Source organism: Streptomyces sp. DI166 (genome assembly GCF_900091315.1).
GTDB lineage: Bacteria > Actinomycetota > Actinomycetes > Streptomycetales > Streptomycetaceae > Streptomyces > Streptomyces fuscus.
Window position 1 is genome coordinate 1 of record NZ_FLSP01000044.1, and the last position, 54,980, is coordinate 54,980.

60 protein-coding genes, 1 tRNA gene and 2 pseudogenes are annotated in these 54,980 nt (G+C 69.2%); 38 read left to right on the top strand and 25 right to left on the bottom strand.

Annotation, left to right across the window (positions count from 1 at the left end; translation table 11 throughout):
- A pseudogene (locus GA0115233_RS21520) lies at positions 1-707 on the top strand (serine/threonine protein kinase); the annotation flags it as partial.
- Between the two features lie 8 nt (positions 708-715).
- On the opposite strand, the gene GA0115233_RS21525 reads toward GA0115233_RS21520, so the two are convergent.
- Entirely contained in the window at positions 716-1,426 is a 711-nt protein-coding gene (locus GA0115233_RS21525) for an SLATT domain-containing protein (protein ID WP_093721909.1), read from the bottom strand.
- 253 nt (positions 1,427-1,679) lie between these two features.
- On the opposite strand from GA0115233_RS21525, the gene GA0115233_RS21530 reads away from it, so the two are divergent.
- From GA0115233_RS21530 to GA0115233_RS21555, 6 genes are all read left to right on the top strand, one after another.
- On the top strand, positions 1,680-2,021 hold the full coding sequence (locus tag GA0115233_RS21530) for a YbaB/EbfC family nucleoid-associated protein (protein ID WP_093721910.1): 342 nt from the start codon (positions 1,680-1,682) through the stop codon (positions 2,019-2,021).
- Positions 2,022-2,089: 68 nt separating this feature from the next.
- Positions 2,090-2,689 (top strand): recombination mediator RecR, encoded by a 600-nt coding sequence (gene recR, locus GA0115233_RS21535; protein WP_093721911.1) that lies wholly within the window; start codon positions 2,090-2,092, stop codon positions 2,687-2,689.
- On the top strand, positions 2,682-3,344 hold the full coding sequence (locus tag GA0115233_RS21540) for a DUF5063 domain-containing protein (protein WP_093721912.1): 663 nt from the start codon (positions 2,682-2,684) through the stop codon (positions 3,342-3,344). The genes recR and GA0115233_RS21540 overlap by 8 nt, the downstream gene beginning before the upstream one ends.
- 90 nt (positions 3,345-3,434) lie before the next feature.
- Positions 3,435-4,277 carry a helix-turn-helix domain-containing protein gene (locus GA0115233_RS21545; RefSeq protein WP_093721913.1) on the top strand — a complete coding sequence of 281 codons (843 nt, stop codon included), beginning with the start codon at positions 3,435-3,437 and terminating at the stop codon, positions 4,275-4,277.
- Positions 4,231-4,521: a DUF397 domain-containing protein gene (locus GA0115233_RS21550; protein ID WP_093721914.1), complete on the top strand. Its 291-nt coding sequence runs from the start codon at positions 4,231-4,233 to the stop codon at positions 4,519-4,521. Before GA0115233_RS21545 ends, GA0115233_RS21550 begins: the two co-directional genes overlap by 47 nt.
- A 285-nt stretch (positions 4,522-4,806) precedes the next feature.
- Positions 4,807-5,805: a hypothetical protein gene (locus tag GA0115233_RS21555; RefSeq protein ID WP_093721915.1), complete on the top strand. Its 999-nt coding sequence runs from the start codon at positions 4,807-4,809 to the stop codon at positions 5,803-5,805.
- A gap of 81 nt (positions 5,806-5,886) precedes the next feature.
- Here the strand turns inward: GA0115233_RS21555 and GA0115233_RS41830 are convergent.
- Positions 5,887-5,973, bottom strand: a pseudogene (locus GA0115233_RS41830) (Uma2 family endonuclease); the annotation flags it as partial.
- 273 nt (positions 5,974-6,246) lie between these two features.
- On the opposite strand from GA0115233_RS41830, the gene GA0115233_RS21565 reads away from it, so the two are divergent.
- From GA0115233_RS21565 to GA0115233_RS21580, 4 genes are all read left to right on the top strand, one after another.
- On the top strand, positions 6,247-7,524 hold the full coding sequence (locus tag GA0115233_RS21565) for an aspartate kinase (protein WP_093721916.1): 1,278 nt from the start codon (positions 6,247-6,249) through the stop codon (positions 7,522-7,524).
- Complete coding sequence (locus GA0115233_RS21570) at positions 7,524-8,582, top strand: aspartate-semialdehyde dehydrogenase (RefSeq protein ID WP_093721917.1); 1,059 nt, start codon at positions 7,524-7,526, stop codon at positions 8,580-8,582. The genes GA0115233_RS21565 and GA0115233_RS21570 overlap by 1 nt, the downstream gene beginning before the upstream one ends.
- 511 nt (positions 8,583-9,093) lie before the next feature.
- Complete coding sequence (locus tag GA0115233_RS21575; RefSeq protein ID WP_093721918.1) at positions 9,094-9,705, top strand: SigE family RNA polymerase sigma factor; 612 nt, start codon at positions 9,094-9,096, stop codon at positions 9,703-9,705.
- On the top strand, positions 9,702-10,991 hold the full coding sequence (locus GA0115233_RS21580; RefSeq protein WP_093721919.1) for a hypothetical protein: 1,290 nt from the start codon (positions 9,702-9,704) through the stop codon (positions 10,989-10,991). The genes GA0115233_RS21575 and GA0115233_RS21580 overlap by 4 nt, the downstream gene beginning before the upstream one ends.
- A gap of 352 nt (positions 10,992-11,343) precedes the next feature.
- On the opposite strand, the gene GA0115233_RS21585 is transcribed toward GA0115233_RS21580, so the two are convergent.
- Together GA0115233_RS21585 and GA0115233_RS21590 are read right to left on the bottom strand one after the other, a co-directional pair.
- Positions 11,344-12,147, bottom strand: a complete 804-nt coding sequence (locus GA0115233_RS21585) for an SURF1 family protein (protein ID WP_176711890.1) — start codon at positions 12,145-12,147, stop codon at positions 11,344-11,346.
- A gap of 44 nt (positions 12,148-12,191) precedes the next feature.
- Positions 12,192-12,566, bottom strand: coding sequence for a nuclear transport factor 2 family protein (locus tag GA0115233_RS21590; RefSeq protein ID WP_093721964.1), 375 nt, complete (start codon positions 12,564-12,566; stop codon positions 12,192-12,194).
- Between the two features lie 130 nt (positions 12,567-12,696).
- Here GA0115233_RS21590 and GA0115233_RS21595 point away from each other — a divergent pair, with 130 nt between their 5' ends.
- From GA0115233_RS21595 to GA0115233_RS21605, 3 genes are all read left to right on the top strand, one after another.
- Positions 12,697-14,523, top strand: coding sequence for a S9 family peptidase (locus tag GA0115233_RS21595; protein ID WP_093721921.1), 1,827 nt, complete (start codon positions 12,697-12,699; stop codon positions 14,521-14,523).
- 136 nt (positions 14,524-14,659) lie between these two features.
- The gene (locus GA0115233_RS21600) at positions 14,660-15,670 is read left to right on the top strand and encodes a permease (RefSeq protein ID WP_176711891.1); all 1,011 of its coding nucleotides are present in this window, start codon (positions 14,660-14,662) and stop codon (positions 15,668-15,670) included.
- A complete protein-coding gene (locus GA0115233_RS21605) occupies positions 15,667-16,431 on the top strand; it encodes a TIGR03943 family putative permease subunit (protein ID WP_093721922.1) in 765 nt (254 codons plus the stop codon). Before GA0115233_RS21600 ends, GA0115233_RS21605 begins: the two co-directional genes overlap by 4 nt.
- Here the strand turns inward: GA0115233_RS21605 and GA0115233_RS21610 are convergent.
- The 3 genes from GA0115233_RS21610 to GA0115233_RS21620 form a co-directional block, all read right to left on the bottom strand.
- Entirely contained in the window at positions 16,410-16,616 is a 207-nt protein-coding gene (locus tag GA0115233_RS21610) for a DUF4287 domain-containing protein (protein ID WP_093721923.1), read from the bottom strand. The two genes, GA0115233_RS21605 and GA0115233_RS21610, sit on opposite strands and share 22 nt — an antisense overlap.
- A 90-nt stretch (positions 16,617-16,706) precedes the next feature.
- The gene (locus tag GA0115233_RS21615) at positions 16,707-17,432 is read right to left on the bottom strand and encodes a PaeR7I family type II restriction endonuclease (protein ID WP_093721924.1); all 726 of its coding nucleotides are present in this window, start codon (positions 17,430-17,432) and stop codon (positions 16,707-16,709) included.
- 12 nt (positions 17,433-17,444) lie between these two features.
- Positions 17,445-19,121: an Eco57I restriction-modification methylase domain-containing protein gene (locus GA0115233_RS21620; RefSeq protein ID WP_093721925.1), complete on the bottom strand. Its 1,677-nt coding sequence runs from the start codon at positions 19,119-19,121 to the stop codon at positions 17,445-17,447.
- Between the two features lie 202 nt (positions 19,122-19,323).
- On the opposite strand from GA0115233_RS21620, the gene GA0115233_RS21625 reads away from it, so the two are divergent.
- From GA0115233_RS21625 to GA0115233_RS40670, 5 genes are all read left to right on the top strand, one after another.
- The gene (locus GA0115233_RS21625; RefSeq protein WP_093721926.1) at positions 19,324-20,598 is read left to right on the top strand and encodes a M23 family metallopeptidase; all 1,275 of its coding nucleotides are present in this window, start codon (positions 19,324-19,326) and stop codon (positions 20,596-20,598) included.
- Positions 20,599-21,168: 570 nt separating this feature from the next.
- A complete protein-coding gene (locus GA0115233_RS21630) occupies positions 21,169-21,558 on the top strand; it encodes a hypothetical protein (RefSeq protein WP_141689547.1) in 390 nt (129 codons plus the stop codon).
- 42 nt (positions 21,559-21,600) lie between these two features.
- Positions 21,601-21,759, top strand: coding sequence for a hypothetical protein (locus GA0115233_RS41125; RefSeq protein ID WP_176711892.1), 159 nt, complete (start codon positions 21,601-21,603; stop codon positions 21,757-21,759).
- Positions 21,760-21,966: 207 nt separating this feature from the next.
- Positions 21,967-22,782 carry a TIGR04255 family protein gene (locus GA0115233_RS21635; RefSeq protein ID WP_093721928.1) on the top strand — a complete coding sequence of 272 codons (816 nt, stop codon included), beginning with the start codon at positions 21,967-21,969 and terminating at the stop codon, positions 22,780-22,782.
- 167 nt (positions 22,783-22,949) lie between these two features.
- Positions 22,950-23,402, top strand: a complete 453-nt coding sequence (locus tag GA0115233_RS40670) for a hypothetical protein (RefSeq protein WP_141689548.1) — start codon at positions 22,950-22,952, stop codon at positions 23,400-23,402.
- Positions 23,403-24,800: 1,398 nt separating this feature from the next.
- On the opposite strand, the gene GA0115233_RS21640 is transcribed toward GA0115233_RS40670, so the two are convergent.
- From GA0115233_RS21640 to GA0115233_RS21655, 4 genes are all read right to left on the bottom strand, one after another.
- Positions 24,801-25,052 carry a hypothetical protein gene (locus GA0115233_RS21640; protein WP_255310300.1) on the bottom strand — a complete coding sequence of 84 codons (252 nt, stop codon included), beginning with the start codon at positions 25,050-25,052 and terminating at the stop codon, positions 24,801-24,803.
- A 63-nt stretch (positions 25,053-25,115) separates the two neighbouring features.
- Positions 25,116-25,490 (bottom strand): hypothetical protein, encoded by a 375-nt coding sequence (locus GA0115233_RS21645; RefSeq protein ID WP_176711895.1) that lies wholly within the window; start codon positions 25,488-25,490, stop codon positions 25,116-25,118.
- Positions 25,490-25,918, bottom strand: a complete 429-nt coding sequence (locus GA0115233_RS21650) for an ATP-binding protein (protein ID WP_093721931.1) — start codon at positions 25,916-25,918, stop codon at positions 25,490-25,492. Before GA0115233_RS21650 ends, GA0115233_RS21645 begins: the two co-directional genes overlap by 1 nt.
- A 46-nt stretch (positions 25,919-25,964) precedes the next feature.
- Positions 25,965-26,372, bottom strand: coding sequence for an NUDIX hydrolase (locus tag GA0115233_RS21655; protein ID WP_093721932.1), 408 nt, complete (start codon positions 26,370-26,372; stop codon positions 25,965-25,967).
- A 109-nt stretch (positions 26,373-26,481) separates the two neighbouring features.
- Here GA0115233_RS21655 and GA0115233_RS21660 point away from each other — a divergent pair, with 109 nt between their 5' ends.
- Positions 26,482-27,273, top strand: coding sequence for a GntR family transcriptional regulator (locus GA0115233_RS21660; protein ID WP_062244632.1), 792 nt, complete (start codon positions 26,482-26,484; stop codon positions 27,271-27,273).
- Between the two features lie 22 nt (positions 27,274-27,295).
- On the opposite strand, the gene GA0115233_RS21665 is transcribed toward GA0115233_RS21660, so the two are convergent.
- A complete protein-coding gene (locus GA0115233_RS21665) occupies positions 27,296-27,592 on the bottom strand; it encodes a hypothetical protein (RefSeq protein WP_093721933.1) in 297 nt (98 codons plus the stop codon).
- A gap of 250 nt (positions 27,593-27,842) precedes the next feature.
- Here GA0115233_RS21665 and GA0115233_RS21670 point away from each other — a divergent pair, with 250 nt between their 5' ends.
- From GA0115233_RS21670 to xerC, 9 genes are all read left to right on the top strand, one after another.
- A complete protein-coding gene (locus GA0115233_RS21670; RefSeq protein ID WP_062244627.1) occupies positions 27,843-28,199 on the top strand; it encodes an SCO3933 family regulatory protein in 357 nt (118 codons plus the stop codon).
- Positions 28,199-29,575: an FtsK/SpoIIIE domain-containing protein gene (locus GA0115233_RS21675; protein ID WP_093721934.1), complete on the top strand. Its 1,377-nt coding sequence runs from the start codon at positions 28,199-28,201 to the stop codon at positions 29,573-29,575. Before GA0115233_RS21670 ends, GA0115233_RS21675 begins: the two co-directional genes overlap by 1 nt.
- An 85-nt stretch (positions 29,576-29,660) precedes the next feature.
- Complete coding sequence (locus GA0115233_RS21680; protein WP_093721935.1) at positions 29,661-30,293, top strand: DUF2637 domain-containing protein; 633 nt, start codon at positions 29,661-29,663, stop codon at positions 30,291-30,293.
- A 12-nt stretch (positions 30,294-30,305) separates the two neighbouring features.
- Positions 30,306-30,497 carry a mobile element transfer protein gene (locus GA0115233_RS21685; RefSeq protein ID WP_062244619.1) on the top strand — a complete coding sequence of 64 codons (192 nt, stop codon included), beginning with the start codon at positions 30,306-30,308 and terminating at the stop codon, positions 30,495-30,497.
- A 16-nt stretch (positions 30,498-30,513) separates the two neighbouring features.
- Positions 30,514-30,699, top strand: a complete 186-nt coding sequence (locus GA0115233_RS21690) for a hypothetical protein (protein WP_093721936.1) — start codon at positions 30,514-30,516, stop codon at positions 30,697-30,699.
- 31 nt (positions 30,700-30,730) lie between these two features.
- Positions 30,731-30,979: a SpdD protein gene (locus GA0115233_RS21695; protein ID WP_093721937.1), complete on the top strand. Its 249-nt coding sequence runs from the start codon at positions 30,731-30,733 to the stop codon at positions 30,977-30,979.
- A 121-nt stretch (positions 30,980-31,100) separates the two neighbouring features.
- Positions 31,101-32,417 carry a replication initiator gene (locus tag GA0115233_RS21700; RefSeq protein ID WP_093721938.1) on the top strand — a complete coding sequence of 439 codons (1,317 nt, stop codon included), beginning with the start codon at positions 31,101-31,103 and terminating at the stop codon, positions 32,415-32,417.
- Entirely contained in the window at positions 32,414-32,602 is a 189-nt protein-coding gene (locus tag GA0115233_RS21705; protein WP_093721939.1) for a helix-turn-helix domain-containing protein, read from the top strand. The genes GA0115233_RS21700 and GA0115233_RS21705 overlap by 4 nt, the downstream gene beginning before the upstream one ends.
- Positions 32,602-33,768, top strand: coding sequence for a site-specific integrase (xerC, locus tag GA0115233_RS21710; protein WP_093721940.1), 1,167 nt, complete (start codon positions 32,602-32,604; stop codon positions 33,766-33,768). Before GA0115233_RS21705 ends, xerC begins: the two co-directional genes overlap by 1 nt.
- 78 nt (positions 33,769-33,846) lie before the next feature.
- On the opposite strand, the gene GA0115233_RS21715 is transcribed toward xerC, so the two are convergent.
- The 3 genes from GA0115233_RS21715 to GA0115233_RS21725 all read right to left on the bottom strand — a co-directional run bounded on the left by GA0115233_RS21715 (position 33,847) and on the right by GA0115233_RS21725 (position 35,786).
- Positions 33,847-33,920: transfer RNA gene (locus tag GA0115233_RS21715), tRNA-Pro, on the bottom strand.
- 34 nt (positions 33,921-33,954) lie between these two features.
- Entirely contained in the window at positions 33,955-34,713 is a 759-nt protein-coding gene (locus GA0115233_RS21720) for a Pr6Pr family membrane protein (protein ID WP_093721941.1), read from the bottom strand.
- Between the two features lie 146 nt (positions 34,714-34,859).
- Entirely contained in the window at positions 34,860-35,786 is a 927-nt protein-coding gene (locus GA0115233_RS21725) for a metallophosphoesterase (RefSeq protein ID WP_093721942.1), read from the bottom strand.
- A gap of 108 nt (positions 35,787-35,894) precedes the next feature.
- Between GA0115233_RS21725 and GA0115233_RS21730 the strand changes: the two genes are divergently transcribed.
- Positions 35,895-36,359: a GatB/YqeY domain-containing protein gene (locus GA0115233_RS21730; RefSeq protein ID WP_093721943.1), complete on the top strand. Its 465-nt coding sequence runs from the start codon at positions 35,895-35,897 to the stop codon at positions 36,357-36,359.
- A 91-nt stretch (positions 36,360-36,450) separates the two neighbouring features.
- Here GA0115233_RS21730 and GA0115233_RS21735 read toward each other — a convergent pair whose 3' ends face one another.
- Positions 36,451-38,772, bottom strand: a complete 2,322-nt coding sequence (locus GA0115233_RS21735) for a transglycosylase domain-containing protein (protein WP_093721944.1) — start codon at positions 38,770-38,772, stop codon at positions 36,451-36,453.
- A 407-nt stretch (positions 38,773-39,179) separates the two neighbouring features.
- Here GA0115233_RS21735 and wblA point away from each other — a divergent pair, with 407 nt between their 5' ends.
- Positions 39,180-39,518 (top strand): transcriptional regulator WblA, encoded by a 339-nt coding sequence (gene wblA, locus GA0115233_RS21745; protein WP_063608098.1) that lies wholly within the window; start codon positions 39,180-39,182, stop codon positions 39,516-39,518.
- A 39-nt stretch (positions 39,519-39,557) separates the two neighbouring features.
- On the opposite strand, the gene GA0115233_RS21750 is transcribed toward wblA, so the two are convergent.
- Together GA0115233_RS21750 and GA0115233_RS21755 are read right to left on the bottom strand one after the other, a co-directional pair.
- Positions 39,558-40,964 carry an ArsA family ATPase gene (locus tag GA0115233_RS21750; RefSeq protein WP_093721945.1) on the bottom strand — a complete coding sequence of 469 codons (1,407 nt, stop codon included), beginning with the start codon at positions 40,962-40,964 and terminating at the stop codon, positions 39,558-39,560.
- Complete coding sequence (locus GA0115233_RS21755) at positions 40,961-41,938, bottom strand: ArsA family ATPase (protein ID WP_093721946.1); 978 nt, start codon at positions 41,936-41,938, stop codon at positions 40,961-40,963. The genes GA0115233_RS21750 and GA0115233_RS21755 overlap by 4 nt, the downstream gene beginning before the upstream one ends.
- A 95-nt stretch (positions 41,939-42,033) precedes the next feature.
- On the opposite strand from GA0115233_RS21755, the gene GA0115233_RS21760 reads away from it, so the two are divergent.
- The 4 genes from GA0115233_RS21760 (at position 42,034) to GA0115233_RS21775 (ending at position 44,545) form a co-directional block, all read left to right on the top strand.
- Positions 42,034-42,195, top strand: a complete 162-nt coding sequence (locus GA0115233_RS21760) for a DUF4177 domain-containing protein (protein WP_003975360.1) — start codon at positions 42,034-42,036, stop codon at positions 42,193-42,195.
- The gene (locus GA0115233_RS21765; RefSeq protein ID WP_093721947.1) at positions 42,192-42,659 is read left to right on the top strand and encodes a RidA family protein; all 468 of its coding nucleotides are present in this window, start codon (positions 42,192-42,194) and stop codon (positions 42,657-42,659) included. Before GA0115233_RS21760 ends, GA0115233_RS21765 begins: the two co-directional genes overlap by 4 nt.
- Positions 42,660-42,839: 180 nt before the next feature.
- On the top strand, positions 42,840-43,718 hold the full coding sequence (locus tag GA0115233_RS21770; protein ID WP_093721948.1) for an NUDIX hydrolase: 879 nt from the start codon (positions 42,840-42,842) through the stop codon (positions 43,716-43,718).
- The gene (locus tag GA0115233_RS21775; RefSeq protein WP_093721949.1) at positions 43,715-44,545 is read left to right on the top strand and encodes an MBL fold metallo-hydrolase; all 831 of its coding nucleotides are present in this window, start codon (positions 43,715-43,717) and stop codon (positions 44,543-44,545) included. Before GA0115233_RS21770 ends, GA0115233_RS21775 begins: the two co-directional genes overlap by 4 nt.
- A 30-nt stretch (positions 44,546-44,575) precedes the next feature.
- Here the strand turns inward: GA0115233_RS21775 and GA0115233_RS21780 are convergent, their stop codons facing one another.
- Together GA0115233_RS21780 and GA0115233_RS21785 are read right to left on the bottom strand one after the other, a co-directional pair.
- Positions 44,576-45,394 (bottom strand): nucleotidyltransferase domain-containing protein, encoded by an 819-nt coding sequence (locus GA0115233_RS21780; RefSeq protein WP_093721950.1) that lies wholly within the window; start codon positions 45,392-45,394, stop codon positions 44,576-44,578.
- A 101-nt stretch (positions 45,395-45,495) separates the two neighbouring features.
- Positions 45,496-46,170, bottom strand: coding sequence for a Crp/Fnr family transcriptional regulator (locus tag GA0115233_RS21785; RefSeq protein WP_015658871.1), 675 nt, complete (start codon positions 46,168-46,170; stop codon positions 45,496-45,498).
- Between the two features lie 333 nt (positions 46,171-46,503).
- On the opposite strand from GA0115233_RS21785, the gene nth reads away from it, so the two are divergent.
- From nth to GA0115233_RS21800, 3 genes are all read left to right on the top strand, one after another.
- Positions 46,504-47,442 carry an endonuclease III gene (gene nth / locus GA0115233_RS21790; protein WP_255310302.1) on the top strand — a complete coding sequence of 313 codons (939 nt, stop codon included), beginning with the start codon at positions 46,504-46,506 and terminating at the stop codon, positions 47,440-47,442.
- A 121-nt stretch (positions 47,443-47,563) separates the two neighbouring features.
- Positions 47,564-48,259, top strand: coding sequence for an NUDIX hydrolase (locus GA0115233_RS21795; protein ID WP_093721967.1), 696 nt, complete (start codon positions 47,564-47,566; stop codon positions 48,257-48,259).
- A gap of 65 nt (positions 48,260-48,324) precedes the next feature.
- On the top strand, positions 48,325-49,524 hold the full coding sequence (locus GA0115233_RS21800) for a MarP family serine protease (protein WP_093721952.1): 1,200 nt from the start codon (positions 48,325-48,327) through the stop codon (positions 49,522-49,524).
- A 10-nt stretch (positions 49,525-49,534) separates the two neighbouring features.
- Here GA0115233_RS21800 and GA0115233_RS21805 read toward each other — a convergent pair whose 3' ends face one another.
- The 5 genes from GA0115233_RS21805 to acs all read right to left on the bottom strand — a co-directional run bounded on the left by GA0115233_RS21805 (position 49,535) and on the right by acs (position 54,897).
- Entirely contained in the window at positions 49,535-49,717 is a 183-nt protein-coding gene (locus tag GA0115233_RS21805; RefSeq protein WP_093721953.1) for a hypothetical protein, read from the bottom strand.
- A 127-nt stretch (positions 49,718-49,844) separates the two neighbouring features.
- Positions 49,845-50,783 (bottom strand): alpha/beta fold hydrolase, encoded by a 939-nt coding sequence (locus GA0115233_RS21810; protein WP_093721954.1) that lies wholly within the window; start codon positions 50,781-50,783, stop codon positions 49,845-49,847.
- Complete coding sequence (locus tag GA0115233_RS21815) at positions 50,780-51,271, bottom strand: phage holin family protein (protein WP_093721955.1); 492 nt, start codon at positions 51,269-51,271, stop codon at positions 50,780-50,782. The genes GA0115233_RS21810 and GA0115233_RS21815 overlap by 4 nt, the downstream gene beginning before the upstream one ends.
- Positions 51,272-51,331: 60 nt before the next feature.
- A complete protein-coding gene (gene nhaA, locus GA0115233_RS21820; protein ID WP_093721956.1) occupies positions 51,332-52,762 on the bottom strand; it encodes a Na+/H+ antiporter NhaA in 1,431 nt (476 codons plus the stop codon).
- A 179-nt stretch (positions 52,763-52,941) separates the two neighbouring features.
- Complete coding sequence (acs, locus tag GA0115233_RS21825) at positions 52,942-54,897, bottom strand: acetate--CoA ligase (RefSeq protein WP_093721957.1); 1,956 nt, start codon at positions 54,895-54,897, stop codon at positions 52,942-52,944.
- Positions 54,898-54,980: the final 83 nt, after the last annotated feature.

Consider the following 54,980-nt stretch of genomic DNA (forward strand, 5'->3'; position numbering starts at 1 on the left):
GGGCGCCGCACCCCGCCGCCGCGCCCGCGCCGTACGGCTATCCGCACCCCTCCTACCAGCCCCCGCCGCCGTCCTACTCCACCCCGCCCTACGGCTCCACCCCGCCGTACGGGCCGGGCATGCCGCCGCCCGAGGGGCCGCGCCGCGGGCGTTCCACGGCGCTGCTGCTCGCCGTGGCGCTGATCGTGGCGGTGGCCGCAGGGGGCTCGGTGTACGCCCTGATGAACAGCTCCGACGACGACGGCACCGAGGGCCGGGGCAGCGGGGGCTCGCCGAGTCCGACCGTGCAGTCGAGCGCGCCGGTCACACCGGGGCCGACGAGCGGCGGGCCGAGCCCGTCGACCTCGCCCTCCCCGTCCGGGGACGGGACCATCCCGGCCGGGTACCTCGGCACCTGGTCCACGACGATCGACAACGCCTCCGGGCTCCACACCCGAAGGCTGACCATCCAGCAGGGCGAAGTGGGCGACACCGTGCTCTCACTGGTCGCGGACGGCGCGGACTACCACTGCGTCTTCCAGGCGTCGCTGGCCGAGGAGCCCGCAGGGGGCGGTTCGCTGGCGATCGGGCCGTCCATCGTCACCGTCGGCGAACCGGCCTCGTCCTGCACCCCCGGCGCCGCCACCACGCTCACGCTCCTCGGCGACGGCAGCCTGGAGCGGGTGAACACGCAGACGGGGGAGAAGCTGACGTACACCCGCGAGTAGAGGACCGGCTACCGGGGCTCCGGCGGCCGCTGCCGGGGCATGTTCGGGCGGGCCGTGCCGCCGGGCGGCAGGGGGAAGCGGCCGTGCACGACCGTGCCGTCCTGGCGGGAGCCGCCCGCCACCGCGCCCTGGATGCCCATCGGAGCCTGACCGGTGCGGAACTCGACCATCCACTCCGCGGTCTCGGTGCGCACCAGCTCGGTCACGTCGTCGGAGAACCGCCGCAGCACCCCGAGGCACCGCTCGGCCGCCTCGCTCGCCGTGCCCTCCGCGGGGCCCAGCACCTCGCGGACGCTCTCCGAGGCCCAGTCGAACTGGAGTACCTGCAGCCGCCGCTGCACCGCCTGCGCCGTGGCCACGTCCCTTATCCACCCGGAGGTGACGCCGAAGAAGCGGTCCACCCCCACGCAGGAGACGGCCAGCAGCAGCGCCAGATACCCCCAGGGCGCGACCCCGCCCATCGCCCCGGTCAGGTCCAGCAGCGGCAGCGCCGCCCCGGCGACCGCGCCCAGCGCCGCGCCACCGCGCAGTACGCGGGCCCCGCGCCGCTTCCACACCCGGTCCGCGAGATACCAGGCCGCCGTGTCGAGAGCCCCCCGCTCCACCCACTGGTACAGCTCGTCCAGCCGTACCGCGGGCTCGCCCCAGTCGCCCGGCGGGAACGCCCGCCCCGTCAGATCGCCCGGTGGATACTCGGGCTGCATCTCCGGCTGACCCACCCGGTACTCCCTACCTGATCCGAACCTGCTCCGACCGATCACCTTCCGTCACACTCCGTGACGGCCGACTTCTGCGCCGAACCTTCCTACCGCCCAACGGGTGGCGAAGAGGCGGCTTTGGCGGCTTTTACGCTCGGAAGGGGCGCTTGATCAGGTATAGGGCTCCCCATCGCCTCACTCGAAAGAGTGCCGGGGCGACGGGTGGGCGGACCACGTAGGCTCGTTCCAGAAGCCAGACGACAAGGAGCTGATCGTGATCCCCGGTGGTGGCCAGCCCAACATGCAGCAGCTGCTCCAGCAGGCCCAGAAGATGCAGCAGGACCTGGCGAACGCCCAGGAGGAACTGGCGAGGACCGAGGTCGACGGGCAGGCGGGCGGCGGCCTGGTCAAGGCGACCGTCACCGGCGCCGGTGAGCTGCGCTCTCTCAAGATCGACCCGAAGGCGGTCGACCCGGAGGACACCGAGACCCTCGCCGACCTGATCGTGGCGGCCGTCCAGGCGGCCAACCAGAACGCCCAGACCCTCCAGCAGCAGAAGCTCGGCCCGCTCGCCCAGGGCCTCGGCGGTGGCGGCATCCCCGGCCTCCCCTTCTGACCTTTCGGAGACGGGCCGCGGCCCTCTACGGTACGTAGTGAAGGAACCCCAGGAAGGACGGCAGTCCGTTGTACGAAGGCGTGGTCCAGGACCTGATCGACGAGCTGGGTCGGCTGCCCGGCGTCGGTCCCAAGAGCGCGCAGCGGATCGCCTTCCACATCCTCCAGGCGGAACCGACCGACGTACGGCGTCTCGCGCAGGCCCTGATGGAGGTCAAGGCGAAGGTCCGCTTCTGCGCGACCTGCGGCAATGTCGCGCAGGAGGAGCTGTGCGGCATCTGCCGGGACGCGCGCCGCGACGCCTCGGTGATCTGCGTGGTGGAGGAGCCCAAGGACGTGGTCGCCATCGAGCGCACCCGTGAGTTCCGGGGCCGCTACCACGTCCTGGGCGGCGCGATCAGCCCCATCGAGGGCGTGGGCCCCGACGACCTGCGGATAAGGGAACTCCTCGCGCGACTGGCCGACGGGACGGTCACCGAGCTGATCCTGGCCACGGACCCGAACCTGGAAGGCGAGGCCACGGCCACGTACCTCGCCCGCATGATCAAGCCCATGGGCCTCAAGGTCACCCGCCTGGCCAGCGGCCTCCCGGTGGGTGGCGACCTGGAATACGCGGACGAGGTCACTCTCGGCCGCGCCTTCGAGGGGAGACGACTCCTAGATGTCTGACGCCACGCTGCACGCGACGAACCAGGACCCGGACGACTTCGCGGTCCAGATCGCGGACCAGGTAGAGAGCTTCCTCGTCGCCGTCATGGAGGTGGCGAAGGGCGACGAACCGGAGTCGGCGATCCCCTTCCTGCTGCTGGAGGTCTCCCAACTGCTGCTGGCCGGCGGCCGGCTGGGCGCGCACGAGGACATCGTCCCCGAGGAGCGCTACGAGCCGGACCTCGGCCCGGAGCCGGACGTGGACGAACTGCGCGAGAGGCTGGCCCGGCTGCTGGAGCCGGTGGACGTCTACTCGGAGGTCTTCGACCCGTACGAGCCCCGCAAGGCGCCCGTACCGGCCCGGATCTCCGACGACCTCGCCGACGTCATCACCGACCTGCGCCACGGCATGGCCCACTACCGCGCGGGCCGCACCACGGAGGCGCTGTGGTGGTGGCAGTTCTCCTACTTCTCCAACTGGGGCTCCACCGCCTCGGCCACCTTGCGCGCCCTCCAGTCCGTCCTGGCCCACGTCCGCCTGAACCAGCCCCTGGAGGAGCTGGACGGCCTGGACACCGACCAGTCCATGGGCGACGACACCCTGGAGTTCGAGGCGGGCCGCGTGATGGCGGAGGAGATCGCGGGGCCGCTGGGCCTGGGCCGCCCGGCGAAGTAGGACCCGACCGGATCACCGCGAACCGGCCCCCTGACAGGGAGAGCGGAACTACGCTGGGTAGTCGACGGCGTATCACCCCTGGGGGCCGCGATGTCGGGTCGGAACAGCTCCAAGTCCAACACCAAGTCCAACTCCAACTCCCAGCCGCCGGTCGCCTGGCGTTACAGCGGCGACCAGATGAAACGCTGGCGCATCAAGGCGGACATCACCCGCGAACAGCTCGCCTCCGCTGCGAACTACTCCCCGGAAACCATCATGTCGATGGAACGCGGGGTACGCCGGCCGACGCCGCGCGTCCTCGACATCGCCGATGAACTGTGCGGCGCGGAAGGCATGTTGAGCGCGGGCAAGCAGTTCCTGGACCGCGAACGGTTTCCGGCGCGGGCGCAGGACTTCATGGAGCGGGAGAGGGAGGCGACCAACGTCTGGTGGTACGACGTCTCGCTCGTACCCGGGCTGTTGCAGACGGAGGAGTACGCGCGTGCCCTCATCGACAGCCGCATCCCGCCTCTGGACGAGGAGACGGTGCAAGAGCGCGTCGCGGGTCGCATGGAACGGCAGTTGATCCTCACCGAACGGAAACCGCCGGTGGGTTTGAGCTTCGTCCTGTACGAGGCTGTACTCCGCGCACCGCAGGTGAACGCCGCACAGCTGCGCCACCTGTTGGAGGTGGGGCAGCTGCGGAACGTCGTGTTGCAGGTGCTTCCCTTCGAACGAGCCATCAGCGATGCGCTCTTGGGTTCCATGGTGCTGCTGGAGACCCGTGACCACGAGCGATGCGCTTTCTCCGAAGGGCCATTCGCCAGCGAGCTTTCGGCTGATCCGGGGGTTGTCAGCCGGGTCACCGAGCGGCTTAGCATGATCCGCACGCAGGCTCTCGGGCCCGATGAGTCGGCCCAATTCATCGAGCGGATGGTGGACAGCCGTGATTGACCAGCGGAAGTGGTTCAAGTCCAGCTACAGCGACAACGAGGGCGGTGCCTGCGTCGAGGTCGCGCTCGACTGGTTCAAGTCCGGCTACAGCGACAGTGAGGGCGGTAACAGCGTCGAAGTAGCGTTCGCCACCCGCATCCACGTCCGTGACTCCAAGACGCCGACGGGCCCTGAACTCCACCTCGCCGCCCCTGCCTGGGCGGCTTTCCTCTCCGGAGTTTCCGCAGGTCGGCCCGGAGCTTGAGCCTCGGGCCCCGAGCCCTTCCATGGGTTTTCGGGATGTGGGTTTTTGGTTGAAAACCAACCAACCAGCCAAGTCTGAAGGTGAGTTGAGGCGTCGTACCTCAAATGAGTGACGTTCTGTGAACAACTTGCTTCGCAGCGTGATGCCGCCCTAGGTTCGCGGCACATAGATCGGCCCCGGTCGGTGCGCCAACACCGGCTCCGGGGCCTAACCGACGAGCGAATCGGACCTTCGATCGTGGCTTACGACAACCCTAGCGCCGCACTGCCGTCCCCGTCCCACCCGATGGCCAAAACGGGTTACGGCAAACGCTCCGCAGGTGACGAAGACCCGCACGCCGACCCGGACTTCGCACATCTGAGCCTCCGGGACCGCGAGATCGCCGTCTTCGTCGACCACCTCGAAGAGGGCCACGCGATGGGCTACAAGGCCATCGCGGCCGGCCACCCCCGCTACGGCCAGCAGGCCGTGCGCACGTCACTGGGCCGCATCACGGCCGCCGGCCACCTGCGCTGGATCAAGGAGCACATCACCATCGAGGACAACTCGATGCGCTGGGTGACGCGTACGTACTGGCAGCGCACGCCCCGGTCGCCGGAGTGGTGGGCGAAGTTCGCGGAGGAGCGGCACGGCAAGGACGTGACCGAGGAGTACATGTCGGGTCTGGTCCGCGGCGAGCCGAACGAAGAGCCGGAGCCGGAGCCGGACGTGGTGCCGGAGCCGGATGCGGTGCCGGAGCCAGATGAGGAACCGGCCGAGCAGCCGAGCACTGCCTACCAGGCCCTCGCGGACGTGCGCGCCGCCGACGACCGTATGCCGCTGTCCGAGCGCGACTGCCGCTCCCTCGAACCGCTCGCCGCCGAATGGCTGTCCCGTGGCGCGTCGCCGCGCGACCTCGTCAAGGCCCTGACGGAAGGGCTGCCGCCCGCCGTCACCAACCCGGGCGGACTCGCCCGCACCCGACTGGAGAACAAGATGCCCCCGAAGAAGGCGAAGATCCGGCAGAGGACGGCCCGCCGTGGCCGGGTGACCCGCGTGCTCATGTTCTGTCCGCTGTGCGACCGGGACGAGCGGACGACCGAGATCGTGAACGGCCTGTGCCGCGACTGCCTGGCGGAGATCGAGGCGGAAGGCCCCGAGCCCGGGTACGTCCCACCGACGTTCCTCCCCGGCCCGCGCGCCGGCGACAGTCTGCCCGGCGTCGACGAGCCCATCGACGTCACCGAGCCCATCGACGTCACCGAGCGCGTCGAGGCACTGCGCCGCGCGGCGGGGCTGCGGTGAGGGTGCGGCAGGTTTCGGTCGGGGCACCATGGAGCCAAGGAGGCGACGCCATGACCCCCAGGACCGAAGACCGGCCGCTGCCTTGACCTGGACCTTTCCCTTGATGAACTCCAGCCGCACGGTCTCCGGCGCATGGCGTTCCAGTTCCTCGAACTCCTCGACGGACATCAAGGACCGCCGCTACCGGCACACGGAGAAGCTGCCCTTCGGTGCCGCCGTCCAGCTCCCGGACCCGGTGAACATCACGCTCGACACGGAGCCCCTCAAGGAATTCGCGGACTGAGAATCCCTGCGCCCTGTGACGCGTCGCACTTTTCCCGACCGGCATTGCCGGGCATGCGCTGACCTGGGCGCCGGAATCTCACGATGCGATACCAAGAAGGTGAAATTCCCGCGCTCGTTAAACTGAGCCGACACACACGGACTGAGCGAGGAGCGCACGTGGGCCTTGTCGTGCAGAAGTACGGAGGCTCCTCCGTAGCCGATGCCGAGGGCATCAAGCGCGTCGCCAAGCGGATCGTGGAAGCGAAGAAGAACGGCCACCAAGTGGTCGTCGTCGTTTCCGCGATGGGCGACACGACGGACGAGCTGATCGATCTCGCCGAGCAGGTATCCCCGATGCCTGCGGGGCGTGAGTTCGACATGCTGCTGACCGCCGGGGAGCGGATCTCCATGGCACTGCTGGCCATGGCGATCAAAAACCTGGGCCACGAGGCCCAGTCCTTCACCGGCAGCCAGGCCGGTGTCATCACCGACTCGGTCCACAACAAAGCCCGGATCATCGATGTCACGCCGGGCCGGATCCGGCAGTCCCTGGACGCGGGCAACATCGCCATCGTCGCCGGGTTCCAGGGCGTCAGCCAGGACAAGAAGGACATCACCACGCTCGGCCGCGGCGGTTCCGACACCACCGCCGTCGCCCTGGCCGCCGCCCTCGACGCCGAGGTCTGCGAGATCTACACCGACGTGGACGGCGTGTTCACCGCCGACCCGCGCGTGGTGAAGAAGGCGAAGAAGATCGACTGGATCTCCTTCGAGGACATGCTGGAGCTGGCCAGCTCCGGGTCGAAGGTGCTGCTCCACCGCTGTGTGGAGTACGCCCGTCGCTACAACATCCCGATCCATGTGCGCTCCAGCTTCAGCGGGCTCAAGGGCACCTGGGTCAGCAGCGAGCCGATTCAGCAAGGGGACAAGAAGGTGGAGCAGGCCATCATCTCCGGTGTCGCGCACGACACCTCCGAGGCCAAGATCACGGTCGTCGGCGTGCCGGACAAGCCGGGCGAGGCCGCCGCGATCTTCCGGACGATCTCGGACGCCGAGATCAACATCGACATGATCGTGCAGAACGTGTCCGCCGCCTCCACCGGGCTGACGGACATCTCCTTCACCCTCCCCAAGGCCGAGGGCCGCAAGGCCATCGACGCCCTGGAGAAGAACAAGCACGGCATCGGCTTCGACTCGCTGCGCTACGACGACCAGATCGGCAAGATCTCCCTGGTCGGCGCCGGTATGAAGACCAACCCGGGCGTCACCGCGGACTTCTTCACCGCGCTGTCCGACGCGGGCGTGAACATCGAGCTGATCTCCACCTCGGAGATCCGTATCTCGGTGGTCACCCGCGCCGACGACGTCAACGAGGCCGTACGCGCCGTGCACACCGCCTTCGGGCTCGACTCCGACAGCGACGAGGCCGTCGTCTACGGAGGCACGGGCCGCTGATGTCCGGCACCCGACGGCCGACACTCGCGGTCGTGGGAGCGACCGGAGCGGTCGGCACGGTGATGCTCCAGATCCTGTCCCAGCACGCGGACATCTGGGGCGAGATCCGCCTGGTCGCCTCACCGCGCTCGGCCGGCCGCAAGCTGGCCGTGCGCGGCGAGGAGGTCGAGGTCGTGGCTCTGGCCGAGGAGGTCTTCGACGGGGTCGACGTCGCCATGTTCGACGTACCCGACGAGGTCGCCGCCCACTGGGCCCCGATCGCCGCCGCGCGCGGCGCGGTGGTCGTGGACAACTCCGGTGCCTTCCGCATGGACCCGGAGGTGCCGCTGGTCGTCCCCGAGGTCAACGCGCACGCGGCCCGGACCCGGCCGCGCGGCATCATCGCCAACCCCAACTGCACGACCCTCTCCATGATCGTGGCGCTCGGCGCCCTGCACGCCGAGTTCGGCCTGCGCGAGCTGGTGGTCTCCTCCTACCAGGCGGTCAGCGGCGCGGGCCGGGCCGGCGTGGAGACCCTGCGCCGGCAGTTGTCGCTGGTCGCCGGAACCGAGCTGGGCACCAGCCCCGGCGACGTCCGGCGGGCCGTGGGCGACGACACCGGGCCGTTCCCGGAGCCGGTCGCGCTGAACGTCGTGCCCTGGGCCGGGACCTGCCGCGAGGACGGCTGGTCGTCGGAGGAGATGAAGGTACGGGACGAGTCCCGCAAGATCCTCGGCCTGCCGAAGCTGCCCGTGGCCGTCACCTGCGTCCGCGTCCCGGTGATCACCACGCACTCCCTCACCGTGCACGCCCGCTTCGAGGACGAGGTCACCGTCGCGCGGGCCCGCGAGATCCTCGCCACAGCCCCCGGAGTCGTCCTGTTCGACAACCCGGAGGCGGGGGAGTTCCCCACACCCGCCGACGCGGTGGGCACCGACCCCACCTGGGTGGGCCGGGTGCGCCGGGCCCTGGACGACCCGACCGCGCTCGAACTCTTCGTCTGCGGCGACAACTTGCGCAAGGGAGCGGCGCTGAACACCGCGCAGATCGCCGAACTGGTGGCGACGGAGTTTTCGTGAGCGTGACCCTTGGCCGGAAAACTCCGGGGGCCTGCCGCGAAACGTTTGTAGGATCTGCGTGAAAGATGTGCGTCGGATAATGGTCCGTGCCACTTGAACAGGACCTCTTCGGCGTTCGAAGATTTCCTCCCCGTCCCCCGCAACCGCGCGGAGGGCGGGGAGCGTCTTTGCGGTCGCCTGTCGGTGGGCGCGCGGGCGCGTTTTCGGGCGTGGGGACGCCCGGGGCAGGGCGTACGGATGCCACGGGTAGGGCGTGCGGACGCCACGGGTAGGCGTGGGGACGCCGTGGGCAGGGCGTGGGGACGTCCGTTCATATGGGACATAGGGGAAGAGCGGGACGCATGAGTGCATGTGAGGCGCCATCAGCCGAGCTGCCTGACGCAAAAGTGACGTCCGGCACGTACAACCCTCTCGGGGGTAGACGTGTCCAACTGGCGTGGCAGAGGTACTCGACTTCCCTGCGGCGCGCGGCACGGCTCTCCGTCCGCCGCGCCCCTACCGCCGACCCCGCATGTCCGGTACGCCCGGCGGCATGCCGGTGATCGCACCCATGCCCGCAGCGCGGCCCACCCGCATCCCCAGTCAGCGCGACGGCTCCGAGACGTCCTACGCCGAGGAGACGGCGGCCGCCGGTACGACGGTCGACCACCTCACCGAGACCTACCGCGCCCACTACCGGTCGCTGCTGGGGCTCGCGGCGCTCCTGCTCGACGACACCGCCTCCTGCGAGGACGTCGTCCAGGAGGCCTTCATCCGCGTCCACTCCGCCCGCAAGCGGGTCCGGGACCCGGAGAAGACCCTGGCCTACCTGCGCCAGACGGTCGTCAACCTCTCCCGCTCGGCCCTGCGCCGCCGCATCCTCGGCCTGAAACTGCTCTCCAAGCCGATGCCGGACATGGCGAGCGCGGAGGAGGGCGCCTACGACCAGCTGGAGCGCGACTCCCTGATCAAGGCCATGAAGGGTCTGCAACGGCGCCAGCGCGAGGTCCTCGTGCTGCGCTACTTCGCCGACATGACCGAGGCCCAGGTCGCCGAGACCCTCGGCCTGTCGCTGGGCTCGGTGAAGGCATATGGCTCGCGCGGCATCGCGGCGCTGCGGGTCGCGATGGAGGCGCCGGCATGAGCGCCGACCACGACGAACGGCGGCGCCACGTCCCCGGGGACGACCGGACGCCTGAGCAATCGCACGGTGGGAACGAGACGGTGAACGACGGCCCGGACGGCCTGAGCGAGAACGAGGCGCGGGTGCCGTCGAAGCCGACGGGCCGGGATGCCGCCGCCAAGGATCTTGGCGGTTCCGGCGGTTCCGGCGGTTCCGGCGGCTTCGACGGTCTCGACCGGCTGAGGGCCGCGGTCCGGGGGACGGACGAGCCGGGCGGCACCGGCTCGGACGACGCCCCGAACCTGGACGAGTCGGACCTGCGGCAGCTGCTGCAGGACGCGGTGCAGGACATCGAACCGCGTGAGGGCACGCTGGAGCATCTTCGGCGCGCGGTGCCGGCCCGGCGGGCACGCAAGCGCCAGGCGCTGGTCGGCATGGCGGCGGCGGCGCTGTTCGTCGGTACGGCGGTCCCGGCGCTGGTGCACGTGTCGCAGTCGACCGGGTCCGGGGCCAACCCGTCGGTCGCGGGACACGGCACCCACGCGCAGGGCGGCGCCACGCAGGGCCTGGACCCCGACGCGGGGGACGGCTCGTCGGCGGGTGCCGCGGACAAGTCGGAGCAGACGGACCCGGGCGGCGGGAAGAAGGAGACCGGCGGCGAGCAGACCGGCGGCGACCCGTCGGGCGGCTCGGCGGACCCGCAGGCGACGACCGACGCGGGCGGGGCGGTCTGTACGGCCGAGCAGTTGACGGTCGCCGGGGCGAGCGCGGGCACGCAGGACCAGGGCGGCGCCGTCTACGGCACGTTCCGCTTCTCGAACGCCTCGACGTCGGCGTGTACGGTCACCAGCCCTGGCACGCTGAGCGTGGTCCCCGGAGGGGCGGCGGACCCGACGAAGCTGTCGCAGGCCCGGCACACCTCGGGCGACCCGGCGACGTCCCTGCCGGACCCGTCCGAGGAACTGACGTCCTTGATCCTCCAGCCGGGCACGGCGTACGAGGTGAAGTTCGCGTGGGTCCCGTCGGAGACGTGCCCCACGACGGGCGGCAACACCGGCGGCACGGTCGGAGGCGGCGGCGACCCGAGCCCCGACCCCACCCCGTCCTCCGGCACGGGCACCACGGACGGCACCTCCACCGGCGGCGACACCGGCACCTCCACCCAGCTCCTCACAGCAGACGGCCCGGCGGACGGCACGGTAACCATCACCAACACCCCGGACCCGGGCTCCCCCCCGGCCCAGACAACCATCCCCAACGCCTGCGCGGGCACGGTGTACTGGACGGGAGTACTGGCGGGCGCGTAACGACCCAGGGCGCCCGCGCCGACGGGCAGCGGCACGACGTCGCCCCGGACAGCGGCACGCCCCACCCCACCTAGCTGCAGCCAGCCGTACGGGCGGCGCCGGCCCAACCTACGTAGCTGCAGCCAGCCGCAGGACCGGGGGCCCAACCCACATAGCTGCGGGCAACCGACGTAGCTGCGGGCAGTCGTGCCGCTGGGGCGGCACGGGTGGGCGCAGCGGCACCCCGCCAGCGCGGGCGAGCGAACCCACCCCCACGGCGCCACCAACCGACGGCACCGGTCAAACAACGGCACCGTTAATCACCGGCACCGTCAATCAACGGCACCGTTAATCACCGGCACCCAGACCCAGGTCAGACCCCAACCCCCGGCTCAGACCCCACCCGCTCAGAACCCCCCGCCTCCACCAACCCCAACTCCGCATCCCGCGCAAACTCAACCTCACGCCGAAATAGCCGGAACCACATAAAAACCACAAACCCGGCGAAGACAAACCACTCCCCGGTATACCCAAGGTTCTGGAACGCCTTCAGATCCAGCCCCGAATCCCGAGCCACACTCACCGGCACGGCCGCCATCCCCCCGTCCCCGGAATTCAAGGTCACCCACGCGTCATAAACGTCGTACGACACAAGGTTCACCAAAGACGCCGCAGAGATCGCCCCCACCTGCCCCCGAGGCAACCCCCCATACCCCGGCACCCCGTTCTCCCCCGGCTGCTCAGAGGCCTGCAGCGCCCCCGTAACCGTCACCACCCCCGAAGGCGCATCGGGCACCGCAGCGGCATCCGCCTCCCCAGGCACCCACCCCCGCACCACCGGAAGCGCGTCACCCCCCTCGACCCGCAGCAGCGACAGCACATAGAACCCCCGCCGCCCATCGAGCTCCCGATCGGGCACCAGCAGCTGATCCGCGTACCGCCCGGTGGCCGTGACCTGTTTCCCCACGGTCGCCTTGTCCACAGGCAGCAGCTCGGACAGCGGCCGAGCCGCCTCCCGCTCGGCAGAGGCGACCCGCTCCTCGGCATTCCGGTGATCGGCCACCCGGTCCTCGAACCGACCCAGCTGCCACGACCCCATGAAGACACAGAAGGGGATGGCGAGCAGTACGAAGAGGTTGATCCCCCACCAGCGGGGCGTCAGCAGAAACCGGTACACGCCACCACGGTACGGGCACCCCCCACCCACCCGGCCCGCGGGGTTCAGTACCGCTCGGTCAGGTGCTCCCGCCCGGCCGGCGGCTCATACGGCTCCGGCCAGAAATCCGTGACCGCGACAATCCGCCCCTCCCCGTCCCCCCGGAAGAACGAAATCCCCACATGCACATCGTCCCCGTCGGTCACCCGCACCCAGGACACCGCTTCCCCCGCCTCCGCAACAACCCGCTCCACCCGCACATGCCAGTCCCCGGGAAACTCCCGGTTGAACCGCACATATGCCTCCCGCCCCCGGACCCGCTCCCGGCTCATGGGCGCCTCGTACGCCACATCGTCGGCCAGCGTCCCCGCGAACGCCTCCCAGTCCCGGGCCTCGGCGGCGGCCCAGAACTTCTCCACGTTCCTCCGCAGTCGCGTCATGCCGACCACTGTGCACCTTGCCACTGACAGCCGCCCCGTCAGCCGCCCCCGCAGCGGGCTCCGCGAAAGTTATCCACAGCCTGAGGACCAGGCCAGACACAATGTCGGCGATCCCGTGCACTATGGGGCCATGACTGAGAGCAACGGGTCCGCCGCGCCGGATCAGCAACAGCAGAACCGGGACCTGCCGGACTGGGAGAAGCGCTTCCGGGCACCCCGGGTGTCCCTGCCGGACTGGGCGGAGGACGCCCCGGACCGCTCCCTGTTCGTGTCGAACGCGACGGGGACGTACGAGCTGTACGCCTGGGACCGCGCCACCGGCGAGCAGCGCCAGGTCACCGACCGCCCCAACGGCACGACGGACGGCGTGCTGTCCCCGGACGGCGCCTGGATCTGGTGGTTCGACGACAAGGACGGCGACGAGTTCGGCGTCTGGCGCCGCCAGCCGTTCACCGGCGGCGAGGACGAACTGGCCACGCCGGGCCTGGACCCCTCCTACCCGGCGGGCCTGGCCCTCGGCCGCGACGGCCGTACGGCGATCGTGGGCCGCTCCACGGACGACGAGGGCACCACGATCCACCTCGCCCGCACCGGCGAGCCCCCGGCCGTCCTCTACCGGCACCGCGAGTCGGCGGGCGTCGGCGACCTCTCCCACGATGGTTCGCTGATCGCCATCGAGCACACCGAGCACGGCGACGCGATGCACTCCGCCCTGCGCGTCCTGCGCCCGGACGGCACCACGGTCGCCGAGCTGGACGACACCAAGGGCGGCACCGAGGAGCTGGGCCTGGAGGTCCTCGGCTTCGCCCCGGTCGACGGCGACACCCGCCTGCTCGTGGGCCACCAGCGCCGCGGCCGCTGGGAGCCCCTGGTCTGGGACGTGTCCACGGGCCAGGAGACCGACCTGACCATGGACCTGCCCGGCGACGTGAGCGCCGAGTGGTACCCCGACGGCTCGGCCCTGCTGGTCGGCCACAGCTTCGAGGCCCGTAGCGAACTCTTCCGCTACGACCTCACCACCCACACCCTGACCAGGATCCCCACCCCCCGGGGCACGGTCTCGGGCGCCACGCCCCGCCCCGACGGCACCGTCGAGTTCCTGTGGTCCTCGGCCGCCGAGCCGTCGACGGTCCGCTCGACGACCGGCAAGGTCGTCCTGGACCCGCCCGGCATGAAGTCCCCGGGCTCGGTCCCGGTCGAGGACGTGTGGGTGGACGGCCCCGGCGGCCGTATCCACGCCCTGGTCCAGAAGCCCGCGGGCGCGACCGGCCCGCTCCCCACGGTCTTCTCCATCCACGGCGGCCCGACCTGGCACGACAGCGACGCCTTCGCGGCGGGCCCCGCGGCCTGGGTGGACCACGGCTACGCGGTGGTCAGGGTCAACTACCGCGGCTCCACCGGCTACGGCCGCGCCTGGACGGACGCACTCAAGCACCGCGTCGGCCTGATCGAGCTGGAGGACATCGCCGCGGTCCGCGAATGGGCCGTCACCTCCGGTCTGGCCGACCCCGCGCGCCTGATCCTCACCGGCGGCTCCTGGGGCGGCTACCTCACCCTCCTCGGCCTCGGCACCCAGCCCGACGCCTGGACCCTGGGCATCGCGGCGGTCCCGGTCGCGGACTACGTCACGGCGTACCACGACGAGATGGAGGCCCTGAAGGCGATGGACCGCACTCTCCTCGGAGGCACCCCCGAGGAGGTCCCGGACCGTTTCGAGGCCTCGTCCCCGATCACCTACGTCGACGAGGTGAAGGCCCCCGTCTACATCTCGGCGGGCGTCAACGACCCGCGCTGCCCGATCCGCCAGATCGACAACTACGTCAAGCGCCTGGAATCCCGCAACGCCCCCCACGAGGTGTACCGCTACGACGCGGGCCACGGCTCCCTGGTCGTGGACGAACGCATCAAGCAGGTCCGCCTGGAACTGGACTTCGCGTCCCGCCACCTGCCCCACTGACGCCGACAGGCAAGGGCGCCTTCCCCACCGGAGGGAGGGCGCCCTTGAACGCCCCTTCCCGCCAACCCGTAAGAAAGGGAAGCAGAAGGCGCCCTTCAGCGCGCACCCCACCCCATCCCACGGGAGACGCGACCCATTGGCGACCCCAACCCGCCCCCGCCCCTCCCAGAAAGAACCGAAACCCACCGCCGCCACTGGCCCCACCGACCGCACCCCCCTGACCCTGATCACCGTCCTCATCCTGGCGGTCCTGCTTCAAAACCCCCTGCGAGGAGCCCTCTCCTCCCCGGTGATGCAGACCTGGACGACGGTGTTCGTGGCGGTCGTAGTCCAGGCCATGCCCTTCCTGGTCCTGGGCGTGCTGCTCTCGGCGGCGATCGCGGTGTTCGTACCCTCCTCGTTCTTCACCCGCGCCCTCCCCACGCGCCCGTCCCTGGCGGTCCCGGTGGCAGGAGCGGCAGGGGCGGTACTGCCGGGCTGCGAATGCGCCTCGGTCCCGGTGACCGGCGCCCTGATCCGCAGAGGAGTCCCGCCGGCCGCGGCGCTGGCCTTCCTCCTCTCGGCCCCCGCCATCAACCCCGTAGTCCTGACAGCGACGGCAGTCGCCTTCCCGGACACCCCGGAAATGGTCCTGGCCCGCCTGGTGGCCAGCCTCCTGGTCTCCTGCGCGATGGGTTGGCTCTGGCTGCGCCTGGGCCGCACGGACTGGCTGCGCCCCCCGACCCACCCGTCCCACGAGGGCAAGCCCCGGGCAGCGGCCTTCTGGGATTCGGTCCGCCACGACGTACTGCACGCGGGCGGCTTCCTGATCCTGGGCGCGATGGCGGCGGCAACCCTGAAAGCGGCAGTGCCGGAGTCCTGGCTGAGCGACCTGGCAGCGAACCCCTGGGCAGCCGTGGTCGCCCTGGGAATCCTGGCGGTCGTGCTCTCCCTCTGCTCGGAGGCGGACGCGTTCGTAGCGGCGTCCCTGACCCACTTCTCCCTGACGGCCAGGCTCGCCTTCCTGGTGGTGGGCCCCATGGTCGACCTCAAGCTGATCGCGATGCAGGCAGGAACCTTCGGCCGCTCCTTCGCCCTGCGCTTCGCCCCGACGACCTTCCTCCTGGCCCTGGCCATCTCCACAGCGACCGGAACGGCACTCCTATGACCCGCCAGGCCCAGTCGGCGCTCCTGTTCCTGCTGGGAGCATCCCTGCTCCACGCGGGCACCACAGACCTGTACCTCCGCTATGTGAAGGAGGGCCTGCGCCCCCTGCTCCTGCTCTCGGCGGCGGTCCTGATCACCACGGCCCTGGCAACACTCTGGTACGACCGAAAGCAAGACCGACAGCCCGACGGAAGGCACGACGGAAAGCACGACGGAATTTCAGGGCCCACCAAGACCACCACCAGGCCCACCCCCCACAAGCCCCCGCGCACCACCTGGCTCCTGACCCTCCCCATCCTGGCCCTGATCCTGGTGGCCCCACCGGCCCTGGGCTCCTACACGGCGACCCGCGCAGGAACAGCCCTGCAAGAGCCGTACGCCTACGACCCCCTCCCCCCGGACAACCCCCTGACCCTCCCCCTGACGGACTACGCGGCCCGCGCGGCCTACGACAAGGGCCGCACCCTGAAGAACCGTCACCTGCGCATCGAGGGCTTCGTGGCCACACCCCCGTCGGGCCCCCCATACCTGGTCCGCATGACCCTGAACTGCTGCGCGGCGGACGCCCAACCGGTAAAGATCGCCCTGACCGGCGAGGTCCCCCCGGTCCTGCGCCCGGACACCTGGCTACGAGTGGAGGGCACGTACACCCCGGAAACAACGAAGGACCCGGTGAACGGCGCCCTCATCCCCTACCTGAAGGTGACAAGGGCAACCCCGATGAAACCGCCCAAGGACCCCTACGAGGCGCTGGCTCGGTAGTAGGCAACCAGCGCATTGGCATGCCCGTGCCCCACCCCGAACTCCCCCTTGAGCCACCCCACAAGCTCCATGTGCTTCTCCAGCGGCGACCCCTTGATGATCCCCATCCACTCCTCGATCGACCGCCCGTACTTCTTCTCGATGGACGGAAAGTAGCTGGCGGGCCCCTTGGCGGCAGCGGTCATGACGAAGATCTCCTGTCGAGCGAACGATCGTGACGCGTATAGGACCCCACCCGCCACCAGAACTCATCGGTGCGGCAACCACAGGCCCAACTACCCGGGAAACCCAAGGCTCTTCAGATAGGTCAGACGGGCATTGATGGCCGCGGAGAAGTGACGCCAGTCGAGCCTGTCGACCGGCTCGTGCGGTTTGGGGTCGGCGGCCGAAGAGGTGATGTAGCAGGCGGCGTCGTAGAGCCGCTCGGACAACAGCCGCTGACAGAAGACACCGAAGCGCTCCTGATAGGACATGCCTTCCCAGACCGGCTCCACCGGCAGGGCGCCTGTGGCCGGCCGGACGGGCCTACGCGATCCTGCCTCGTCCTGCATGATGAAGAAGTACCCGAGCCAGGGCTCCTCGCCCGGATACAGCTCGGCCAGGGCCGCATGACGCAGGTCGACGGCGCTGCCGAGCGCTTCCTCGACCCGGTTGTTGTAGTTGTTGCCGAACGACGGACCGCCGAGAGCCTTCAGCTCGAAGGCAGCCACCAGGGTGTGCCGGTGCACGACGACCAGGTCCCACTGCTTCTGCGGCCGGAAGTAGCCGGGCAGTTCGAGCCCCTGGGACTTGTTGACCCGAATGCTCTCGGGCGGATACCCCGCGTCGAGGAAGAACTTGGACAACAGGACTGCGATGGCGTCGAAGTGCTTGCCACCCCGCACGGAACCCGCTGTGCCCGCCCCCACGGCGGCCTTGATCGCGGACTGTTCCCTCTGCAGTTCCTTGGCGCCCCAGTACGCCGCGACGGCGTCCTCGAAGTCCTGGCGGGTAACCGTCAAGATCCATGCCTCCTACTCAGGCAGCTCGGCGAGCCCGTAGACACGCAGAGCGACCTCGGTGGCGGCCTCCACATCCCGCCTGCGGAAAGCTTCCATGAGGGCCTCTCGGTCGCTCTCACCGATCTCCGCCGGGTCCGGTACACGGATCTTCCGGAGGTACTGCGCCTGGAACCGGAGGGTGCCCCCGCGCATCTTGACCGCGTACGCCTCCACGAATGCCTCCGCGACCTTGGACAGCAACAGGCCACCGAGTACGCGCATGTCCCAGACGTCCGAGACGATGAAGTACAGGTTGTGGTGAGGGTACAAGCCCCCTTCGTCGAGGACCGGATGGATCCTCAACTTCATGTCCGGGAACAGCAGTTTCCGGCGACGGGTGAGCCGGTGATCGACCTTGTCGATGGTCTTGTACCAGCGATGGGGCTGCTTGACGGCGACGTAGCGCTTGCGCAGGACCTCACTGTTCCGCTCGAAGTACGCTGCGAGACGCGGATAGGCGTCGAGGTCGACCAGATCACCGTCGGCAGCCCAGGGGTTGACCAGGTACGTACCGTCCCAGTCGACAGTGCCGCTGGTCGTGTCACGCACCATGGCCATGGGCAACAGCCGGTCCGTCTCTACGAGACCGGCGTCCTTGGTGAGGAAGACCTTGTCCGCGCCGGTGGCGATACCGATGCCCACCTTGGTGCCGGTCTCGGCGTCCTCCAACAGCCGGAAGCGTTCGGTGAGTTTCTCAAGAACAGCGAGCCTCGCCGGCGAGGCGGCAGGCCAGGAATCCTCCTCCGGAAACCAGTGAGGCATACGGGCAGCCTCGTACGCCCCCGTGGAGACCGTGGACGATGCCCCCTCCCGATACCACTCGACAAAGCCCCGAGCCTGTTGCGCGCCAAAGGACCGGTTCGTATCCGCGGCAACGGCCGCACCCTGGGCCCGGTTCGAGATGAGCGTGATCGCCGGATACGCCGAAACCTGCTCCTCAAAGGCATCGACATCGTGCATGACAAGCGCGAGGTCCATGCTGAAGTGCCGGGTCACCAGCTGCCGCAGCCGCCGCCCGTACTGATTCCGCATCCAACGGTCGGCACAGATGAACCCCAGCCGCCCCCCTGGATTGAGGCTGCGCAGGGCCACCTCGTAGAAACCGACATAGATGTCGGCGCGGCCCCCCATGGTGGAGCAGGACCGCCGATAGACAGCCATCCGGTCATCGGGAACGTCTTCGAGGCGAATGTACGGAGGGTTCCCGACGACGTAGTCGGCACGGTGCCCGGCGTCCGCCTGAAGCAGATAGTCCCCCCGCCCGACCCACGCCTCGGCGACCTTCGTCGCATCCTCCGCCCCCCATCCCTCCCCCCGCAGGGTTGCCGCGACCAACGCCCGACTCTGCTCGACATTCCGCTCCAACAGGTCGAAGGCGCGGACGGCGGTGACCGCATCGGTGATGGGCCGGCGGCGCGCCCGGCAGGAGGCACTGACCCTGGAGGCGACGACAGCCAAAAACGCCCCGCCCCCACAAGCGGGCTCCACGAGCCTGAGCTCACAGAGGTCCTTCTCCGCCGTATAACCCAGAAGATCCAGAATGAGCTCGACCACCCAAGCCCGCGTGAATACCTCTCCGTGCTCCACGGCCTCCTGCAGAGACTCGGGCAGGGAGAGGTCGTCGGTGCTGAACAGCGCGCTTGTTGCCACGCAAGGGACAGTACCGCCCGCGACCTGCGGCTGTCGGGGTGGCGGGCTCGCCGGTCGACGGGGCTGGACGGGTGTAGTTCGGACGTGGCCCCGGTGACCTCGGCTCGGAGCGGCACGTCACCGAGTTACACAGGGCCATGCGCCTCGGTGCGGGGCGTGCCGGTGCCCTTCTCGGCCCGGACCCGACGACTGGAAGAGCACCATGGCAAAGCGCGACCCTCGCAACCGCACCGGCGGGAGCCCGCTACGTCGCGGGCTCGTCACCGCCGTGCTCGCAGCGGGCCTGCTGACGGCCTCAACGGCAACGGGATACGGGACCGACGTGGCCGGTCCGGCACCCGGCCCGCAGTTCACGCCGCTGACGGCGGCGGTGATGACCGAACCGACGCCGTTCCGCGCCACGGACGGCAGGACGCACCTCTCGTACGAACTGCTCACCACGAACGCCCTGCCCACCAGCGCTCAGGTGCGTCTCGACCGGGTCGAAGTCCGGGACGCCCGCTCACACCGGGTGGTGGGCTCGCTCAGCGGCCAGGCGCTGGCCGACGCCGCCAACCCCGTGGGTGACCCCCTGCCGGGTGCGGACGGGTCCACCCCGGCACCCCCGGGGCCGACACCGACCGTCATCCCGGGCTCCCAGCGGTGGGTCATCTGGCTCGACCTGGCCCTCGACCGCGGTCGGCATGTGCCCAAGGTCCTCGAACACCATCTCTCGGGTGCCGTCGTCACCCCCTCCGGCTCCTCCCCGTTCGAGGAGACGGTCCAGGTCACCCCGACCGGCCGCACGGCGCCGCTGAACCTGAACGCGCCGGTGCGCCCCGGCACGTGGTACTCCAGCGAGTCGTGCTGCGGGAACACCCACCACCGGCGCGGTCTCGCCCCGATCAACGGCCGCTTCTACGTTCCGCAGCGCTTCGCGATCGACTGGTACCGGGTCGGAGAGCAAGGACAGACCTGGGAAGGCGACCCCACGCGGCTCACCAGCCACCTGAGCTACCGGCAGCCGGTCGTCGCCGCGGCCGGCGGAAGAGTGGTGGAGGTCCAGGACGGGATCCCGGACAACACGCCACCCGTCACGCCGCCGATCCCGCCCATCGAGGACACCGTCGGCAACCACGTCACCGTGCAGGTCGCACCCGGCCGCTACCTGCTCTACGCCCACCTCAAGCCCGGCTCGCTCAAGGTCCGGGAAGGCGACCGCGTCGAACCCGGCCGGGTCCTCGGCCTGATCGGCAACAGCGGCAACTCGACCACCCCGCACCTGCACTTCCAGGTGATGACCACCGCCGAGTTCTTCCCGACCGACAGCCCGCCGTTCACCTTCCGCGAGTTCCGCGTCGTCGGCCAGGTCGACCCCCGCCTCTGGGACGACAACCTGGGCCTACAGCCAACCGGCGTCCTCCCGATCACACCCTCCCCGTACGAGGGCCCACACCGCGCGCGCTATCCACTCGACCGCGAGGTACTGACGTTCTGACCCCACTCCGAACACGCAAACAGCAGATCGCCCAGCCTACTCACGTGAGTAGCCTGGGCGATCTGCTGCTTCCCTGTCGGGGTGGCGGGATTTGAACCCACGACCTCTTCGTCCCGAACGAATCTTGTTGGGTGTTTGACCTCGTGCTGGTGTGCCTCTCACCTGCTGCGACGGTCCGCAGACGTCCGCGGTTGTTCGTTGCTGTGCGTCGGCGTTGTCACGCAGTTAGACACGCAGACGGCGCACCCGGCACAAACTTCAGCCACCGGCATCGTTGCAAGGTCATCCAGCGCGGCGAGCCGGCATTCATCACCGCGTCCGTCTCAAGCCGTGGGCTGGCGGCGGGTCACGTCCGTTCAGCAGCGTGGCCGCGCGCCGTCGACGGCAGTCAGCGCCCCCGGCTCCAAGGAACTGGAGCGAGCCGAGCAGGGCAGAACAGCATCGGACGCTCAACACGGCTCGAACAGGATGTCAGCACCCAAAGTCAAGAGACGACGGTGCGCCATCACGATTATTCTGGCTGGTTCTCACCGCTGTCTGACCTGCGCATATGCCACTACGCTCGCAACTATGGGGAAAGCCATGCGCTTGTACTGGGGATACATCGCGGTCGGGGCCCTTATCGTGGCGTGGAGCCAGCAATGGGCCCTCTCGGTCGTCGCCGCCCTGTCTGTAGCGGTGTTCGCCTACGCCTCGTTCCAAGTACCGGTTTGGTGCGGCGCTGTGAACCGAGACGGACGCACCTACTGCCGGAACAACGCCTATGGCGTGTTGATGGGGTGTCGGAATCGCCAACATCGGTGGCAAAAGATCAAGATGATTGTGCTGCGGACGAAGGTCGGGAATGTCGGTCGCGCCGTGTTCCCGACCGCGAAAGAGAAGTTCAACGGTTTCTTGGCCGTGTCAGGCCTGCTCTCTGCAATCGCCGCAGTGATCGTTCCTGTCTTCACTGGTGGCTGACCTGCCACATGGTCCCAGCCTTCCCCATGAGGCGCTGTCATCGTGGGCGCGACGGCCTTCACCCTTCTGCGTGAACGGCCGTGGGACGGGTCAAACCTGATCGACGCACTCTTTCACTACGGTGTAGGTGACCCGGCCGATCTCAACATCATGGTCATCGGAGACATCGCCTGCAGCTCGCGCAAGAACTTGGCCCTGTAGTCGATGCCCGTCGCTGACTCTGGAGCGACAGGTCTTGATGGCTGCTACTTGCGTACGACGCTGGGCCTCTCCCACGCTTTCTTCGAACTAATTTTCGACAGTAGGGTCTGCGTGGCGAACTTGGGTCGCCTTAAGCGCCTGTGAACGTTGCTGTGTTAGGGCTCCTTGACGGTGACGCGCCAGCGAGTGTGAAGTAGTGTGTGAAGTATGACTCCGCGCCAGCTCCAGACTCCGTTTGGTGACGATCCGTGCGAGGATGTGCCCCTGTCGAGGGCCCCTCTGGTGCGCGTCCTGGCGCAGCTACGCTTCGAACCTCTAGCGGTTCTCGACTCTACGAACGCCGCGTCACTCTTCGCCGCAGAGGTGGGGAACGCCTACCCGTACCTTGAAAAAGGCGCAGAGTTCAACATGGTCGTCGGGGCGGGACAAGTGTCTCCGCAGATGGGGCAGACGCAAGTCTGGCGCTTTCGATCACCTGACCGGGCGACGACCGTCTCTCTCACCAATGGAAGTCTCTCGCTGGAGACGACTTCCTATCCTGGAAACGCTGAATTCTGTGCCTCTCTCTCGACGCTGGCTGCGGCACTGAAAAAGGTAGCCTATGTTCCCGCATATACTCGCCTCGGGTACCGATACACGAATCGGCTAACCGATGATGCTGTGATTCATGATCTCTCCAAATTCGTTCGAACGGAGATTCTGGGAGTATCCGGGACTGAGTTGGGAGGCAGTGCTGTGCTGCAGCACTCCCTGTCTCAAGCCGCATTCCAAATTGATGAGACCACCGGGCTTCTGGCGCAATGGGGCGAGATGCCTCCTGGTGGCACATACGACCCCACGCTTTCTGCAATTCAGCAGCGCAGCTGGGTGCTGGATCTAGATTCCTTTTATCAGGCTTCGGAGGTAAGCTCGCAGCCAGAGTATGTGCGCGAAAAGGCGGAGCGGCTGGCGATGTCGGCATATCGATTCTTTCGCTGGGCCGTGAAGGATGAATTTCTGGCATACTTCGGAGGTGTCCTATGAGCGCCACATTGCAAAGCCAGGATAATTCGCTCTTCCATATTCACACAGACTCAGGCCCAACCCAGGCGAGCATCAGGTCATTCGATGCTGCTGTTTCCCCCAGGTCGCGCCTTTGGGTGGCAGGGTGGATCTGTGCAGCCACTATGGCGACTTCCACATTCATCGGAGTGCCCGTAGCTGAAGCGGCCCCGTTGGCCGAACAAACATCGACACCGGTTACAGCGGATTTCGGCTTGGTTGATCCAGTCGAGTCCCCGGATGGCCGTGAGGCCGATCTACCCCTTGAATCAGCGGCACTTGTTCAGATGATCCACGATCAGAGCGGTTTGACGTGGGAGCAACTGAGTAAAACGCTCAATGTGAGTCGCCGCTCGGTGCATCTGTGGGCTTCGGGCGGCCGCGTCAATGCGCGGCACGGTGAAATGATCATGCGGCTCGCCCAACTTGTGCGTTCCGCGCCCGTGCGGGAGCCTGCTTTGGTGCGTGCGTGGCTCCATGCTTCCGAGCCCGGTGCTCCGAGCCCCATGGAGGACTTTCGAGCGCAGTACAGGAAGGCCGGCACGCCTATCCAGAGTGCTGGCTATACTTCAAGTGAACTGCTGGGCGGGGAAGCTGGCTGAGTGTCAGGGTAGGGGGAAGTCTGTGGGGTCGCCTTCCGGGGATGTGTCCGCTAGTTCCTCTGCCCAGGAGACGACTGAAGCAGTGGTGCCAGCATGGGCGGATCGTATCCGCGAGTACCGGCAAGGTGACGTTCTCCGTGTCGATAGCATCCCACGCAAAATTGCACCGGGAGTCGTCGATTGGGTTGAGACGCCCCTTGGAGCTGCGGTAATTACACAGACCTGTGACTTGGTCTTGTCCGACCGCCCAACGGCACACCTTGTCCCCGTCGTGGAGCTTCCAGCTAGTGAAGCAAAAGCGAACCGCAGTGGTCGACGCCCGCACTTGGTTCATCTACCCGCCTTAGGTGAATGTTGCTTTGCAGATCTCACCTTCATGGCCACGGTAGACAAGCAAGTCGTCGTGGACGCAGGGCGCGTACCAGGCGTTAAAGACATTGCTGATGTTCGTAAGTTCGGTCAAAGAGTCGGGCGCCGTTTTAGTAGGTTCGCCTTTCCGGATGAGGTAGTTCCATGGCTACGACCTCTTCAGTCAGTCGCGGAGAGTAGAGCTCCCAAGGAATCGAGTCCCATCGGCTGGGCCTTCCAACGGGTTGCCTCTCTTCGCCTGTGGTGTGAAGACGAGTGGGACAGTTCTCCCTACGCTTTGACTCTTTTTGTAGTGCTTGAGCCTGGCGTGTTGCCGCCATTCCCTTCAGACGTTCCAGTTCCACCTGCCAGCGAGAGGATTTCTCGATGGCTACATGGCGCTGATGGATGTGCACTGGCGCGTAAACACGGTGAAATCGCTCAGCTCCTTCAGAGAGAGTCCGATACGTCCTTGACGGCGGCGGATAGGTACTGGCTTTGGAGTGCGCTTGCTGAGGCTTGGGCCAGTATGTGCAAGGCGCCTGAAACGGCTACGCCGGATGTGTTGACTGCTGTCACCGGTGGTGCAATCGAGTCTGAGATTATGTCGACGGAAGATTTCTCCTTCGAGCAGTATCGGCACTCAGAAGAAATCGACCTTGACCATCTGTCCTCGCCTCTGCCAATTTGATGGGGTGAAATAATCGAGGTCGGTGGAGCGGCTTTGGGGTGGCGCTGCTTTGGCGCGAGTGATCATGGCCCCGTAAGCTTCCGGCGCGTCGGGCAGTCTGTGGACCTGCCCGGTAAAGCACGACGTTGGGGCCATGATCTTCGAGGCTCGCGCCAAAGTGGCTCCGTAAAGCCGTGGAGCCGACCGCCCCAGCCACGACGTACCCCTTCTCTAACGCCAGGTGGCTGCATGCTTTGAGCGCGGCACGGGCGCCGGCCGGGCTGGAGCGGGGCGGAGACAGGAGCGCAGGCCCGGCCGGCGGCCGGGCCGCGCGCGGTGAGCGGAGCGAGCCGCCTTGAACCAGTAAAGAAAGTTGTAACTCACTGGCAGGTGGCGTTATCGGTGTCCGCCCTTGCGCTTCGAGCTTCGGCGATACGGCGGCCATGCTCGGCGGCTCTCAAGAGGGCGTGCGCCACGCGCTCGGCGTCATCAGGGCCCAGGAGGATCTGATCGGTCCACAGCACTGACAGGCGCACGTTGCCGTTCAGCAGGTTGGTTGCGACGTCTACCTCGGCGTCTTCCCCGGTGACATTGGTGACGTTCAAGTCCTGGTCGCTGCTGTAGGCGCTCATGCAGCTGAGCATGCCTGAAGCCCGGCCTGGAGTTGAGGACCGGGCAGTCAAGCGACAAGTCTGCTAGTCGGTGTGGGGCTTGAACTCGGCTGCACAGGGCGGTAATTCAGTGCCCTGTCGGTGTGCCAGCGGTAGGAAGATCACGGGCCGGATCGTCCAGGTGATGCGGGTGCCGGCCTGAGTGAGCGCCACTGCGTTGGGCTCGGCACGCAGGAGTGCTTTCCTCGTCGCGATACGGCCCTCGTACAGCCACTCCCACGCTTCCTGTGAGGCGTCGGGGTCTAGTGCCGGTGAGATCGTGCGTAGTGCGACCGCTACCCATCGGTCGGCCTGGGGTGCCGAGTACGCGTCGAAGGACGCCCGGAGAATCGGCTGCGTCTCGTCCGTGAGGTCCTGGGTCCAGCACTCGCACCAGTAGCCCCGCTGCGGCTTGTCCATCAGCACGGGTGACCTCCCACGAGCGGGGTCGTGAACAACTCCGCGGTGACCGTGTGACCGCCATCGCTCTCGTGGACGACGACCCGGTGAGCGATCACGCTGACCATGCCCAGGCCTCGGCCGTGCTCGGCGTCCTGGTCCTGGCGCTCGACCTTGGGGGCGGTGCCGGCGCCTCCGTCGTCCGTGACCGACAGCGCGATTGCCTGCGCTGAGACTGCCAGGGCCAGATGGAAGCTGCCCGAGTGCTGGCCGCTGGCCGTGTGCAGGATTGCGTTCGCACTCAGCTCGCTCACGATCAGTTCCGCGTCCTCCGCCCATGGCGATCCGCGCAGGATGTCGCGCGTCCAGCGGCGGGCCCGGCTGACCTCTTCCGGGAAACCTGGGCAAGTGAGTCCCCAGACCCGGGCTGTACTCGTATACTCGTGCATACAAGTTCCTTCGTGCTGGTAGGCCGCCATGTGCAGCGGGTTCGGGCTAGACGAGTTTCACGCCGTCGTGGGCGCGGATGGCAGGTGGAGACGCCGCGTCCATCGCGTCCAGGACACGGATGGCGTATGCCTCGTCGGCAAGCTCGGAGACTTCTTCGCGGGTTGCCCAACGCAGTGCGCGGGTCTCGTCGCCGGTGGTGGGCGTGCCGTCGGCGGCCTGGCAGCGGAAGACCAGGGAGACGATCAGGCCCGTCATGTTCTTGTAGACGCCGGTCAGGGTCGCCGGAAGGGCGATCTTGATGCCGGTCTCTTCGAGGACTTCGCGTTGCAGGGCCTCGGGGATGGTCTCCTCGCGTTCGAGGACACCGCCCGGGGGTTCCCACTTGCCGTTGTCCCGGCGCTGGATCAGGAGGGCCCGGCCCAAGTCGTCGATGACGACTCCGGCCACGCTCACGGAGTGCGGGCGTTCTGTGCTCACGTTCCTCGGCCCTCTCGGATGGCTAGGCTCTCCACCGTAGCAACAACACTCGCCCACACGTCTAGATACCTAAAGGAGTGCACTCGTGACCCCTGCTCTTCCCTCCGGCCAGCTCGGTGATCTCGACCCCACGAGCGATCGTGCGGTCTTCCGGCAGATCGCCGACCAACTGCGCGAGGCCATCGACCGTGGGCGGTTCCGAGAGGGCGAGAAGCTGCCCTCTGAGGCGGAGCTTGTGGACCACTACGGGGTATCCCGGATGACCGTCCGCAACTCCTTCTCCATCCTCCAGGGTGAAGGACTTGTCCATGCCGAGCACGGCAAGGGCGTTTTCGTCCGGCCCCGGCCGCCCGTGCGGCGACTCGCCTCCGACCGGTTCGCCCGCCGGCATCGCGAGCAGGGCAAGTCCGCCTTCATCGTCGAGGCGGACACAGTCGGCAGCCACCCCCAGGTCGACAGCCTTGAGGTCAAGGAAGAGAAGGCCAGTCAGGACATCTCCACCCGGCTCGGCTCGGTTCGTCGGGTCCTCGCCCGGCGGCGCCGCTATCTCCTCGACGGCCGGCCAGTCGAGTTCGCCACCTCCTACCTCCCCCTCGACATCGCCCGCGGTACGCAGATCGCCGAACCCAACCCCGGGCCCGGCGGCATCTACGCCCGCCTTGAAGAACTCGGTCACCGCCTGGACCACTTCGAGGAGGAGATCCGGGCCCGGATGCCCTCGCCGGACGAGGTCAAGACGCTCCGGCTGGCCTCCGGCGTGCCCGTCATCCATCTCGTTCGCACCGCCTTCGACACCGAGGGACGGGCCGTCGAAGTCTGCGACACCGTCATGGCGGCGGACGCCTACGTCCTGTCGTACCAGCTTCCGGCGACCTGACCGCATGGACGGCGGCGCAGTACTAGACGGTCGTATCGCCCTCATCCTCGGGGGCCGGAGTGAACCAGTGGCCGATGTTGGTCCACATGAAGCCTTCCCGCCACGTGGGCTTGTCGGCCGCCCAGTCGAGGAGTGCTTGCAGGACCTTCTCCTGCGACACCGTCTGCGTCTGGTAGTGCTCTGCGGGAACGCCGTCTCGGTACTCCAACTGGTAGGTGTTGGTCTCGCGGAACAGCACCTGGATGTACCAGTTGCCTTCCTGGTTCTCGTCCTGCCGCTCAAGGAGCAGGTGATCGCCCTGATCCAGGTCGGCGAGCATCGTTCCTATCTTCGGCTTCGAAGGGCGATTTACAGCGTGGCCCCGGCTGTTGGTCGCAATCAGCATGGGCAGAGCATGCCCGAGGGCACTGACAACGGTCCGGTCCGCGAGGCTTCCCGAACTCGTACACCTCATCATGCGTACTCGTATAGACGAGTGGGCAAGTTGTGTGGCAGGGTGATCGTCGCGAGCCCGGGAGATCGGGTTCGCAGATCGCTACATGTATAGACGAGTAGATAGGAAAACTGTCTTGCGCACCATCCGTGTTGAGACCTCCGCCGCCACGATCCTCCTCACCGAGGCTCCTGAGCCCAAGGTCCGCGACCGTCAGACCGGCGAGATCGCCAAGGACGCCGTCAGCGGTGAGGCGCTGATGACGCTCGGCGTCGTCTACATCGAGGACGGAGAGTCCTCGCTGATCAAGGTCACCGTGCCCGAGGGCGGTGTATCCGAGGGCCTGAACCTGGGCGCTCCGGTCTCGCTGCCGGGGCTCGTTGCCCGGCCGTGGGAGTCGGTGTTCAACGGGCAGCAGCGTCACGGCATCGCCTTCCGGGCCGCCGCCGTCACCCCGGCCGCGTTCCCGGCCGCCATGGGGGCCACCGCCTGATGACCGACCTGACGACGCTCCTGGAGGTGGGTGGTCCCCTCGCCGCGCTCGGCGGCGGGACCGCCTACACCCGGGCCAAGTACCCGGCCGTCTACTGGTCCGCCGTCGGCGGCCCGATATCCACCGCCCGCCTGCTCAGCTCGTACAGCTCCGTCATGGAAGCGTGCGGCCTGACCGTCGCCCCCTCCCGGCTGCGGGTCCTCGCCGTCAAGGCCACCACCCGGCGAGAGGTCCGGCCGGTCCCGCCCCGCCGGGGCATCATCCGACCCACCTCGACCGGGCTGCGCATCCGGCTGCGGCTCGCCCCCGGCCAGGAACCCGCCGACGTCGCCGCCTCCGCCGAACGGCTGCGGCATGCCTGGGGAGTTCACGCCGTCTACGTCACCACGATCAAGCCGGGTGTCGTCGAACTGCGCCTCGTCGGCTACGACGTTCTACGGCGGGTGCGCATGCCCCGCAAGACCGGCTCCGGGTTCCTCAAGGTTCCGGTCGCCCTGCGGGAGGACGCTACTCCGTTCGTACGGGACTACCGGACCGTTCCCCACCAACTCACCCTCGGCGCGACCCTGTCCGGCAAGTCCATGTACCTGCGCCACCTCGTCGCCGGACTCGCCCGTCAGCCGGTTGCCCTGGTCGGGATCGACTGCAAGCGCGGCGTGGAACTGGCGCCCTTCGCCGCCCGCCTCTCCGCCCTCGCCACCGACCCCGACGAAGCCGCCGAACTCCTGCCCGCCCTGGTCAAGGAAATGGAGGATCGCTACGACCTGATCAAGGCCCGGCAGGGCATCGCGCCCGACACCCCGGACGAGGAGATCACCTCCGACATCTGGGGCCTGCCCGAGAGCGAACGGCCCACCCCCGTCGTCCTGTTCGTCGACGAGGTGGCCGAACTCTTCCTCACCGCCACCCGCAAGGACGAGGAACGCCGTGACGAGATGGTCACCCAGCTCATCCGCCTCGCCCAACTCGGCCGAGCCGCCGGCATCTACCTGGAGGTCTGCGGCCAGCGCTTCGGCGCCGAACTCGGCAAGGGCGCCACCATGCTCCGCGCCCAGCTCACCGGCCGCGTCTGCCACCGCGTCAACGACGAAGCCTCCGCCAAGATGGCCCTCGGCGACATCGCACCGGAAGCGGTCTCCGCCGCCTGCGCCATCGCCCCCGAACTGCCCGGCCTCGCCGTCGCGGGCGACACCTCCGGCGGCTGGTCCCGTATCCGCACGCCCTACCTCTCCCTCGGCGACGCCGCCGAGATCTGCCGGGAATCGGCACACCTGGTGCCCGACCTGCCCGCGCTCAAGCCCTTCCGGCCCGCCATCCCCGTACGCCACGCCGACACCCCGGCTCCGGCAGTCCTGCCGCACCCGGCGACCGACTGACGCACTCCCTATTCACCCGGTCGGCGTGACCGCCTCACGCCACGTCCCTACCCCTGCCTTGCCCGAAACCGAAAGGAGCCGGACCGTGCGCGCCCATCTGGCCCGTGTCGACGCGGTGTTGGTCCAGGCGCTCATCGCCGCCGCACTGTCCTTCGCCCACATCCACGACATCGCCATGGCGGCCGGACAGGACGGATGGAAAGCGTGGGCCTACCCGATCAGCGTCGACCTGCTGCTCGTCGCCGCATGGCGCCGACTCCGTACCGGTACGGCCAAGGCGGCGGCCTGGTGCTGGTTCGTCATCGCCCTCACCGCCTCCCTCGGCGCCAACGTCGCCACCGCCGGACTCCTCGACATGACCGACGTGCCGGCCTGGCTGCGCATCCTCGTCGCGGGCTGGCCTGCGGTCGCCTTCCTTGGCGGGACCCTCCTCGTCCATACGGCGCCGAAGACGGCCACCGAGGAGAACGGCGCGGAACTCATCGAGGACCAGGAGGACGAGCCCGAAGCCACACCCGAGACGTCCGCCCAACCCGTTGCCATCGAGCCAGCACCGACCACCCCGCCCGTTCCGGTGCCGACCGCCCTGGTCGACCACGCCCGCAAAGTCGCCGCCGAACACCACACCCGAACTGGAGCCCCGATCGACACCCCCACCCTCCGCGCCCGCCTCGGCATTCCCGCGCCCCTAGCCGAAGCCATCGCCGCCCAACTCTGAAGGGAGACCCGCATGACCGCCAACCGCCGTTTTCGCAACGTCACCCGCATAGGTCCCGTCCAGGTCGCCACCTCGTACGACGGCCGGGGCCGCGAGAAGCACACCGCCGCCTGCACCGCCCCGCGCTGCAACTTCTCCGCCGACTACGACAGCCGCGCCGCCGCCGAACTGGCCGCCCGCACCCACCGCTGCCCCGTCCGCTGAAAGGACCCCTCACCCCGTGACCATCAGCCTCCCCCTCGTCGTCGTCCTCGGCTTCTTCGCCTGGGGAGCGGTCAAGTTCCTCGGCGTCCGCACCTGGATCGTCGTCCTGATCGCCCTGTTCGGCTTCTGGCTCTCCCACACCTTCCTCGCCCCCGCCATCGAATCCGGCACGCGCTCCGGCGTGACCGTCATAAACGGCTGACACATCTAGACGAGTAGATAAGGAATCGCCCATGTTCCTGCCCAAGTACCCCGACAACCCCACTCCGCCGCCCGCACACACCCACACCGCAACGACCGCCCCGGCACCCGCCCGCCGCTCGCTGCCCTCGGTGTCCATCGACCAGAAGACGGTCGTCGCCCTGGTCGTCGGCGGAGTCGTCCTCACCGCGCTCCTGGCCGCAGTCGCCGTCACGGCCATCTCCGTCGCCGTGGCAGCCGTCGTCCTGCGCTCCCTGCTCCGCGACCAGCACCGCCGCTGAATCAACGCCCGGCCTCCGGGGCGACGGCACACGACCAAGCATTACGCCGCCCCGGGGCCTTCCTCCCGACCGAGCCAGTCAGAAGGGAAACGCCATCTTCACCCGCACCACCCCGGCCCCCATGCCGGAACTCGCGAACCTGGCCGCCCAGGGCACCCTCCCCGGTATCCTCCGCCAGCTCTCCGGCCTCGGCGGCTGCACCCACCCCATCCGCCTCGACGGCCACCGCACCGAATACGACATCGACACCACCACCGGAGAGATCGGCCGCATCCTCCAGCACCTCGACTCGACCAGCCTCCCCGCCGGCCAACTCCTCGTCCGCTGCAACAACCGCCGCACCACCCGCTGCCCCGCTTGCGCCGAGGTCTACCGCCGCGACACCTTCCACCTCATCACCGCCGGACTCCGCGGCGGCAAAGGAACCCCGGAACAGGTCGGCACCCACCCCCGCGTGTTCGCCACCTTCACCGCCCCCGGCTTCGGCCCCGTCCACAACCGCCGCACCGACGGCCGCCCCTGCCGCTGCGGCCTCCACCACGACCAGGACGACGACACCCTGGGCACCCCCCTCAACCCCGACACCTACGACTACGAAGCCGCCGTCCTCTGGAACGCCCACGCCGGACAACTCTGGCGACGCTTCTCGATCTACCTCCGCCGAGAAGTCGCCAAGCGCGCGGGACTAAGCCAACGCCGCCTCCGCGACCACGCCCGCGTGTCCTTCGCCAAGGTCGCCGAATACCAAAGGCGCGGAGCCGTCCACTTCCACGCGGTCATCCGCATCGACGGCCCGGAAGGCGGCAACACCCCACCACCCGCTTGGGCCACAGCCGATCTCCTCACCGACGCCATAGAAACCGCCGCCGCCAAGGCCCGAGTCGACGGCCCGACCATCGACGGCCGCACCCACACCTTCACCTTCGGCAGCCAACTCGACGTCCGCACCATCCGATCCGCCGACTTCAACGACGGCCAGGAACTGACCGAACGCGCCGTCGCCGCCTACATCGCCAAGTACGCCACCAAAGGCGCGGAGACGGCCACGGGAGCTCTCGACCGGCCGCTGAAGTTCGTCGCCGAACTCGCCCAGCTCGACATCAGTGACCACGCCCGCACCCTGATCCGAACCGCGTGGACCCTCGGCGCCCGCAAGAGCCTCGAACACCTCCGCCTGCGCGCCTGGGCCCACATGCTTGGCTTTCGCGGCCACTTCTCCACCAAGTCCCGCCGCTACTCCACCACCCTCGGCGCACTCCGTGACGCCCGCGCCGAATGGCGCCGCGCTCAAGCCGCAACAGCCAGGACCCCTCAGCCGGAGACGACATACGTCCTCGCCCACTGGGTCTTCGCCGGAACCGGCCTCTCCGACACCGAAGCCTGGCTGTCCGCATCCCTCGAACCCGCCCCTGGAACAGAAGGAGAACCCACCAGATGACCACGGCCGCGCCCGAACTGCTCACCGTTCCGGAGGTCATGACCCGGCTCAAGCTCGGCCGTACCAAGGTCTACGACCTCATCCGCACCCGCCGCCTGGTCTCCATCAAGGTCGACGGTTGCCGCCGTATCCCCGACACCGCCGTACGCGCCTTCATCCGGGGCCAGATGGGAGAGGCGGCCTGATGACGAAGCGTCGTAGCCGCGGTGACGGTGGCCTGCACTGGGACGAGAAGAGACAGCGTTGGATCGCCACGGCGAACCTCGGCTTCGATCCGAGCGGCAAGCGGATCGTCAAGCGGGGGAGTGGCAAGACCAAGACGGAGGCGAAGAACAAGCTCAAGGAGGTGTTGCGGGACCACGAAGACGGCCTTGCCATCGCCCCGACCAACTACACGGTCAAGGACGCGGTGAAGGACTGGCTCACCTACGGCCTGGCCGGCCTCGACCCCAGCACCGTCGAGACCACCACCCTCATGAGCGAGAAGCACGTCATTCCGTCACTCGGCGCTCGTAAGCTCCGCGACCTGAGCGCGGAGGACGTAGACCGCTGGCTGGCCAACAAGGCAAAGACCCTCAGCACGCGCACCCTCCAGGGCCTCCACTCCTGCCTGAACCGCTCGGTCAAGCGGGCCATGGCGCGGGACAAGGTGAAGCGCAACGTCGTTGAGCTGTGCTCGGTGCCCCAGGGGCAGGCTGGACGCCCGTCCAAGGCGCTCACCTTCGCCCAAGCCGAGGCCGTGCTGAAGGGGGCTGAAGGGACCTCGATGTACGCCTACATCGTCCTCGCGTTGTTGACGGGCGCCCGCACTGAGGAACTGCGCGCCCTCACCTGGGACCACGTCTTTCTGAAAGGGCGTCCCGACATGGACCCGCCTCAACCTCCGCACATTGCGGTCTGGCGTTCGGTTAGGCGCACCGGAGACACCAAGACCCGCAAGTCCCGGCGCACCCTCGCCCTGCCGGCGCGCTGCGTCGAAGCCCTCTGGCAGCAGTTCGAAGACCAGGGATGGGATCGGCTTGCCGCCGGTGAGGCCTGGGAGGAACACGGCCTCGTCTTCTCCTCGGCCGTCGGCAAGCCCCTCGACGCTGCCAACGTCCGCCGTGCCTTCCGCCAGGCGCTCAAGGATGTTGACGGGGTCGACGCTGCGGAGTGGACGCCCCGGGAGCTCCGGCACAGCTTCGTGTCGCTGCTCTCCGACCGGGGTGTCCCGCTGGAGGAGATCTCCCGGCTCGTCGGGCACTCTGGCACTGCGGTTACTGAGGAGGTGTACCGGAAGCAGATCCGGCCCGTGATCCAGACCGGTGCCGTGGTCATGGACGGCATCTTCAAGCGGGGCCCGGAGCGTTAGTCACGCAGTTAGACACGCACACAAAACAGATCAGGAGCGTCCTCACGTGAGGACGCTCCTGATCTGCTGTTTCGGCTGTCGGGGTGGCGGGATTTGAACCCACGACCTCTTCGTCCCGAACGAAGCGCGCTGCCAAGCTGCGCTACACCCCGATCGTCCCCGCTTGTCGCGGTGACGTCGTTTACTTTAGCCCACCGGTGGCTGGAGACGAAATCCGGTTTTGGCGCGGTGGCGGATGGGGTTCGGGCGGGTGTGGTCCAGGGCGACCAGGAGGACCGCGAGGGCGTAGATCGAGAGGCCGATCAGGAGGGCGTTGGCGAGGACGGACTTGTAGCCGTGGGCGTCGACGTCCAGGAAGGGGTAGAGGTAGCGGGCCTCGGTTCCGGGGGACAGGAGTTCTGCTCGGGCGAGGGTGAAGACCAGGTACGTCGCGGGGTAGATCAGCCACGTCGCCGCCTGGCGCAGGTGCAGGGCCGCCGGGGCTGTCAGCAACAGCCAGTCCAGTACCGCCGCTGCCGGGGCCGCCGTGTGCAGGATCACGTTCGTCAGCGCGTGCCAGCCCGTCGGTGGGGGCGTGACGTCAGCCAGTAGTAGGTGGTAGACCAGCGCCGCGATCACCGCGTACAGCAGTGCCGCGCCGGTCAGCGCCGACGGCAGGGGCTTGCGTGCGGTCCAGGCCTTGCGGGCCGACAGCAGCATGACCACTGCCAGCAGGATGCCGCTCTGGATGGAGAAGCGGCTGAGGACGCGCAGGGGGGCGCCCAGCCAGATTTCCACTGATACCGCTGCCGCCGCCGTCAGTGCGATCAGCAGGCGGAACGCTGCCGTCAGACGGCGGCGGCACGGGGCCACCACCGCCGCGGCGGGGACCGGCGCGGGCAGCACCCCGGGGATGCCCGGTATGGCGGGCAGGTCCGGGATGTCCCTGGGTATGGGGGCGGTCATGCCCCTCACGCTAAGCAGGAGGGGTAAAAGGGGCTATTCGGGCGGGCCGGGTGGGTTACTCGCCCGGGCTGCTGACCACCCGGGCTTCACCCCGGTTCCCACCCGGTCTTCACCCCGGTTCCCACCCGGGCTTCACCCCGGCTCCCCTACGCCCTCTCCACCAACGTCAGCAGCGTCGCCTCCGGCGGGCACGCGAAGCGGAACGGTGTGTAGCGGTTCGCGCCGCAGCCCGCCGAGACGTGGAGGTACGACGTCCGTCCCTCCGCCGTGTGCCGGGACAGGCCCTTCACCCGGTCCGTGTCCAGGTCGCAGTTGGTGACCAGGGCGCCGTAGAAGGGGATGCAGAGCTGGCCGCCGTGGGTGTGGCCGGCCAGGATCAGGGGGTAGCCGTCCGCCGTGAAGGCGTCCAGGACGCGCAGGTACGGCGCGTGCACCACGCCCATCGAGAAGTCCGCCGCACCGGACGGGCCGCCCGCCACCTCGTCGTACCGGTCCCGCTTGATGTGCGGGTCGTCCAGGCCGGTCAGCTCGATCGACACCCCGTCGATCTTCAACTGGCCCCGCGCATTGGTCAGGTTCTGCCAGCCCGCCGCGTCGAAGCCGTCCCGCATGGCCTCCCACGGGTTGTGGATGGCGCCGACCGCCGGCGGGTTGCCGTTCAGGCCGTACTTGCCCTGCGCCTTCTCCACCAGGTAGCGGGCCGGGTTGCGCAGCTTGGGGCCGTAGTAGTCGTTCGAGCCGAAGACGTACGCGCCGGGGAACTCCATCAGCGGGCCCAGCGCGTCCAGTACCTCCGGCACGCCCTCGGTGTCCGAGAGGTTGTCGCCCGTGTTGATCACGAAGTCGGGGCGCAGGCCCGCCAACGAGCGCAGCCAGCGCTGCTTCTTGCGCTGGCCGCAGACCATGTGGATGTCGGAGACCTGCAGCACGCGCAGCGGTCGCATCCCGGCGGGCAGCACCGGTACCGTCACCCGTCGCAGGCGGAAGGAACGGGCTTCGAACCCGGCCGAGTAGAGCAGTCCGGCGGCACCAGCCGCCGCGATCCCCAGAGGTACTCCGTATCGCGCGCGCATACCTCCATCGTGTCAGACCCGGCCCAACTCCCGTGCCCGGCCGCCCGTCCGGCGCCCCGCGGGGAAATCGAGGGGCGCCCTGTCACACGCACCTGCGACAATCAGGCCATGACCACGCTCAAGTCGAAGCTTCAGGATGACCTCAACGCCGCGATCAAGGAGCGCGACGAGCTGCGCTCCTCGACGCTCCGGCTGACGCTCGCCGCGATCACCAAGGAGGAGGTCGCGGGCAAGGAGAAGCGCGAGCTCTCCGACGACGAGGTGCAGAAGGTGATCGCCCGCGAGGCCAAGAAGCGGCGCGAGGCCGCCGAGGCGTTCGCCCAGGGCGGTCGTCCCGAGTCCGCCGAGCGGGAGAAGGCGGAGGGCGAGGTGCTCGCCACCTACCTGCCCAAGCAGCTCAGCGACGAGGAGCTGGAGAGCATCGTCGTCCAGGCCGTCAACGAGGCCAAGGCCGCCGGCGCCGAGGGCCCGCGGGCCATGGGCGCGGTCATGAAGATCGTGAACCCGAAGGTGGCGGGGCAGGCGGAGGGCGGCCGGGTGGCCGCGGTCGTGAAGAGGATCCTCGCCGGCTAGCCGAGGAGCACCGGCCCACAGCGGCATATACATAAAGGCGTACGGCCCCTGCCCCGTATCAGAGGGACAGGGGCCGTACGCGCAGTACGTGTCAGCCTCGGCCGCCGTTGCCGTTCCCGCCGTTGTTCGTCTGGCCCTGGAAGAAGTCCTCCGGGATCGAGAACGTCGGGTCCGGCTGGGTGGGCTCGCCGGTGGCGCCGCCGTCCTGGCCGCCGTCGGTCGTACCGCCGTCGATGAAGCCGCCGCCGATCAGACCGCCGTTGCCGTTGCCGTTGTTGCCGTTCTGGTCGCCGTTGCCGTTGTCGTCCTCGTCGCGGTCCCGGTCACGGTCGCGCTCCCGGTCGACGTCGCTGCGCGGGATGTCGACGATGTTGAACGGGGGTGCCTCCCGGCCCTCCAGCGCGCCGGTCATCATGTCGCGCCAGATCGGACCCGGCACCTGGCCACCGAAGACCTTCGCGTGCCAGACACCGCCGATGGTGATGTTCTGCATCTTGCGCTTGTGCGCGGGGTCGCCGACCCAGACGGCACCGGCCATGTTCGGGGTGTAGCCCACGAACCAGGCGGCGAACCGCTCGTCCGTCGTACCGGTCTTGCCCGCGCTGGCGCGGCCGCTGAGGCCCGCCTGCTGGCCCGTACCGTCCTCGACCACACCGCGCAGCAGGGTGTTGATGGTGTCGGCGGTCTTCTCGGACATCGCCCGCGAGCAGGTCGACTTCGGGACCTGGAGGGACTCGGTCTTGCCGCCCACCCGCCGGGTGATCGACTCGATGGCGATCGGCGTGCAGTACATGCCGCGCGCGGCGAAGGTGGCGTAGCCGTTCGCCATGGTCAGCGGGGACATCTCCTGGGTGCCCAGCGCGATGGACGGCGCCTGGACCATCTTGTTGCCGTCGGCCCGCTTGACGCCCATCTTCTCGGCCATCTCGGTCACCGGGCAGATGCCGATGTCGCTGATCAGCTCGACGTAGTAGGTGTTGACCGACTTCGCGGTCGCCTCCCGCATGTCGTACGGGCCGACCTCGGACTCGTTCTCGTTGGCGACCTTGACGCCCTGCTCGTTCCAAGACCCGCCGCCGCACTGGGCGACCGGGCTCGGGTAGTCCATCTCGTACGGCGAGCCGTACACCTTGTTCGCGGGCGTGCCGCCCTCGATCGCCGCCGCGGCCACGATCGGCTTGAACGTCGAACCGGGCTGGTAGCCCGCGCCGCCGCCCATGGCCGCGTCGACCGAGAGGTTGATCTGGGTCTCGTTCTTGCCGAAGCCGTACGGGCGGGACTGGCCCATGGCCAGGATCTTGCCGGTGCCGGGCTCGACGATGGTCGCCGCGGTCGCCACGTCGTCGCTCTTGTTGACGTGGTCCTTGACCGACGCCTGGACCGACTTCTGGGCCTGCGGGTCGAGGGTGGTCTTGATGGTCAGACCGCCCTGGTTCCAGATCTTGGCCCGGTCCTCCTTCGACTTGCCGAAGACGGGGTCGCGCAGGAAGGCCGCGCGGACGTAGTCGCAGAAGAAGCCGGCGCCCTTCACGGCGGTGATGCAGCCGTTCTTGGGCTTGCTGACCTTCAGGCCCAGCGGCTCCTTCTCGGCCTTGGCGGCCTCCTCCTGGGAGATGTCGCCGACCTCCGCCATGCGCTGCAGCACGGTGTTGCGCCGCTTGGTGGCCTCGGTCTCGTCGTTGACCGGGTCGTAGCGGGAGGGCGACTGGACGATGCCGGCGAGCAGGGCGGCCTCGTGGAGCTCCAGCTTCTTCGCGGACTTGGAGAAGTAGCGCTGGGCGGCGGCCTCGACGCCGTACGCCTGCTGGCCGAAGAAGGTGATGTTCAGGTAGTTCTCAAGGATCTTCTTCTTGCCCAGCTCCTCCTCGACCTGGATCGCGTACTTCAGCTCGCGGATCTTGCGGCCGAGCGTCTGCTGGGTGGCCTCGGCGACCTTGGTCGGGTCGTCGCCGGCCTCCTCGACGAAGACGTTCTTCACGTACTGCTGGGTCAGCGTGGAGGCGCCCTCGGCCACGCCGCCGCTCTGCGCGTTGCGGTTGAGCGCGCGCAGGACGCCCTTCAGGTCGACCGCGCCGTGCTGGTAGAAGCGGGCGTCCTCGATCGCGACGATCGCCTTCTGCATGTACGGCGAGATGTCCTTGAGGTCGACCACCGTACGGTCGCGCGAGTAGACCGTGGCGATCGTGCCGCCCTTGGAGTCGAGGATCGTGGTGCGCTGGCTGAGTGGCGGCGTCTTCAGGTTGGCCGGGAGCTCGTCGAAACTCTCCACCGTGCCCTTGGCGGCCAGCCCGAGCGCGCCGACCGCGGGCAGGGCGATGCCCGCCAGGACGGCTCCCGCGAGCACACTGACACCGAGGAACTTGGCGGCCTGCTGCGCTGGCGACAGACCACCGCCCGAGAGCTTCTTTGGCATGAGGGCAGCCTACGTTCTCATTCGCCGGACACGCGTATATGCCTTGGCCTAAGCTGCTCACAACTGTCACAGCAGTGCGGCCACGTATCAATACGTCCGGCGACCCCGAATCGTTCCGGTCTGCCATCAGATTTTTGATGGAAACGTGTCCGAATCCGCCTTGTGTGTCACCTGGCGTCCGTTGTGACTCCATAGAACTATCCCGGTTTGCCTGGATGATCACGCATGTCACCAGCTCACTCCCCCGGGTGATCTGCCGCTTCCCCATAGTCCGTTCGGACCATTCAAGATTGGGCCCGCTGGGGGTGTTGCGCTGTGCCCACCTTCCGTAACGTCCTCAACTGGCGGCGGTGAATATGCCGCTGCCGCCGTGGGGGAGCCTCGATTCGGGAGAGGACGGCGCCGGTATGGGCTGGGTAACCGACTGGAGTGCGCAGGCGGCCTGCCGCACTACCGATCCGGATGAACTGTTCGTTCAGGGAGCAGCGCAGAACAGGGCCAAGGCGGTGTGCACCGGATGTCCGGTACGCACGGAATGTCTGGCCGACGCGCTCGACAACCGCGTCGAGTTCGGCGTGTGGGGAGGAATGACCGAGCGGGAGCGCCGCGCACTGCTGCGCAGGCGGCCCACGGTCACCTCGTGGCGCCGGCTGCTGGAGACGGCTCGTACGGAGTACGAGCGCGGGGCGGGCCTGGTGCCCCTCGACGACGACCAGGTGTACGAGAACTACGCGGCGGTGAGCTGACGGCACCCCAGGGCTCCGTCGGCGGGCCCGCCGGGTGGCTCAGGCACCGGACGTGGGCAGCTCCGGTCGGCCTGCCGCCAGGCGGTCCCCGATGTCCCGCAGCCCCGCGAGGTCATGCACATCGCCGGGCAGCGCGGCCACTTCGGCCACCGCCACCTCGGGGTGGAGCGCGGTGAAGCGGTCACGTGTGCGCTGCTCGCGGGAGAGCAGCTGCATACGGTCCGCGTGCAGCCTCAACAGGCCCGCGGCGAGCTGGTCCGTGGTGGGTGCCGGGGCCGGGTCCAGGGTGGCGGGGGAGCCTTCCTCGGTGGCCTCGGTGGCCTCGGTGGCCTCGGTGGCCTCGGTCACGGACCCGGACGCGGGTCCGTCCGCGAGCCCGGATGCGGGAGATTCTGAACTGCCGTACGTGTCGGGAGAGTTACGAAGTCCAGCTTTCCCGTCCTCCTGATCCACAATGCGGGACTCCTCAAGATTTTCCGCGGCGGCGAGCGCCCGCTCGGCCGACAGCCGGTCGGCGCCGCTGCCGTGGACCCGGTTGAGGACCAGACCCGCCAGCGGCATGTCCTCCGCGGCCAGCCGCTCCACGAAGTACGCGGCCTCGCGCAGCGCGTCCCGCTCCGGCGCCGCCACCACCAGGAACGCCGTTCCCGGCGCCTGGAGCAGCTTGTACGTGGCGTCCGCGCGCGTACGGAAGCCGCCGAACATGGAGTCCATGGCGGCCACGAACGTCTGCACGTCCTTCAGCAGTTGCCCGCCGAGCAGCTTGCCCAGGGCGCCGGTCATCATCGACATCCCGACGTTCAGGAACTTCATCCCGGCCCGGCCGCCCACCTTCGCCGGGGCCAGCAGCACGCGGATCAGCTTGCCGTCGAGGAAGGAGCCGAGCCGCTTGGGCGCGTCCAGGAAGTCCAGCGCGGAGCGGGAGGGCGGGGTGTCGACGACGATGAGGTCCCACTCGTCCTTCGCCCGCAGCTGGCCCAGCTTCTCCATCGCCATGTACTCCTGCGTGCCCGCGAAGCCCGCCGAGAGCGACTGGTAGAAGGGGTTGCCCAGGATCGCGGCGGCCCGTTCGGGGTCCGCGTGCGCCTCGACGATCTCGTCGAAGGTGCGCTTCATGTCGAGCATCATGGCGTGCAGTTCGCCGCCGCCGGAGTCGTCGATGCCCTTCACCCGGCGCGGGGTGTTGTCGAGGGAGTCGATGCCCATGGACTGGGCGAGCCGGCGCGCGGGGTCGATGGTGAGCACCACGACCTTCCGGCCGCGCTCGGCGGCCCGCAGCCCCAGCGCCGCGGCGGTCGTGGTCTTGCCGACACCGCCGGACCCGCAGCACACGATGATCCGGGTGCCGGGATCGTCCAGCAACGGGTCGATGTCGAGGCCCCGCGCGGGGGAGAGGCGATGGTGGGCGGAGGGCTTGGACTGCTGGGCGTGGGCGTCCGGGCTCATGTCATTCCCTGCTCTCGCAGCTCGGTGGCCAGCTCGTACAGCCCCGCCAGGTCCATTCCCTCGGTGAGCAGCGGCAGTTCGTGCAGCGGCAGACCCAAGTCGGCGAGCACCGCGCGCTGTTCCTGCTCCAGCGTGTAGCGCTCGGCGTACTCCTCGGCCTGCTGCAGCAGCGGGGTCACCAGCCGCTCCGCGTGCCCGCCGCGCCGCGCACCGCCGAGACCGGCGGCCGACAGGGACTGCGCGATGGCCGTACGGGGTGTGGCCCGTACGAGTTCCAGTTCCTCGGCGTCCAACACCTGCGGGCGCACCATGTTCACGATGACCCTGCCCACCGGCAGGCGCGCCGCGCGGAGTTCGGCGATGCCGTCGGCGGTCTCCTGGACCGGCATCTCCTCCAGCAGCGTCACCAGGTGCACGGCCGTCTCCGGGGACTTCAGCACCCGCATCACGGCCTGCGCCTGATTGTGTATCGGGCCGATCTTGGCGAGGCCCGCCACCTCGTCGTTGACGTTCAGGAAGCGGGTGACGCGGCCGGTGGGCGGGGCGTCCATGACGACGTAGTCGTAGACGAACCGCCCGCTCTTCTCCTTGCGCCTGACCGCCTCGCACGCCTTGCCCGTCAGCAGGACGTCGCGCAGTCCCGGGGCGATGGTGGTGGCGAAGTCGATGGCGCCGAGCTTCTTCAGGGCCCGGCCCGCGCCGCCCATCTTGTAGAACATCTGGAGGTAGTCCAGAAGGGCCAGTTCGGGGTCGATGGCCAGCGCGTACACCTCCCCGCTCCCAGGAGCGACGGCGATCTTCCGCTCCTCGTAGGGCAGCGCCTCTGTCTCGAAGAGCTGCGCGATGCCCTGCCTGCCCTCGACCTCGACGAGGAGCGTGCGCTTTCCCTCGGTGGCGAGGGCGAGCGCGAGCGCGGCGGCGACCGTGGTCTTTCCGGTCCCGCCCTTGCCGCTGACGACCTGGAGCCTGCTCACGTATTCGAGCCTAACCAGTCGGTCGCCGGATCACGCCGGAGGCTGTGGACAACGTGCGCGCGAGTGCTGTTACGACAGGGGCTAAAGTCGGCCACATGACCAAGTGGGAATACGCGACTGTGCCTCTGCTCGTCCACGCCACGAAGCAGATTCTGGATACCTGGGGCGAGGACGGCTGGGAGCTCGTCCAGGTCGTGCCCGGGCCGAACAACCCCGAGCAGCTGGTGGCCTACCTGAAGCGGGAGAAGCAGGCGTGAGCGCGGTCGAGGCGAGGCTCGCCGAACTGGGGCTGACGCTGCCCGCCGTGGCGGCGCCGCTGGCCGCGTACCAGCCCGCCGTGCGGTCCGGTGTGTACGTCTACACCTCCGGCCAGCTCCCCATGGTGGACGGCAAGCTCCCGGTCACCGGCAAGGTGGGCGCGGAGGTCACGGCGGAGGAGGCCAAGGAGCTGGCCCGCACCTGCGCGCTCAACGCCCTCGCCGCGGTGAAGTCGGTCGCCGGTGACCTGGACCGGATCGCCCGCGTGGTCAAGGTCGTCGGCTTCGTGGCCTCCGCCACGGACTTCACCGGCCAGCCGGGCGTCATCAACGGCGCCAGTGAACTCCTCGGCCAGGTCCTCGGCGACAAGGGCGTCCACGCCCGTAGCGCGGTGGGCGTGGCGGTCCTCCCGCTGGACGCACCGGTGGAGGTCGAGGTCCAGGTGGAGCTGGCTTCGGCGTAGGAGGGCGACGGGGCGGGGTGCTGTGCTTTCCGCCGTAGCTGCGGGCAGTCGTGCCGCTGGGGCGGCACGGGTGGGCGCAGCGGCACCCTGCCGGCGCCGGCAAGCGCACCCACCTCCCCGCACCCCCACCCCACCCGGCCACCTCTCGAACATCCGCGCGCCCCGAGATAGCCTCCGGACATGGCGAACGGTCAGTGGTATCCCCCGGAGTGGCCCGACCGCATCCGCGCACTCGCGGACGGCGCCCTCACCCCGGTGCCGCCCAAACGCGCGGCGACGGTCATGCTCCTGAAGGACACCGACACCGGCCCCGCCGTGCACATGCTGCGCAGACGCGCCTCCATGGCCTTCGCGGCCGGCGCCTACGCCTACCCCGGCGGCGGCGTCGACCCGCGCGACGACGACCACCAGGTCCGCTGGGCGGGCCCCACGCGCGCGTGGTGGGCGGATCGCCTCGGCGTCGACGAGCTGGGCGCCCAGGCGATCGTCTGCGCCGCCGTACGCGAGACGTACGAGGAGTCGGGCGTCCTGCTCGCGGGCCCGACCCCGGAGACCGTCGTCGGCGACACCACCGGCGAGGACTGGGAGGCCGACCGTGCCGCCCTGGTCGCCCGGGACCTCTCGTTCGCCGAGTTCCTCGACCGCCGCGGCCTGGTCCTCCGCTCCGATCTGCTCGGCGCCTGGACCCGCTGGATCACCCCGGAGTTCGAGAGCCGCCGCTACGACACCTGGTTCTTCGTCGCCGCCCTGCCCGAGGGCCAGCGCACGCGCAACGTCTCCACGGAGGCCGACCGCACCGTATGGACCGCCCCCGGGGACGCGGCGGCGGCGTACGACAAGGGCGAGCTGCTGATGATGCCGCCCACCATCGCCACCCTGCGCCAGCTGATGCGGTGCCGAACGGCCGCCGAGGCGCTCGCCGCCGCCCCCGCGCGGGACATGACGCCGATCATCGCCGAGGCGCGCCTGGAGGACGGTGAGATCGTGCTGTCCTGGCCGGGACACGCCGAGTTCACCAAGCACATCCCGACCACTCCGACCGGTGGAGCCCCCGCATGACGGACGCCAGCACCCTTCCCGGCCAGCCGCGGGGCGGGGTTCACTCGGGCCCCGCCACCCCGCGCGCGGTGAACGTCCTCGCGCCCAACGCCTCCGCGATGACCCTGGACGGCACGAACACCTGGATCCTGTCCGAGCCCGACTCCGACGTGGCCGTCGTGGTCGACCCGGGCCCACAGGACGACGGCCACCTGCGCAATGTCATCGACACCGCCGAGAAGGCGGGCAAACGCGTCGCGCTCACCCTGCTGACGCACGGCCACCCCGACCACGCCGAGGGCGCCGCCCGCTTCGCCGAGCTCACCCGTACCAAGGTGCGCGCCCTGGACCCGGCGCTGCGCCTCGGCGACGAGGGGCTCGGCGCCGGGGACGTGGTCCGCGTCGGCGGCCTGGAGCTGAGGGTGGTCCCGACCCCGGGCCACACCGCCGACTCCCTGTGCTTCCATCTCCCGGCCGATCAAGCGGTGCTGACCGGTGACACCATCCTGGGGCGCGGAACGACCGTCGTGGCCCACCCCGACGGCCGTCTCGGGGACTACCTGGACTCCCTGCGCCGTCTGCGCTCACTCACCGTCGACGACGGCGTGCACACGGTGCTCCCCGGCCACGGCCCGGTCCTGGAGGACGCGCAGGGCGCCGTCGAGTTCTACCTCGCCCACCGCGCCCACCGCCTCGCCCAGGTCGAGACCGCGGTCGAGAACGGCTTCCGGACGCCCCAGCAGGTCGTGGAGCACGTGTACGCGGACGTGGACCGCTCCCTGTGGCCGGCGGCGGAGCTGTCGGTACGGGCCCAGCTGGACTACCTGACCGAGCACGGGCTCATCTAGGCGCCATTGGAACGGCGTCATAGGCGCTCTCTAGTCGGGCCGCGGCGCCTTCACGCCGTGCACGCGCGCGTACTCCTCCGCCAGCCACGGGCCCAGGTCGCCGACGTAGGACCGCAGGACGGCCGCGTCGCCCACCGGCTCGTAGCCGCGGACCGCCGCGGCGCGCATCTGCTCGGCGCGCTCCGGGTAGTACGCGCCGAAGGCCTCCGCCATCTCCGTCAGATCGCTCGTCCAGCCGTTCCAGCGCGGCATGACCAGGGTGAACCCGGTGCGGACGAGACGGCGGGACAGGAGCCGTACGAGGGGCCTGCGGGCCTCCTCGGAGTCGGCGGCGGTGATCCGCTCGCGCCAGCGGGGCAGCAGCAGGGCGAGGTCGCCGTTGGTCTCCCGCGCGAGGAGGGAGTCGGGCCGGTAGCGCGGCAGGTACTCGGCGAGGTCCTCGCCGAGCAGTGGGGTGCACAGGCAGGCGACGAACCACCCCAGGTCGTGCCGCTCCGGTTCGCTGAGCACGCGCGCCTTGCCGTACAGCAGCGTGCCGACCCCGTCGATGCGCCGGAACTCCTTGTCCAGCCCCTCGCCGAGCACGCGCGCGTCCTCGCGGTCGGCGTCGGTCGGCTCGGCGTGCAGCACGACCAGCAGATCGAGGTCGCTGTGCCCCACGCGCGCGGTGCCGCGCGGAATCGACCCGTAGAGGTAGGCGCTGTGCATCCGCGCCCCGAAGACGTCCAGCAGCCGGTCGCGGGCCGCGGCGACCACGGGCCGGAAGTCGTCGGACACCAGGGCGAGCGAGCCCTCGCGCGCGATGTACCCCTGACCGTCGAGACCCTTGCCCAGCGCCGTGTCAGCCATGACCTCACTGTGCCAAAGCCACTGTGGTCAGGCACACGGAAACAGGGCCCGCCTCGCGAGGAGACGGGCCCTGTGACAGCCGTACGGCCGAGCGGTGGGCGTCAGCGGGAACGCTTGGCCAGGCGCTCGACGTCCAGGAGGATCACCGCGCGGGCCTCCAGGCGCAGCCAGCCGCGCTGGGCGAAGTCGGCGAGGGCCTTGTTGACCGTCTCGCGGGACGCGCCGACCAGCTGGGCCAGCTCCTCCTGCGTGAGGTCGTGCACGACGTGGATGCCCTCCTCGGACTGCACGCCGAACCGGCGCGACAGATCCAGCAGGGCGCGTGCGACACGGCCCGGCACGTCCGAGAAGACCAGGTCGGACATGGCGTCGTTGGTGCGGCGCAGACGGCGGGCGACGGCGCGCAGCAGCGCGGTGGCCACCTCGGGGCGCGCGTTCAGCCAGGGCTGGAGGTCGCCGTGGCCGAGGCCGAGCAGCTTGACCTCGGTGAGTGCGGTGGCGGTCGCCGTACGCGGGCCCGGGTCGAAGAGCGACAGCTCACCGATGAGCTCACCGGGGCCGACGACGGCGAGCATGTTCTCGCGACCGTCGGGGGAGGTGCGGTGGAGCTTGACCTTGCCCTCGGTGACCACGTAGAGCCGGTCTCCGGGGTCGCCCTCGTGGAAGAGGGAGTCGCCGCGCGCGAGGGTCACCTCACTCATGGAGGCGCGGAGCTCCGCGGACTGCTCGTCATCGAGCGCCGCGAAGAGCGGGTTGCGCCGCAGAACGTCGTCCACGAGTTCTCTCCTTGTCGACCTGCTCAGGGGATCTTGCTCCCCCTTGGTACCAGGGGACCGTGCTCCCCATTTTGCCGGACCGTCCAAACAGTGTGATCTGTCACAAGGATGCCGCACAGGTGTCCCGAGTTAAGCGGCAGGGGTCCAATTGGGCGCCGATCTTCAGGGCTCGGGGCGGATGTCGGTGCCGGGCTTTAGGCTGGCCGGGTGTCCAAATCGCCGGTGAGAGCACAGGCCAAGGGGGCTGGGCGGGTGGTTGTACGTCGTGATTCCGCTGTGGGCGAACAGAACTCTGGTGGCGCAAAGAAACCGGCAAAAGCGGCAAAGCGTGCAGTGGCCGCGGTGAAGAAGACGGCGACCGCGAAGAAGGCGGTGGCCACCAAGAAAGCGGCCGCCACGAAGAAAGCAGCCGCCACGAAGAAAGCGGCGGCAGCGAACAAGGCGGCCCCCGCGGAGAAGGCGGCCCCCGCGAAACGCGCGGCCGCGAGACCCGCCAAACCCGAGTCCCGCACCGCCCTCGTCCGCCGAGCCCGCCGTATCAACCGCGAGCTCGCCGAGGTCTACCCCTACGCCCACCCCGAACTGGACTTCGAGAACCCCTTCCAGCTCCTGGTCGCCACGGTGCTGTCCGCCCAGACCACCGACCTGCGCGTCAACCAGACCACCCCCGCGCTCTTCGCCAAGTACCCCACCCCCGAGGACCTGGCCGCCGCCAACCCGGAGGAGGTCGAGGAGATCCTGCGGCCGTGCGGGTTCTTCCGGGCCAAGACCAGATCGGTGATAGGGCTGTCCAAGGCGCTGACCGAGCAGTTCGGCGGCGAGGTGCCGGGGCGGCTGGAGGACCTGGTCAAGCTGCCCGGCGTCGGCCGCAAGACCGCCTTCGTGGTGCTCGGCAACGCCTTCGGGCGGCCCGGCATCACCGTGGACACGCACTTCCAGCGGCTGGTGCGGCGCTGGAAGTGGACCGAGCAGACCGACCCGGACAAGATCGAGGCCGAGATCGGGGCGCTGTTCCCCAAGAGTGACTGGACCGACCTTTCGCACCACGTGATCTGGCACGGCCGCCGGATCTGCCACGCCCGCAGGCCGGCCTGCGGCGCCTGCCCCATCGCCCCGCTCTGCCCCGCGTACGGCGAGGGCGAGACGGACCCGGAGAAGGCCAAGAAGCTCCTGAAGTACGAGAAGGGCGGCTTCCCGGGCCAGCGTCTGAAGCCCCCGCAGGCCTATCTCGACGCCGGTGGCAAGGCGGCCCCGCCGCTGGGGGCCGGATGACGGGCCCCAACCTGCCCCTGAGAAGGCGTCGGGGCCGGTCTCCGGGGAAGTCTCAGGGTCCGGCACAGGAACGATCTCGGCGTCGCCCGGCGTTGGAATCGGCAGGACGACGGGGGTGGCGATGACACGAGCGAGCCATACACAGGGCATGCCGGTGACACTCAGCAAGGAGGGCCTGCCCGCCTGGCTGGACCCGGTCGTGCACGCCGTGGAGACCGTCGAGCCGACCCAGCTCAGCCGCTTCCTGCCGCCGGAGAACGGCACCGGGCGGCAGTCGGCCGTACTGGTCCTGTTCGGCGAGGGCGAGCGCGGCCCCGAGCTGCTGCTGATGGAGCGGGCGGGCTCGCTGCGCTCCCACGCGGGCCAGCCCTCCTTCCCCGGCGGCGCCCTCGACCCCGAGGACGGCGACCCGAAGGCCGACGGGCCGCTGCGGGCCGCGCTGCGCGAGGCCGAGGAGGAGACCGGTCTCGACCCGTCCGGGGTCCAGCTCTTCGGCGTCCTGCCCCGGCTGTACATCCCGGTCAGTCACTTCGTGGTCACTCCCGTCCTCGGCTGGTGGCGCGAGCCGAGCCCGGTCGGGGTCGTGGATCCGAACGAGACGGCCCGGGTCTTCACCGTCCCCGTGGCGGATCTCACGGACGCCGCCAACCGCGCCACCGCGGTCCACCCCAGCGGCCACCGAGGTCCGGCATTCCTGGTCGAATCGGCTCTGGTCTGGGGTTTTACCGCCGGGATCATCGACAGACTGCTGCACTTCGCGGGCTGGGAGCGGCCCTGGGACCGGGAGAAGCAGGTCCCGCTCGACTGGCGGTCGTGACAGGGTGGTCGCCGTGTTCTGTGAAAATCGGGGGGCCGGGAAGTGACGAGGCGAGGCGTTAAGCGGTGAACGTGCTGGACATCCTGCTGCTGCTCGCCGCGGTGTGGTTCGCGATCGTCGGCTACCGGCAGGGCTTCGTCGTCGGCATCCTGTCGGTGATCGGTTTCCTCGGCGGCGGACTCGTCGCCGTCTATCTGCTCCCGGTGATCTGGGACGCCCTGACGGACAACTCCGAGGTGAGCACGACCGCCGCGGTGGTCGCCGTCATAGTGGTGATCGTCTGCGCCTCCGTGGGCCAGGCCCTGACCACCCACCTCGGCAACAAGCTGCGCCGCTACATCACCTGGTCCCCGGCCCGCGCCCTGGACGCCACCGGCGGCGCCCTGGTCAATGTCGTCGCGATGCTCCTGGTCGCGTGGCTGATCGGCTCCGCCCTGGCCGGCACCACCCTGCCGACGCTCGGCAAGGAGGTCCGCAACTCCAAGGTGCTGCTCGGGGTCGCCCGGGCGCTGCCCGCCCAGGCCGACACCTGGTTCGCGGACTTCTCCTCCGTCCTCGCGCAGAACGGCTTCCCGCAGGTCTTCAGCCCGTTCGCCAACGAGCCCATCACCGACGTCAAGCCGCCCGACCCGGCGCTCGCCAACAGCGCGGTGGCCACCCGCGCCAAGCGGTCCATCGTCAAGGTCGTGGGCACCGCGGACAGTTGCGGCAAGGTCCTGGAGGGCACCGGCTTCGTCTTCGCCGACCGCCGGGTGATGACCAACGCCCATGTGGTGGGCGGCGTCGACGAACCCACCGTCCAGATAGGCGGGGAGGGCCGCAAGTACGACGCCCAGGTCGTCCTGTACGACTGGAAGCGCGACATCGCGGTCCTCGACGTACCGGATCTGGACGCGCCCGCGCTGCAGTTCACCTCCACCGACGCGCGCAGCGGGGACGGCGCGATCATCGCGGGCTTCCCGGAGAACGGCGCCTACGACGTCCGCGCGGCCCGCGTCCGAGGCCGTATACCGGCCAACGGCCCGGACATCTACCACCGCGGCACCGTGCACCGCGATGTGTACTCGCTGTACGCGACCGTCCGCCAGGGCAACTCCGGCGGCCCGCTGCTCACGCCCGAGGGCAAGGTGTACGGAGTGGTCTTCGCGAAGTCCCTCGACGACGCCGAGACCGGCTACGCGCTCACCGCGGACGAGGTCAAGGAGGACATCGCCGCCGGGCGTACCGCGAACCAGCAGGTGGACAGCGACAGCTGCGCGCTGTGAGCCCCGCGGCTCAGCCGCGTGGGTGGCGCAGGCGCACCGAGACCCAGCGGGCCCGGCGGCGCAGGATGCGCGGAATCCCCACCCGGGGGTCGGATCCCGCGAGTTGCGGGGCGCTGCCGCCCTGGCGGCCGCTCAGAGAGCTGCCCGAGCGGCGGTTGCGTGCTACGTCGTTGTAGTCGTGCGTCCAGCCCATACCCCGACGTCTGCCCCTGCCCCAAGGTCGATAACCGCCCCCAGGGCCCCCAATTGGCCTATGCGCCGGGCAAGTGGCCGTTCGTAGGACAGGTGTTCAGCCACCGATACCCGGAGCTTTTGAACCGTCACCGATCGGGTTCGGGGTCCTGCAGCCAATTGACCAGTTCCGATGTGAAAGCGACCGGATCCTCCTCATGCGGGAAGTGTCCGAGTCCGTCGAACAGGCGCCAGCGGTACGGGGCTTCCACGTACTCTCCGGAGCCGGCCGCGCTGCGGGTGCGCATCACGGGGTCCAGGGAGCCGTGCAGATGCAGGGTCGGCACCCGCACCGGGCGCTTCATCCGGCGGTTGAACTGGATGCCGTCCGGCCGGGCCAGCGAGCGGACCATCCAGCGGTACGGCTCGATCGAGCAGTGCGCGGTGGAGGGGATGCACATCGCGCGACGGTACGTGTCCACCGCGTCGTCCTCCGGCAGCCGCGGCCCGGACCAGTCCCGGATCAGCCGCCCGACCAGCGCCCCGTCGTCGGCGGTGAGCCGGCGCTCCGGGATCCAGGGCCGCTGGAACCCCCAGATGTAGGAGGACGCGGAGGTCTGCCGGACGTCGGAGAGCATCGCCGAGCGCCAGCGCCGCGGATGCGGCATGGACGCCACCGCCAGGCGCCGTACGAGCTTCGGGCGCATCACCGCCGCCGTCCAGGCCAGGTAGCCGCCCAGGTCGTGGCCGACGAGGGCGGCGTCCGGCTCGCCGAGGGAGCGGATCACGCCGGTGATGTCGAGCGCCAGGTTGGCCGGGTCGTAGCCGCGCGGGGTGCGGTCGCTGCCGCCGACGCCCCGCAGGTCCATGGCGACCGCCCGGAACCCGGCGTCCGCGAGCGCCGGGAGCTGGTGCCGCCAGGTCCACCAGAACTGCGGGAAGCCGTGCAGGAGCATCACCAGCGGCCCGTCGCCCATCTCGGCGATGTGGAAGCGCGCGCCGTTGGCGGCCACGTCCCGGTGGGTCCAGGGGCCGTCGAGTCGTGCGACCGAGGCGGATTGCGCCGAAGGGGTGGCCGGGTCCGTCATGACGACGAGCGTGCCACAGCCTCGATGGCGGCGGGCGACCGGTCCTCCAGCTCCGGCGCCGGACGCGGGTGCGGCTTGGCCTTCTGCAGGACGCCCGCGGTCTCCTTCATCGAGGCGGCGACCTTCTGCGGGCCCTTGCTCTTCTTGGCCTTCTTCGCGAAGTAGACGCCGATCAGCGCGAGCACCACGGCGATGAGCACGTTCGCGGCGAAGGAGAGCAGGAAGCAGATGGCGAGGTTCCAGTCGCTCCAGGTCCGGATGCCGTACGCCAGGGCGAAGTTGAGCATCGGCAGGGAGAACACCAGCACACCGCCGGCCACCATGAACGCGCCGCCGCTGGTCGCACCGCGCTTCACGTCCTGCTTGAGCTGTGCCTTGGCCAGGGCGATCTCGTCGTGCACCAGGGCCGACATCTCGGTCGTCGCCGAGGCGAACAGCTGGCCGATGCTGCGTTCGGCGCCGACCGGGCTGCCGTCGGGTGCGCTCATCGCGTTCTCCCTCTTCTGACCGTCTGGGTGAGGTCTCGACTTTTGTACCGTCCCGTCAGATCATGCCCGACGCTCGTTCTCCTCGCCTGCCCCGCCCGCCACTTCGGCAAGCCGCTCCAGCTCCGCGGCCTTCTCCTCGGCGATCCGCCGGTGCTCGGCGGCCTTGCGCTCGTGGATGGCGGCCATCCGCAGGTGGTACTCCGGGTCGTCCTCCTCGTAGATGTCGGGGATGCCCGAGTGGTCGTCGTCGCGCTCCTCGGTCTCGATCATCCGCCGGTACTTGGCGTTGCGGATCTTCAGCAGCACCGTCGCCAGCAGGGCCGCGATCAGGGAGCCCATGAGCACGGAGGCCTTGACCTCGTCGGTGAGGGCGGCGTCGCCCTCGAAGGCCAGCTCGCCGATGAGCAGCGAGACGGTGAACCCGATCCCGGCGAGGGTGGCCACCGCGAACAGGTCCGCCCAGGCCAGGTCGTCGCTGAGCGAGGCCCGGGTGAACCGCGCGGTCAGCCAGGTGCCGCCGAAGATGCCGACCGTCTTGCCGACCACCAGCCCGAGCACCACACCCAGGGTCTCCGGATGGGTGAACACCTTGCCGAGCGCGTCTCCGGACAGCACGACACCGGCGCTGAACAGGGCGAACAGTGGGACGGCCACCCCTGCCGAGAGCGGCCGGACCAGGTGCTCGATGTGCTCGCCGGGGGAGTGCTCCTCGCCCTCGTGGGGGTGGCAGCGCAGCATCAGGCCCATGGCGACACCGGCGATGGTGGCGTGGATGCCGCTGTTGTACATCAGCGCCCAGATGACCAGCGCGAGGGGCACGTAGATGTACCAGCCGCGCACGCCCTTGCGCAGCAGCAGCCAGAAGACCACCAGGCCGGCGACGGCGCCGCCGAGGGCCGCGAAGTTCAGGGTCTCGGTGAAGAAGACCGCGATGATCAGGATGGCGAAGAGGTCGTCGACGACGGCGAGGGTGAGCAGGAAGGCGCGCAGGGCGCTCGGCAGCGAGGTGCCGATCACGGCGAGCACGGCGAGCGCGAAGGCGATGTCGGTGGCGGTGGGCACGGCCCAGCCGGCCAGGGAGCCGTCGCCGGAGAGGTTGGTCAGCGTGTAGACGAGCGCGGGGGCGGCCATGCCGCACAGCGCGGCGACCACGGGCAGTGCGGCCGCCTTGGGGTCGCGCAGGTCACCGGCGACCAGTTCGCGTTTGAGCTCGATACCGGCGACGAAGAAGAAGATCGCGAGCAGTCCGTCGGCCGCCCAGTGCGCGATCGACAGATCGAGGCCGAGGGCCGAGGGGCCTATGTGGTAGTGGCTGACCTCGGCGTAGCTGTCGCTCAGCACGGGGACGTTCGCCCAGATCAGGGCGGCCACGGCGGCGGCGAGGAGCAGGACACCGCCGACGGTCTCGGTGCGCAGCGCGTCCGCGACGAAGTTCCGCTCGGGCAGGGACAGCCGCCCGAGGACCTTGCGGGGGGTGCGGGGCGTGGACACGGGAACCTCCGGGAAGCGGGCAGCACAAACACTTGCCGACCAGACTTCCCGGCGCACCTTGTGGAACTTTACGTGTTGTTTAGCGTACCTAACCTGTGCCGCCCCGGCATATGAGGGCCGTTACCCATGAGCGGAGCGCTCCGGAGTGGAGCGCTCCGCTCATGGGCTGTTGGAGGTGGTCAGTCCTCGCTCGGCGCGGCCGGCAGCTTGGCCTGGATGAGGTCCATCACCGTGGAGTCGGTCAGCGTGGTGACGTCTCCCAGCTCACGGTTCTCGGCGATGTCGCGCAGCAGACGGCGCATGATCTTGCCGGAGCGGGTCTTGGGCAGCTCCGCGACCGGCAGGATCCGCTTGGGCTTGGCGATCGGGCCGAGCGTGGCGCCGACGTGGTTGCGCAGCTCCGCGACCAGGTCGTCGGTCTCCGCGGCGGTGCCCCGCAGGATCACGAAGGCGACGATCGCCTGACCGGTGGTCTCGTCCGCGGCGCCGACCACGGCCGCCTCGGCGACCGAGGGGTGCGAGACGAGCGCCGACTCGACCTCGGTGGTGGAGATGTTGTGGCCGGAGACGAGCATGACGTCGTCGACGCGGCCGAGCAGCCAGACATCGCCGTCGTCGTCCTTCTTGGCACCGTCACCGGCGAAGTACTTGCCCTCGAAACGCGACCAGTAGGTGTCGATGAACCGCTGGTCGTCGCCCCAGATGGTGCGCAGCATCGACGGCCACGGCTCGGTCAGCACCAGGTAGCCGCCACCGCCGTTGGGCACCTCGTTGGCCTCGTCGTCGACGACGGTCGCGGAGATACCGGGCAGTGGGGTCTGCGCGGAACCGGGCTTGGTGTGGGTGACGCCGGGCAGCGGCGAGATCATCATCGCGCCGGTCTCGGTCTGCCACCAGGTGTCCACGATCGGGGTGCGGTCCGCGCCGATGTGCTTGCGGTACCAGATCCACGCCTCGGGGTTGATCGGCTCGCCCACCGAGCCCAGGATGCGCAGGCTCGACAGGTCGAACTTGGCGGGGATGTCGTCGCCCCACTTCATGAACGTACGGATCGCGGTGGGCGCCGTGTACAGGATCGTCACCCCGTACTTCTGGATGATCTCCCAGAACCGGCCCTGGTGCGGGGTGTCCGGGGTGCCCTCGTACATGACCTGGGTGGCGCCGTTGGCGAGCGGGCCGTAGACGATGTAGGAGTGCCCGGTGACCCAGCCGACGTCGGCGGTGCACCAGTAGACGTCGGTCTCCGGCTTGAGGTCGAAGACGGCGTGATGGGTGTAGGCCGTCTGGGTGAGGTAGCCGCCGGAGGTGTGCAGGATGCCCTTCGGCTTACCCGTCGTGCCGGAGGTGTAGAGGATGAACAGCGGCTGCTCGGCCTCGAACGCCTCCGGGGTGTGCTCGGCGCTCTGCCGCTCGACCAGCTCGTGCCACCACACGTCCCGGCTGTCGTCCCAGGCGACCTCCTGACCGGTGCGCCGGACGACGAGGACGTGCTCGACGTTGTCCACCTTGGCGATGGCCTCGTCGACGGCCGGCTTGAGCGCGGACGGCTTGCCGCGCCGGTAGCCGCCGTCGGAGGTGATGACCACCTTGGCGTCGGCGTCCTGGATACGGGTGGCGAGCGCGTCGGCGGAGAAGCCGCCGAAGACGACGGAGTGGGCGGCACCGATCCGGGCGCAGGCGAGCATCGCCACGGCCGTCTCGGGGATCATCGGCATGTAGACGGCGACCCGGTCGCCCTTGCGGACACCCAGCTCCAGCAGCGCGTTCGCCGCCTTGGAGACCTCGTCCTTGAGCTCGGCGTAGGTGAGGGCGCGGCTGTCGCCGGGCTCACCCTCGAAGTGGATGGCGACCCGGTCGCCGAGCCCGGCCTCCACATGGCGGTCCACGCAGTTGTACGCGACGTTGAGCGTGCCGTCCTTGAACCACTTGGCGAACGGCGGGTTCGACCAGTCCAGCGTCTCGGTCGGCTCCTTGGCCCAGGTCAGCCGACGGGCCTGCTCGGCCCAGAAGCCGAGCCGGTCAGCCTTGGCCTGTTCGTACGCCTCAGCCGTGACGTTGGCGTTGGCGGCCAGGTCAGCGGGCGGCGCGAAGCGTCGCTCCTCTTTCAAGAGGTTGGCCAGGCTTTCGTTGCTCACGACATCTCCCTTTCCCAGGGTGTCCGTTGTGTCCCAGGCCACAGCTCATCAGACCCGGGGGCCCGATGACAAGGGCCGACGGG

Bases quoted from the DNA above. Each gene is read 5' to 3' on its own strand.
- wblA (WP_063608098.1), top strand. From the start codon at position 39,180: ATGGGCTGGGTAACCGACTGGAGTGCGCAGGCGGCCTGCCGCACTACC.
- GA0115233_RS21700 (WP_093721938.1), top strand. From the start codon at position 31,101: ATGCCGGAACTCGCGAACCTGGCCGCCCAGGGCACCCTCCCCGGTATC.
- GA0115233_RS21695 (WP_093721937.1), top strand. From the start codon at position 30,731: ATGTTCCTGCCCAAGTACCCCGACAACCCCACTCCGCCGCCCGCACAC.
- GA0115233_RS21780 (WP_093721950.1), bottom strand. From the start codon at position 45,394: ATGGCTGACACGGCGCTGGGCAAGGGTCTCGACGGTCAGGGGTACATC.
- GA0115233_RS21630 (WP_141689547.1), top strand. From the start codon at position 21,169: ATGGGGAAAGCCATGCGCTTGTACTGGGGATACATCGCGGTCGGGGCC.
- GA0115233_RS21570 (WP_093721917.1), top strand. From the start codon at position 7,524: ATGTCCGGCACCCGACGGCCGACACTCGCGGTCGTGGGAGCGACCGGA.
- GA0115233_RS21645 (WP_176711895.1), bottom strand. From the start codon at position 25,490: ATGGACAAGCCGCAGCGGGGCTACTGGTGCGAGTGCTGGACCCAGGAC.
- GA0115233_RS21760 (WP_003975360.1), top strand. From the start codon at position 42,034: ATGACCAAGTGGGAATACGCGACTGTGCCTCTGCTCGTCCACGCCACG.
- GA0115233_RS21540 (WP_093721912.1), top strand. From the start codon at position 2,682: ATGTCTGACGCCACGCTGCACGCGACGAACCAGGACCCGGACGACTTC.
- GA0115233_RS21815 (WP_093721955.1), bottom strand. From the start codon at position 51,271: ATGAGCGCACCCGACGGCAGCCCGGTCGGCGCCGAACGCAGCATCGGC.
- GA0115233_RS21580 (WP_093721919.1), top strand. From the start codon at position 9,702: ATGAGCGCCGACCACGACGAACGGCGGCGCCACGTCCCCGGGGACGAC.
- GA0115233_RS21575 (WP_093721918.1), top strand. From the start codon at position 9,094: ATGTCCGGTACGCCCGGCGGCATGCCGGTGATCGCACCCATGCCCGCA.
- GA0115233_RS21625 (WP_093721926.1), top strand. From the start codon at position 19,324: ATGGCAAAGCGCGACCCTCGCAACCGCACCGGCGGGAGCCCGCTACGT.
- GA0115233_RS21735 (WP_093721944.1), bottom strand. From the start codon at position 38,772: ATGCCAAAGAAGCTCTCGGGCGGTGGTCTGTCGCCAGCGCAGCAGGCC.
- GA0115233_RS21665 (WP_093721933.1), bottom strand. From the start codon at position 27,592: ATGCTCGCCGACCTGGATCAGGGCGATCACCTGCTCCTTGAGCGGCAG.
- GA0115233_RS21775 (WP_093721949.1), top strand. From the start codon at position 43,715: ATGACGGACGCCAGCACCCTTCCCGGCCAGCCGCGGGGCGGGGTTCAC.
- GA0115233_RS21805 (WP_093721953.1), bottom strand. From the start codon at position 49,717: ATGGGCTGGACGCACGACTACAACGACGTAGCACGCAACCGCCGCTCG.
- GA0115233_RS21795 (WP_093721967.1), top strand. From the start codon at position 47,564: ATGACACGAGCGAGCCATACACAGGGCATGCCGGTGACACTCAGCAAG.
- GA0115233_RS21590 (WP_093721964.1), bottom strand. From the start codon at position 12,566: ATGACGCGACTGCGGAGGAACGTGGAGAAGTTCTGGGCCGCCGCCGAG.
- GA0115233_RS21725 (WP_093721942.1), bottom strand. From the start codon at position 35,786: ATGCGCGCGCGATACGGAGTACCTCTGGGGATCGCGGCGGCTGGTGCC.
- GA0115233_RS21550 (WP_093721914.1), top strand. From the start codon at position 4,231: ATGAGTCGGCCCAATTCATCGAGCGGATGGTGGACAGCCGTGATTGAC.
- GA0115233_RS21770 (WP_093721948.1), top strand. From the start codon at position 42,840: ATGGCGAACGGTCAGTGGTATCCCCCGGAGTGGCCCGACCGCATCCGC.
- GA0115233_RS21610 (WP_093721923.1), bottom strand. From the start codon at position 16,616: ATGACCGCTGCCGCCAAGGGGCCCGCCAGCTACTTTCCGTCCATCGAG.
- GA0115233_RS21810 (WP_093721954.1), bottom strand. From the start codon at position 50,783: ATGACGGACCCGGCCACCCCTTCGGCGCAATCCGCCTCGGTCGCACGA.
- GA0115233_RS21675 (WP_093721934.1), top strand. From the start codon at position 28,199: ATGACCGACCTGACGACGCTCCTGGAGGTGGGTGGTCCCCTCGCCGCG.
- GA0115233_RS21650 (WP_093721931.1), bottom strand. From the start codon at position 25,918: ATGCACGAGTATACGAGTACAGCCCGGGTCTGGGGACTCACTTGCCCA.
- GA0115233_RS21555 (WP_093721915.1), top strand. From the start codon at position 4,807: ATGGCCAAAACGGGTTACGGCAAACGCTCCGCAGGTGACGAAGACCCG.
- GA0115233_RS21545 (WP_093721913.1), top strand. From the start codon at position 3,435: ATGTCGGGTCGGAACAGCTCCAAGTCCAACACCAAGTCCAACTCCAAC.
- GA0115233_RS21750 (WP_093721945.1), bottom strand. From the start codon at position 40,964: ATGAGCCCGGACGCCCACGCCCAGCAGTCCAAGCCCTCCGCCCACCAT.
- GA0115233_RS21635 (WP_093721928.1), top strand. From the start codon at position 21,967: ATGACTCCGCGCCAGCTCCAGACTCCGTTTGGTGACGATCCGTGCGAG.
- GA0115233_RS21705 (WP_093721939.1), top strand. From the start codon at position 32,414: ATGACCACGGCCGCGCCCGAACTGCTCACCGTTCCGGAGGTCATGACC.
- GA0115233_RS21685 (WP_062244619.1), top strand. From the start codon at position 30,306: ATGACCGCCAACCGCCGTTTTCGCAACGTCACCCGCATAGGTCCCGTC.
- GA0115233_RS21605 (WP_093721922.1), top strand. From the start codon at position 15,667: ATGACCCGCCAGGCCCAGTCGGCGCTCCTGTTCCTGCTGGGAGCATCC.
- GA0115233_RS21640 (WP_255310300.1), bottom strand. From the start codon at position 25,052: ATGAGCGCCTACAGCAGCGACCAGGACTTGAACGTCACCAATGTCACC.
- xerC (WP_093721940.1), top strand. From the start codon at position 32,602: ATGACGAAGCGTCGTAGCCGCGGTGACGGTGGCCTGCACTGGGACGAG.
- GA0115233_RS21730 (WP_093721943.1), top strand. From the start codon at position 35,895: ATGACCACGCTCAAGTCGAAGCTTCAGGATGACCTCAACGCCGCGATC.
- GA0115233_RS21720 (WP_093721941.1), bottom strand. From the start codon at position 34,713: ATGACCGCCCCCATACCCAGGGACATCCCGGACCTGCCCGCCATACCG.
- GA0115233_RS21595 (WP_093721921.1), top strand. From the start codon at position 12,697: ATGACTGAGAGCAACGGGTCCGCCGCGCCGGATCAGCAACAGCAGAAC.